The sequence below is a fragment of the Streptomyces sp. NPDC091649 genome (assembly GCF_044756785.1).
Taxonomy (GTDB): Bacteria; Actinomycetota; Actinomycetes; order Streptomycetales; family Streptomycetaceae; genus Streptomyces.
In genome coordinates, this window is the sequence record NZ_JBIVTR010000006.1 from 252,734 (window position 1) to 310,404 (window position 57,671).

44 protein-coding genes, 1 tRNA gene and 2 pseudogenes (1 of these 47 cut by a window edge) are annotated in these 57,671 nt (G+C 71.5%); 25 read left to right on the top strand and 22 right to left on the bottom strand.

Annotation, left to right across the window (positions count from 1 at the left end):
• Both ACIQMU_RS14205 and pyk read left to right on the top strand, forming a co-directional pair.
• Positions 1-250: the 3' portion of an SIMPL domain-containing protein gene (locus tag ACIQMU_RS14205; protein ID WP_402688930.1), read on the top strand. Its footprint begins 476 nt before the window's first position; only the last 250 of its 726 coding nucleotides appear in the window; its start codon lies beyond the left edge, outside the window; its stop codon occupies positions 248-250.
• A gap of 120 nt (positions 251-370) precedes the next feature.
• Positions 371-1,810 carry a pyruvate kinase gene (pyk, locus tag ACIQMU_RS14210; protein WP_402688931.1) on the top strand — a complete coding sequence of 480 codons (1,440 nt, stop codon included), beginning with the start codon at positions 371-373 and terminating at the stop codon, positions 1,808-1,810.
• Positions 1,811-1,816: 6 nt separating this feature from the next.
• Here the strand turns inward: pyk and ACIQMU_RS14215 are convergent, their stop codons facing one another.
• Together ACIQMU_RS14215 and ACIQMU_RS14220 are read right to left on the bottom strand one after the other, a co-directional pair.
• The gene (locus ACIQMU_RS14215) at positions 1,817-2,596 is read right to left on the bottom strand and encodes a helix-turn-helix domain-containing protein (RefSeq protein WP_352241144.1); all 780 of its coding nucleotides are present in this window, start codon (positions 2,594-2,596) and stop codon (positions 1,817-1,819) included.
• A gap of 110 nt (positions 2,597-2,706) precedes the next feature.
• Positions 2,707-2,779 (bottom strand) — tRNA-Leu (locus ACIQMU_RS14220).
• A gap of 99 nt (positions 2,780-2,878) precedes the next feature.
• Here ACIQMU_RS14220 and ACIQMU_RS14225 point away from each other — a divergent pair.
• Complete coding sequence (locus ACIQMU_RS14225) at positions 2,879-3,535, top strand: ANTAR domain-containing response regulator (RefSeq protein WP_003969810.1); 657 nt, start codon at positions 2,879-2,881, stop codon at positions 3,533-3,535.
• Between the two features lie 83 nt (positions 3,536-3,618).
• On the opposite strand, the gene ACIQMU_RS14230 is transcribed toward ACIQMU_RS14225, so the two are convergent.
• The 7 genes from ACIQMU_RS14230 to ACIQMU_RS14260 all read right to left on the bottom strand — a co-directional run bounded on the left by ACIQMU_RS14230 (position 3,619) and on the right by ACIQMU_RS14260 (position 12,866).
• Positions 3,619-4,335: an ABC transporter ATP-binding protein gene (locus tag ACIQMU_RS14230; protein ID WP_352241145.1), complete on the bottom strand. Its 717-nt coding sequence runs from the start codon at positions 4,333-4,335 to the stop codon at positions 3,619-3,621.
• Positions 4,332-5,288 (bottom strand): ABC transporter ATP-binding protein, encoded by a 957-nt coding sequence (locus ACIQMU_RS14235; RefSeq protein ID WP_352241146.1) that lies wholly within the window; start codon positions 5,286-5,288, stop codon positions 4,332-4,334. Before ACIQMU_RS14235 ends, ACIQMU_RS14230 begins: the two co-directional genes overlap by 4 nt.
• Before the next feature lie 4 nt (positions 5,289-5,292).
• Complete coding sequence (locus tag ACIQMU_RS14240; protein WP_352241211.1) at positions 5,293-7,134, bottom strand: branched-chain amino acid ABC transporter permease; 1,842 nt, start codon at positions 7,132-7,134, stop codon at positions 5,293-5,295.
• Positions 7,135-7,139: 5 nt separating this feature from the next.
• A complete protein-coding gene (locus ACIQMU_RS14245; protein WP_352241147.1) occupies positions 7,140-8,069 on the bottom strand; it encodes a branched-chain amino acid ABC transporter permease in 930 nt (309 codons plus the stop codon).
• Positions 8,070-8,169: 100 nt separating this feature from the next.
• Complete coding sequence (locus ACIQMU_RS14250; protein ID WP_402688932.1) at positions 8,170-9,393, bottom strand: branched-chain amino acid ABC transporter substrate-binding protein; 1,224 nt, start codon at positions 9,391-9,393, stop codon at positions 8,170-8,172.
• Positions 9,394-10,016: 623 nt separating this feature from the next.
• A complete protein-coding gene (locus ACIQMU_RS14255; protein WP_352241149.1) occupies positions 10,017-10,487 on the bottom strand; it encodes a hotdog fold thioesterase in 471 nt (156 codons plus the stop codon).
• Positions 10,488-10,592: 105 nt separating this feature from the next.
• Positions 10,593-12,866, bottom strand: coding sequence for an FdhF/YdeP family oxidoreductase (locus ACIQMU_RS14260; protein ID WP_402688933.1), 2,274 nt, complete (start codon positions 12,864-12,866; stop codon positions 10,593-10,595).
• Between the two features lie 131 nt (positions 12,867-12,997).
• On the opposite strand from ACIQMU_RS14260, the gene polA reads away from it, so the two are divergent.
• Positions 12,998-15,709 carry a DNA polymerase I gene (gene polA, locus ACIQMU_RS14265; RefSeq protein WP_402688934.1) on the top strand — a complete coding sequence of 904 codons (2,712 nt, stop codon included), beginning with the start codon at positions 12,998-13,000 and terminating at the stop codon, positions 15,707-15,709.
• Positions 15,710-15,769: 60 nt separating this feature from the next.
• Here polA and ACIQMU_RS14270 read toward each other — a convergent pair whose 3' ends face one another.
• Entirely contained in the window at positions 15,770-16,648 is an 879-nt protein-coding gene (locus tag ACIQMU_RS14270; protein ID WP_352241152.1) for a DUF4184 family protein, read from the bottom strand.
• Between the two features lie 188 nt (positions 16,649-16,836).
• On the opposite strand from ACIQMU_RS14270, the gene ACIQMU_RS14275 reads away from it, so the two are divergent.
• The 3 genes and pseudogenes from ACIQMU_RS14275 (at position 16,837) to ACIQMU_RS14285 (ending at position 20,062) form a co-directional block, all read left to right on the top strand.
• On the top strand, positions 16,837-18,708 hold the full coding sequence (locus tag ACIQMU_RS14275; protein ID WP_402688935.1) for a lytic transglycosylase domain-containing protein: 1,872 nt from the start codon (positions 16,837-16,839) through the stop codon (positions 18,706-18,708).
• Between the two features lie 140 nt (positions 18,709-18,848).
• Positions 18,849-18,986, top strand: a complete 138-nt coding sequence (locus ACIQMU_RS14280) for an SPW_0924 family protein (protein WP_352241154.1) — start codon at positions 18,849-18,851, stop codon at positions 18,984-18,986.
• A 96-nt stretch (positions 18,987-19,082) separates the two neighbouring features.
• A pseudogene (locus ACIQMU_RS14285) lies at positions 19,083-20,062 on the top strand (DUF3068 domain-containing protein).
• Here the strand turns inward: ACIQMU_RS14285 and hrpB are convergent.
• Both hrpB and ACIQMU_RS14295 read right to left on the bottom strand, forming a co-directional pair.
• On the bottom strand, positions 20,049-22,610 hold the full coding sequence (gene hrpB, locus ACIQMU_RS14290) for an ATP-dependent helicase HrpB (RefSeq protein WP_402688936.1): 2,562 nt from the start codon (positions 22,608-22,610) through the stop codon (positions 20,049-20,051). The pseudogene ACIQMU_RS14285 and the gene hrpB sit on opposite strands and share 14 nt — an antisense overlap.
• Before the next feature lie 38 nt (positions 22,611-22,648).
• Positions 22,649-23,488: a class I SAM-dependent methyltransferase gene (locus tag ACIQMU_RS14295; RefSeq protein ID WP_352241156.1), complete on the bottom strand. Its 840-nt coding sequence runs from the start codon at positions 23,486-23,488 to the stop codon at positions 22,649-22,651.
• Between the two features lie 411 nt (positions 23,489-23,899).
• Between ACIQMU_RS14295 and rpsA the strand changes: the two genes are divergently transcribed.
• Complete coding sequence (gene rpsA / locus ACIQMU_RS14300) at positions 23,900-25,423, top strand: 30S ribosomal protein S1 (protein ID WP_097963511.1); 1,524 nt, start codon at positions 23,900-23,902, stop codon at positions 25,421-25,423.
• A 133-nt stretch (positions 25,424-25,556) separates the two neighbouring features.
• Here rpsA and ACIQMU_RS14305 read toward each other — a convergent pair whose 3' ends face one another.
• Positions 25,557-26,516, bottom strand: coding sequence for a right-handed parallel beta-helix repeat-containing protein (locus ACIQMU_RS14305; RefSeq protein WP_402688937.1), 960 nt, complete (start codon positions 26,514-26,516; stop codon positions 25,557-25,559).
• Positions 26,517-26,793: 277 nt separating this feature from the next.
• Here ACIQMU_RS14305 and ACIQMU_RS14310 point away from each other — a divergent pair, with 277 nt between their 5' ends.
• The 4 genes from ACIQMU_RS14310 (at position 26,794) to ACIQMU_RS14325 (ending at position 29,611) form a co-directional block, all read left to right on the top strand.
• Positions 26,794-27,732 (top strand): PAC2 family protein, encoded by a 939-nt coding sequence (locus tag ACIQMU_RS14310; protein ID WP_356730593.1) that lies wholly within the window; start codon positions 26,794-26,796, stop codon positions 27,730-27,732.
• Between the two features lie 31 nt (positions 27,733-27,763).
• Positions 27,764-28,366 (top strand): dephospho-CoA kinase, encoded by a 603-nt coding sequence (coaE, locus tag ACIQMU_RS14315; RefSeq protein WP_402688938.1) that lies wholly within the window; start codon positions 27,764-27,766, stop codon positions 28,364-28,366.
• 83 nt (positions 28,367-28,449) lie between these two features.
• Positions 28,450-28,818 (top strand): tetratricopeptide repeat protein, encoded by a 369-nt coding sequence (locus ACIQMU_RS14320; RefSeq protein WP_388540510.1) that lies wholly within the window; start codon positions 28,450-28,452, stop codon positions 28,816-28,818.
• A 94-nt stretch (positions 28,819-28,912) separates the two neighbouring features.
• Positions 28,913-29,611 carry a class I SAM-dependent methyltransferase gene (locus tag ACIQMU_RS14325; protein ID WP_402688939.1) on the top strand — a complete coding sequence of 233 codons (699 nt, stop codon included), beginning with the start codon at positions 28,913-28,915 and terminating at the stop codon, positions 29,609-29,611.
• Between the two features lie 111 nt (positions 29,612-29,722).
• Here ACIQMU_RS14325 and ACIQMU_RS14330 read toward each other — a convergent pair whose 3' ends face one another.
• Positions 29,723-30,076, bottom strand: a complete 354-nt coding sequence (locus tag ACIQMU_RS14330) for a hypothetical protein (protein WP_352241162.1) — start codon at positions 30,074-30,076, stop codon at positions 29,723-29,725.
• Positions 30,077-30,565: 489 nt separating this feature from the next.
• On the opposite strand from ACIQMU_RS14330, the gene ACIQMU_RS14335 reads away from it, so the two are divergent.
• Genes ACIQMU_RS14335 through ACIQMU_RS14345 form a run of 3 tightly spaced genes read left to right on the top strand, consistent with a single transcriptional unit; the run spans position 30,566 to position 35,735 of the window.
• The gene (locus ACIQMU_RS14335) at positions 30,566-33,589 is read left to right on the top strand and encodes an SNF2-related protein (protein ID WP_402688940.1); all 3,024 of its coding nucleotides are present in this window, start codon (positions 30,566-30,568) and stop codon (positions 33,587-33,589) included.
• A complete protein-coding gene (locus tag ACIQMU_RS14340) occupies positions 33,586-34,959 on the top strand; it encodes an SWIM zinc finger family protein (protein WP_402688941.1) in 1,374 nt (457 codons plus the stop codon). Before ACIQMU_RS14335 ends, ACIQMU_RS14340 begins: the two co-directional genes overlap by 4 nt.
• 44 nt (positions 34,960-35,003) lie before the next feature.
• The gene (locus ACIQMU_RS14345; RefSeq protein ID WP_352241165.1) at positions 35,004-35,735 is read left to right on the top strand and encodes a hypothetical protein; all 732 of its coding nucleotides are present in this window, start codon (positions 35,004-35,006) and stop codon (positions 35,733-35,735) included.
• 537 nt (positions 35,736-36,272) lie between these two features.
• Here ACIQMU_RS14345 and ACIQMU_RS14350 read toward each other — a convergent pair.
• Complete coding sequence (locus ACIQMU_RS14350) at positions 36,273-37,484, bottom strand: pyridoxal phosphate-dependent aminotransferase (protein WP_352241166.1); 1,212 nt, start codon at positions 37,482-37,484, stop codon at positions 36,273-36,275.
• An 85-nt stretch (positions 37,485-37,569) separates the two neighbouring features.
• Between ACIQMU_RS14350 and ACIQMU_RS14355 the strand changes: the two genes are divergently transcribed.
• Together ACIQMU_RS14355 and ACIQMU_RS14360 are read left to right on the top strand one after the other, a co-directional pair.
• Positions 37,570-38,265, top strand: a complete 696-nt coding sequence (locus tag ACIQMU_RS14355) for a helix-turn-helix domain-containing protein (protein WP_352241167.1) — start codon at positions 37,570-37,572, stop codon at positions 38,263-38,265.
• 46 nt (positions 38,266-38,311) lie between these two features.
• Positions 38,312-38,959, top strand: coding sequence for a uridine kinase (locus tag ACIQMU_RS14360; RefSeq protein ID WP_352241168.1), 648 nt, complete (start codon positions 38,312-38,314; stop codon positions 38,957-38,959).
• 97 nt (positions 38,960-39,056) lie between these two features.
• Here ACIQMU_RS14360 and ACIQMU_RS14365 read toward each other — a convergent pair whose 3' ends face one another.
• Positions 39,057-39,971 carry a carbohydrate kinase family protein gene (locus tag ACIQMU_RS14365; RefSeq protein ID WP_402688942.1) on the bottom strand — a complete coding sequence of 305 codons (915 nt, stop codon included), beginning with the start codon at positions 39,969-39,971 and terminating at the stop codon, positions 39,057-39,059.
• On the bottom strand, positions 39,968-40,939 hold the full coding sequence (locus ACIQMU_RS14370) for a pseudouridine-5'-phosphate glycosidase (RefSeq protein WP_352241170.1): 972 nt from the start codon (positions 40,937-40,939) through the stop codon (positions 39,968-39,970). The genes ACIQMU_RS14365 and ACIQMU_RS14370 overlap by 4 nt, the downstream gene beginning before the upstream one ends.
• 187 nt (positions 40,940-41,126) lie before the next feature.
• Here ACIQMU_RS14370 and ACIQMU_RS14375 point away from each other — a divergent pair, with 187 nt between their 5' ends.
• Together ACIQMU_RS14375 and ACIQMU_RS14380 are read left to right on the top strand one after the other, a co-directional pair.
• Positions 41,127-41,504 (top strand): nuclear transport factor 2 family protein, encoded by a 378-nt coding sequence (locus ACIQMU_RS14375; protein WP_352241172.1) that lies wholly within the window; start codon positions 41,127-41,129, stop codon positions 41,502-41,504.
• 279 nt (positions 41,505-41,783) lie between these two features.
• Positions 41,784-42,147: pseudogene (locus tag ACIQMU_RS14380) on the top strand (cupin domain-containing protein).
• A gap of 51 nt (positions 42,148-42,198) precedes the next feature.
• Here the strand turns inward: ACIQMU_RS14380 and ACIQMU_RS14385 are convergent.
• From ACIQMU_RS14385 to ACIQMU_RS14395, 3 genes are all read right to left on the bottom strand, one after another.
• A complete protein-coding gene (locus ACIQMU_RS14385; RefSeq protein ID WP_402688943.1) occupies positions 42,199-43,473 on the bottom strand; it encodes an MFS transporter in 1,275 nt (424 codons plus the stop codon).
• A gap of 236 nt (positions 43,474-43,709) precedes the next feature.
• Positions 43,710-44,267: a methylated-DNA--[protein]-cysteine S-methyltransferase gene (locus ACIQMU_RS14390; RefSeq protein WP_352241175.1), complete on the bottom strand. Its 558-nt coding sequence runs from the start codon at positions 44,265-44,267 to the stop codon at positions 43,710-43,712.
• Positions 44,268-44,378: 111 nt separating this feature from the next.
• Complete coding sequence (locus ACIQMU_RS14395; protein ID WP_352241176.1) at positions 44,379-45,254, bottom strand: glycerophosphodiester phosphodiesterase family protein; 876 nt, start codon at positions 45,252-45,254, stop codon at positions 44,379-44,381.
• Between the two features lie 231 nt (positions 45,255-45,485).
• On the opposite strand from ACIQMU_RS14395, the gene ACIQMU_RS14400 reads away from it, so the two are divergent.
• The 5 genes from ACIQMU_RS14400 to ACIQMU_RS14420 all read left to right on the top strand — a co-directional run bounded on the left by ACIQMU_RS14400 (position 45,486) and on the right by ACIQMU_RS14420 (position 52,693).
• Entirely contained in the window at positions 45,486-46,316 is an 831-nt protein-coding gene (locus ACIQMU_RS14400; protein ID WP_402688944.1) for an MHYT domain-containing protein, read from the top strand.
• A 39-nt stretch (positions 46,317-46,355) separates the two neighbouring features.
• The gene (uvrB, locus tag ACIQMU_RS14405) at positions 46,356-48,476 is read left to right on the top strand and encodes an excinuclease ABC subunit UvrB (protein ID WP_352241178.1); all 2,121 of its coding nucleotides are present in this window, start codon (positions 46,356-46,358) and stop codon (positions 48,474-48,476) included.
• A gap of 203 nt (positions 48,477-48,679) precedes the next feature.
• Complete coding sequence (locus tag ACIQMU_RS14410; RefSeq protein WP_352241180.1) at positions 48,680-49,258, top strand: TerD family protein; 579 nt, start codon at positions 48,680-48,682, stop codon at positions 49,256-49,258.
• 175 nt (positions 49,259-49,433) lie between these two features.
• The gene (locus tag ACIQMU_RS14415; RefSeq protein WP_402688945.1) at positions 49,434-51,434 is read left to right on the top strand and encodes a TerD family protein; all 2,001 of its coding nucleotides are present in this window, start codon (positions 49,434-49,436) and stop codon (positions 51,432-51,434) included.
• 239 nt (positions 51,435-51,673) lie between these two features.
• Positions 51,674-52,693: a TerC family protein gene (locus ACIQMU_RS14420; protein ID WP_352241182.1), complete on the top strand. Its 1,020-nt coding sequence runs from the start codon at positions 51,674-51,676 to the stop codon at positions 52,691-52,693.
• A gap of 116 nt (positions 52,694-52,809) precedes the next feature.
• Here ACIQMU_RS14420 and ACIQMU_RS14425 read toward each other — a convergent pair whose 3' ends face one another.
• Both ACIQMU_RS14425 and ACIQMU_RS14430 read right to left on the bottom strand, forming a co-directional pair.
• Entirely contained in the window at positions 52,810-53,466 is a 657-nt protein-coding gene (locus tag ACIQMU_RS14425) for an MBL fold metallo-hydrolase (protein WP_352241183.1), read from the bottom strand.
• Between the two features lie 10 nt (positions 53,467-53,476).
• Complete coding sequence (locus tag ACIQMU_RS14430; RefSeq protein ID WP_402688946.1) at positions 53,477-54,166, bottom strand: maleylpyruvate isomerase family mycothiol-dependent enzyme; 690 nt, start codon at positions 54,164-54,166, stop codon at positions 53,477-53,479.
• A gap of 176 nt (positions 54,167-54,342) precedes the next feature.
• Between ACIQMU_RS14430 and uvrA the strand changes: the two genes are divergently transcribed.
• Positions 54,343-57,414, top strand: coding sequence for an excinuclease ABC subunit UvrA (uvrA, locus tag ACIQMU_RS14435; RefSeq protein WP_402688947.1), 3,072 nt, complete (start codon positions 54,343-54,345; stop codon positions 57,412-57,414).
• Positions 57,415-57,671 lie beyond the last annotated feature (257 nt).

Below are 57,671 nucleotides of genomic sequence, written 5' to 3' on the forward strand. Positions count from 1 at the left end.
CCAACGCGCCCGCGAATACGCCGAAGCCCTCAACACCCGCCTCGACGCCCTCCTCGAACTCAGCGACACCGGCACCCACATGGGCCCCCGCAGCGCCCGCGCCGCCTTCTCCACCCACGCCGTGCCCTTCGCCGCCGCCGGCACGGAAGCCGCCCCCGACGCCGCACCCGTCGACCTCGAACCCGTACGCCAGACCGTCGACGCCCAGGTCGAAGCCTCCTTCACACTCGTCCCGCCCGACCTCGGATAAACGCTCATCAGAGCGACCCGCCGCACAATTCAACACTTGTCAATAACCCTTCACCCAAAGGTTGTTGAGGTGTCACGCAGAGCCAAATACCTACCCGTAGGTAAGGATTAGTCTCGAACCATGCGCCGAGCAAAAATCGTTTGTACCCTGGGACCCGCAACCGACACATACGACCAGATCAAAGCCCTCATCGAAGCCGGAATGGACATCGCCCGCTTCAACCTCAGCCACGGCACCTACGCCGAACACGAACAGCGCTACCACCACATCCGCAAGGCATCCGAAGCAACCGGCCGCAACGTCGGCATCCTCGCCGACCTTCAAGGCCCGAAGATCCGCCTCGGACGCTTCCGCGAAGGCCCCGTACTCCTTGAACGCGGCGACACCTTCACCATCACCGTCGAACCCCTCGAAGGCCAAGGCACCGGCGACATCTGCGGCACCACCTACGACGGCCTCGCCGCCGACGTCACCCCCGGCGAACGCATCCTCGTCGACGACGGCCGCGTCACCCTCGAAGTCACCGCCGTCGACGGCCCCCGCGTCCACACCACCGTCATCGAAGGCGGCATGGTCTCCGACAACAAAGGACTCAACCTCCCCGGCGTCGCCGTCTCCGTCCCCGCCCTCTCCGAAAAGGACATCGACGACCTCCGCTGGGCCCTGCGCACCGGCGCCGACATCATCGCCCTGTCCTTCGTCCGCACCGGACGCGACATCGACGACGTCCACCGCATCATGGACGAGGAGAACCGCCGCCTCCCCGTCATCGCCAAGGTCGAAAAACCCCAGGCCGTCGACAACATCGACGACATCGTCGCCGCCTTCGACGGCATCATGGTCGCCCGCGGCGACCTCGGCGTCGAAATGCCCCTCGAACAAGTCCCCATCGTCCAGAAGCGCGCCATCAAACTCGCCCGCCGCAACGCCAAACCGGTCATCGTCGCCACCCAGATGCTCGACTCGATGATCGACAACTCCCGCCCCACCCGCGCCGAAGCCTCCGACGTCGCCAACGCCATCATCGACGGCACCGACGCCGTCATGCTCTCCGGCGAGACCAGCGTCGGCAAATACCCCGTCGAGACCGTGCGCACCATGTCCCGCATCGTCGAGGCCGCCGAGGAAGACCTCCTCGCCAAGGGCCTCCCGCCCCTCACCGAGCGCAACAAGCCCCGCACCCAGGGCGGCGCCGTCGCAAGGGCCGCCGCCGAGATGGGCGACTTCCTCGGCGCGAAGTTCCTCGTCGCCTTCACCCAGACCGGCGACACGGTCAAGCGCCTCTCCCGCTACCGCTCGCCCATCCCGCTCCTCGCCTTCACCCCCGACGAAGCCACCCGCGCCCAGCTCAACCTCACCTGGGGCGTCGAGACCTTCCTCGGCCCGCACGTCGACTCCACCGACGCGATGGTCGCCCAGGTCGACGAGGAGCTGCTGCGCATCGGCCGGTGCGAGAAGGGCGACATCGTGGTCATCACCGCCGGCTCCCCGCCCGGCGTCGCGGGCTCCACGAACCTGGTCCGCGTCCACCACATCGGCGAGGACGACAGCCCGAAGTAGGGCGGCTCAGTATTTCGGCCCGACGTGCGCATCCATGAGGGCGACGGATGCCCGTCGGGCTACGGAGATGTTGTAGGGCTTGCCCACGCGGGTGCAGTGGGTCCATACGATGCCGAGCGCGTCGAGGGTTTCGGTGTAAAGACGGCGGATGTCGTCGGAGGCATTGGTGAAGAAGTACCGCGGGTACTCGTAGCGCTTTTGTTCGCCCTTGACGAGTCGGGTCGTCCAGTTCATGTTCCGACATCCGTCGGAGTGGATGAGGCCCCGGATGAAGTGCCGGGGGTGGGCGCCGACGATCTCCTGTTGCCACGCGTGGAGAACGATCGGCCGCTCGTGCTTCTTCCCCGGCCCGTGCTGCGGAAAGGCGCAGGTCCAGTGTGTGCTGTACGACTTCACTTCGACGCAGTTGTTTCGCTGCCGCCGACCGGTGCGCGGCATGGGCATGACCGCGCCCATGGCCGATTCCACCTCGTCGATCACGCCCGGCCAGACGGCGTCGCAGAAGATCGACAGATGATGTTGCTTGGGCTTCGACGTGATGTGGCCGTCGCCCAGGTACAGCCCCAGTAAGTAGGCGTAGGCGGCGCGATCAACCTGTCGGCCTGTGCATACGGGGCAGTCGGTGGGCCGTTCGTACTGTACTCCGCGTCGCTTGCGGTCCTCATGCAGCCACCAGCCGACGGTTCCGCGCGGCACGTTGAGATGTTCTGCCACTGCTCGATTGGTGGTTCCGCTCCGCAACAGCGCGAGCGCTTCGTCACGTATCGAGGGGTTGTGCTGCTCCATGCAGCGTAGTTTCCGCGACTCTCGAAGAAGTGCGCCCGGATCGAAGGTGCGTTCACCGGCAAGGGTGAAGATCGTCGAATTGTCACTCGGCCTTGGAAACCAAGGAGAAGTGCCCCGAGTCGGATTCGAACCGACGCTGTATGGGTTTTGAATCCATCGCCTCTGCCGCTGGGCTACCGGGGCCCCTTCGAAACGAAGGATACCGAGGACCCTCCGTGCCTCAAACATACCGTAACTAGGTAGGCTCTTGGGAGCTGCACCCCTGTCCTAACAAGGAGCCCCGTGACCACCCCCGAGTCGCCCCAGCCCGTAGACGCCGTCGACGACGACAAGTCGCACGTCCCGCCGCTGACGACCCGCGTCGTCATCGCCGAGGACGAGGCCCTCATCCGCCTCGACCTCAAGGAGATGCTGGAGGAGGAGGGCTACTCCGTCGTCGGCGAGGCGGGCGACGGGCAACAGGCCGTCGAGCTGGCCCGGGAGCACAAGCCGGACCTGGTGATCCTGGATGTGAAGATGCCGGTTCTCGACGGCATCTCCGCCGCCGAGAAGATCGCCGAGGAGTCCATCGCCCCGGTTCTGATGCTCACCGCGTTCTCGCAGCGCGACCTCGTTGAGCGGGCCCGGGACGCCGGGGCGATGGCGTATCTGGTGAAGCCGTTCAGCAAGAGCGACGTGGTGCCGGCCATCGAGATGGCCGTCTCCCGGTTCGCGGAGCTGAAGGCGCTGGAGAGCGAGATCGCGGACCTCTCGCAGCGGCTGGAGACCCGGAAGCTGGTGGACCGGGCCAAGAGCATCCTCCAGACGGATTACGGGCTCTCCGAGCCGGCCGCGTTCCGGTGGATCCAGAAGACGTCGATGGACCGCCGGATGTCGATGCAGCAGCTGGCGGAGGCGCTGATCGAGGACGCCGAGGAGAAGAAGAAGTCGGCCGAGTAGTCGCGTACGCGCCACGGCGTACGCGAGAGGCCCGCACCCCGGAAGTCGTCCGGGGTGCGGGCCTCTCGCGTACGGCGGGAGCGTCAGTCCTCGCCGAGGTATGCCTTGCGGACCGACTCGTCGTGGAGCAGGTCCGAGCCCGCGCCGGAGAGGACGATCTTGCCGACCTCCATGACGTGGCCCTGGTCCGCGAGGGAGAGGGCGGCCTGGGCGTTCTGCTCGACGAGCAGGATCGTGGTGCCCGCCGCCTTGAGCTCGACGATGGTCTCCATGATCTTCTGCATCATGATCGGGGAGAGTCCCATCGAGGGCTCGTCGAGCATGAGCAGTTTGGGCTGGGACATCAGGGCGCGTCCCATGGCGAGCATCTGCTGTTCGCCGCCCGAGAGGGTGCCCGCGGCCTGTTTCCGGCGTTCCCCGAGGATGGGGAAGAGGTCGTAGGCGCGCTGGACGTCCTTCTCGATGCCTGCTTTGTCGGTGCGGAGGTAGGCGCCGAGGAGGAGGTTCTCGGTGATCGTCAGCCGGGGGAAGATGTGGCGTCCCTCGGGGGAGTGGGCGATGCCCAGGGCGACGATCTTGTGGGCGGGGATGTTGGCCAGGGGTTTGCCCTCGAAGAGGATGCGGCCGGCGAGCGGCTTGAGCAGTCCGGAGAGGGTGCGCAGGGTGGTGGTCTTGCCCGCGCCGTTGGTGCCGATGAGGGTGACGACCTGGCCGGCGTCGACGCTGAAGGAGATTCCCTTGACGGCTTCGATCTTGCCGTAGGCGACCCGGAGGTCTTCGACCTCTAGCAGTGCGGTCATCGGGTGCCCTCCTCGTCGGTGCCGGTGGTGTCGGGCGTGGTGTTCTCGGCCGTGCCGGTGGTCGTGCCGGTGGTGGCTGGTGTCCCGGTGGTGGCTGTCTCGGTGGGTGCGGCGGCTTCCGCTTCGGCTGCTGCGACCTCGGCGGCTTCTTCGGCGCCGGGGGCGCCTTCGAAGGGGGTGCCGAGGTAGGCGGCGACGACGCGTTCGTCGGCCTGTACGTCGCTGGGGGTGCCTTCGACGAGTTTCTCGCCCTGGACGAGGCAGGCGACGCGGTCGCAGAGGTTGAAGATGAACCGCATGTCGTGCTCGATGACGAGGACGGCGATGCCTTGGTCCCGGATGGCGAAGATGAGTTCTTCGGTGACGCGGGTTTCCTGGGGGTTCATGCCGGCGGTGGGCTCGTCGAGGAGGAGGAGTCCGGGGTCGCTGGCCAGGGCGCGGGCGATTTCGAGCTTGCGCTGGTCGCCGTAGGGGAGGTTGCGGGCGAGGTGGTCGGCCTTGTTCTGGAGGCCGATGAACTCCAGGAGTTCCATGGCGCGTTCGCGGCTGGCGTCTTCTGCCTTGTGGTAGCCGGGGAGGCGCAGGAGGGCTGACCAGAGGCCCTCCTTGGTCCGGGTGTGGCGTCCGACGAGGACGTTTTCCAGGACGGTCATGTTGGCGAAGAGGCGGATGTTCTGGAAGGTGCGGGCGATGCCGGCCTTGGTGACGAGGTGGGGTTTGGGCGGCAGGACGGTGCCTTGGTAGCTGACCTTGCCTTCGGTGGGGATGTAGAGGCCGGTGAGGCAGTTGAAGAAGGTGGTCTTGCCGGCGCCGTTGGGGCCGATGAGGCCGACGATCTCGCCGCTGTTGACGGTGAGGTCGACGCTTTTGACGGCGGTGAGTCCGCCGAAGCGCATGGTGACGCCGCTGGCTTCGAGGACGGTGGTGGCCGGGGTGGTGGTTTCGGTGGTCATGTGTTCACGCCCCCGCCTTCGTGGTGCCGGCGGCCTGGTCGGTGAGTGGGGTGTCCGGTGGGGTGTCGAGTTGGCCGGTCTCGTGGAATTCGAGCTGCTTCCTGCGGTCGGCGACGAGCCCTTCGGGGCGGAAGCGCATCAGGAGGATGAGTGCGATGCCGAAGAGGAAGAGCTGGTAGTCCTGCATGAACTGCAGTTTGGCCGGGATGAGGTAGAGCAGTGCGGCGCCGACGAGGGGTCCGCTGAGGGTTCCCATGCCGCCGAGGATGACGGCGGCGAGGAGGAAGGCGGAGTTGGGGGGTACGGAGCCGGCGAACTGGTACTGCTCGGGCGTCACGGTGTAGGAGACGTGGGCCTGGACGGTGCCGGCGAGTCCGGCGAGGGTTGCGCCGAGGGCGAAGGCGAGCAGTTTGAGCCGGAAGGCGTTGATGCCCATGGCGGTGGCTGCGGTTTCGTCTTCGCGGATGGCGACCCAGGCGCGGCCGATGCGGGATTCTCCGGAGCGTCGGAAGACGAGGACGACGGCGGCGGTGAAGACGAGCATGAGGAGGTAGTAGTTGGCCGACCTGCCGAGGGTGAATCCGGCGATGTCGTGGCTGACGCCGAAGTCGTAGCCGAGGATGTTGAGGTCGGGGATGCTGGGGATGCCCTGGGAGCCGTTGGTGAGGTCGGGTCCGCTGACGCCGTTGAGGGCGTTGACGGTGAGCCGGAAGATTTCTCCGAATCCGAGGGTGACGATGGCGAGGTAGTCGCCGCGCAGTCGCAGGGTGGGGGCGCCGATGACGACGCCGAAGACGAGTGATGCGGCGGCGCCGGTGAGGACGGCGGCCCAGAAGGGGAATTGGACGCCGACGGGGGAGAGGGGGGAGCCGGAGACCAGGGCGGCGGCGTAGGCGCCGACGCCGAGGAAGGCGACGTAGCCGAGGTCGAGGAGTCCGGCGAGGCCGACGACGACGTTGAGGCCGAGTGCGACGGTCGCGAAGATGAGGATGTTCGCGCCGATGAGTGCGTATTGCTCGTTCTGCTGGGTGAAGGGGAAGCAGAACGCTGCGATGAGTGCGGCGGTGAGGGTGACGTTGCGGTGCTTCGTGGTGAGCCGGGTGATGCGGGAGATGAGTCCGGCTCGGGTGAGGGCGGTGAAGCCGAACGCGACGCTGATGATGTAGCCGATGAAGAGTTGGGCGTATTCGGTGTCGATGCCGTACGTGAAGACGTGGAGGGCGATGCCGAAGGCTCCGGCGATGATGAGGATTTCGGCCCAGTTGGGGAGTTCTTTGGGGCGTCGGATCTCGCGTGGGCTGGAGCCGAGGCGGATGTAGCGCCAGAGGGGGTAGGTGAGGAGCCCGGTGACGATGGTGAGGCCGATGAAGGTGGGCCAGCTGAACGCGGGCAGTGATTCTTTGGTGTGGCGGTCGAGCGGCAGGCCGAGGGAGGCGAGCAGGGTGAGGAGGGAGGCCGCCATGGCGACGAAGCCGCCGGGTTCGAGGTTGGCCAGTCCGCCGAGTTCGACGGCGATGGCGCTGGTGGTGAACCAGGTGGTGGTGAATGCGCCGAGGGCGGCGAGGAAGGTGGCGTTGTCGGTCTGGGCGGGGTTGAGCCAGCCGAGTCCGCGGATGCCGTAGCCGGCGGTGGCGAGGAGCAGTGTGAGTGCTGCGCCGATGAGGGTGAGGACCTGGAGGCCGCCGGGGTATCCGTAGACGGTGAGGTCGCCGGGGAAGGCGTCGGTGTAGGTCCAGGCGAGGAAGGTGGAGGCGAGGGTGAGGGCCGCGCCGGTGGTGGTGGCCGCGCGGGCGGCTGCGGGGGGGATGGGGATGACGGGGGTGGTTTCGGTGGTGTTGATCGTCATGTTCATCACGCCCGATCCGCGACGCGTTCGCCGAGCAGGCCCTGGGGGCGTACGAGGAGGACGATGATGAGGAGGGCGAAGGCCCATACGTCCTTCCAGGCGCCGCCGCCGAAGAGTTCCATGCCGGGGACTTCGCTCATGTAGCCGGTGGCGAGTGCTTCGGCGACGCCGAGGACGATGCCGCCGAGCATGGCGCCGTAGATGTTGCCGATGCCGCCGAGGACGGCTGCGGTGAATGCTTTGAGGCCCATGATGAAGCCCATGCGGAAGCCGATCTGGCCGTTTTTGAGCCCGTAGGCGACGGCGGCGACGGCGGCGAACGCGGCGCCGATGGCGAAGGCCATGACGATGATGCGGTCGGTGTTGATGCCCATGAGCTTGGCGGTGTCGGGGTCCTGGGAGGTGGCCTGCATGCCGCGGCCGGCTCGGGTCTTGGAGACGAAGAAGCCGAGGGCGAGCATGCACAGGGGCGCGGAGATGAGGACGAAGATGTCGCCGCGCTGGATGGTGGCGCCGAGGATGTCGAAGGATTCGCCTTCGAACTGGGGGAAGGAGCGGTCCTTGGTGGCGTCGGGGTACCACATCCATACCGCTTGCTGGAGGGCGAGGGAGAGCCCGATGGCGGTGATGAGTGGTGCCAGGCGTGGGCCGCCGCGCAGGGGTCGGTAGGCGAAGCGTTCGGCGGCCATGCTGATGGCGACGGCGGAGATGACGCCGCCGACGATCATGAGGGGTATCGCGGCTATGAGGGAGAATCCGGACGGAAGCCAGATGTAGACCGTGAGGGCTCCGAAGCCCCCGATCATGAAGATCTCGCCGTGCGCGAAGTTGATGAGCTGGATGATTCCGTAGACCATCGTGTAGCCGATCGCGATGAGACCGTACATCGCGCCGAGGATGAGTCCGTTGGCCAGCTGTTGCGGCAGTTCGTTCACCGCAGGGCCTCCGTGGAGTGGTTCGGATATGGCACCGCGCGGGAGGGCTCGTAGCGCTCCCGCGCGGTCTGGTTGTTTGGTGTGGTGGGTCCGGTGGGTGTTACTTGACCGTGCCGCTGGTCTTGGAGACCCACTTGCCGCCGGTGACCTGGTAGGCGGTCATCAGGGTGTTGGTGGTGTCGCCGAATTCGTCGAAGGAGACGGGGCCGGTGACGCCGTCGAACTCGACCTTGTCCATGGCGGCGAGGACCTTGGGGCGGGCTTCGGAGGGGATCTTGCCGTCGTTCTCGGCGGCGACGATCTTCACGGCCTCGATGATGGACCAGGTGGCGTCGTAGGTGCCGCCGCCGTATGCCTCGTAGGCGTCCTTGTAGCCGGCGGTCTTGTAGTCCGCGATGAACTTCTTGGCGGATTCGAGTTCTTCGACGGGCTTGCCGACGGAGGTGGCGATGTCGCCTTCGGCCTTTTTGTTGAGCTTGATGAAGTCGGCGCTGTACATGCCGTCGCCGCCCATGAAGGGGATCTTGATGTTGTCCTTGATCTGCTGGCTCAGGGGGGCGCCGGCGGGGTATTCGCCGCCGTAGTAGACGGCCTTGGCGCCGGAGGACTTGACCTTGGTGGCGACGGAGTTGAAGTCGCGGTCTTCGGGGTTCACGTGGTCGGTGCCGACGATCTTGCCGCCGAGTTCGGTGAACTTCGCCTTGAAGGAGGCGGCGAGTCCGGCGCCGTAGGGCTTCTGGTCGTCGATGAGGTAGACGTCCTTGATCTTCGCGGTTTCGAAGAGGTATGTGGCCGCGAAGGCGCCCTGGATCTGGTCTGTGGTGGAGGTGCGGAAGTAGGAGGCGTAGGGGCGCTTCTTGTCGCCGGCCTTCCAGTTGTTGCCCTGGGTCAGTTCGGTGCCGGTGTTGGCGGGGGAGACCTGGGTCAGTTTGGCGTCGTTGAGGGGCTTCTGCATCGACTGGGCGACGCCGGAGTTCAGCGGGCCGACGACGCCGAGGACCTCTTTGGTGTCGATGAGCTTGACGGCGTTCTGCTGGCCGACGGAGGGCTGGGCCTGGTCGTCGAGGGCCTGGAGCTTGAAGGTGACGCCGGGGACGGTTTTTTCCTTGTTGGCTGTGTCGACGGCGAGTTCGGCGGAGTTCTTGATGCCGAGGCCGAGGGCGGACAGGTCGCCGGTGAGGGGGGCGTCGAGGCCGATGACGACCGTCTGGTTGCCGCCGCCGTCGCTGCTGCTCTTGCTGTCGTCGCGCGAACCGCAGGCGGTGAGGGTGAGTGCTCCGGTGGTGAGCACTGCGGTGAGTATGAGCGAGGAACGGTGTCGCACGAAAGGTCCTTTCCCTGGCGCGGCCTCCTCTGCTGAGGTGCCGTGTCGATCGCCGGGCCGTACTGGGTTGGTACAGGGCCGTGCAGCAGACGCGCCCGGCGGCGCGGTGACTGGCGGTGACTCTAAGCGCAGCTGGGGGCCACCGGGACTGGTCGGCGGTGGATGTGACTCTCTTGTTATGCCCTTGAGCAAGGCTTGAGGTTCCTGTGAGGACATGTGGGGGTTTCGCCTGGACTGCGAAAGGACCGCATGGTGAGAACGCGCAGCTCTGCTAAGGGGCTTGGGGTGATCTTGGTGCTGACGCGGGGGTGGGGGCGCGGTGGGCGCGGTGGGTGCGGCGCGGTGTTCCGGGGTGTTGTGGGCCGGGGTGCGCGGCTGGTTTCCGCAGAGCCTGAATGTTACGCAGCGTGACATCGGTGGTCGGGTCCGCGGGGCGGTCGGGGTTGATGTGGCTGCTGAGTGCCTCATGGAACGCGGGGTGGCGTCAAGGGTGTTGACCGAGTGTGGTGGTCAACGTCCGTTGTCCGGTGGGGGTATGGCGCTGCCCGGCCGGTTCGCGGGGGGTGCGATTCCGGCCGGGCAGGTGGGGTCGGCGTGTTGCGGGGGGCGGAGTTGGCGGGGTGTCAGTTGGCTTCGGGGCGGGGGGCGTCGCGGAGCAGGCAGGTGAGTCGTGCGGTGCAGACGCGCTTGTCGTGTTCGTCGGTGATGACGATGTCGTAGGTGGCGGTGGAGCGGCCTTGGTGTACGGGGGTGGCGACGCCGGTGACGAGGCCGTTGCGGACGCCTCGGTGGTGGGTGCAGTTGAGGTCGACGCCGACCGCGAGCTTGGAGGCTCCGCCGTGGAGCATGGAGCCGATGGAGCCGAGGGTTTCGGCGAGGACGGCGGAGGCGCCTCCGTGCAGGAGGCCGTAGGGCTGGGTGTTTCCCTCGACGGGCATGGTGCCGACGACGCGGTCGGCGGAGGCTTCGAGGATGGTCACGCCCATGCGTTCGCCGAGGTGGCCGGCGGAGAAGAGGGCGGGCAGGTCGACGCCGAGTGCGGCGTATTCGTCGATGACTTCCTGGGGGAAGTGGGGGGTGGTGTGCTCGCCCATGTGGTCCGGCTCCGATCGTCTGTGCTGGGTCCTTGCTGTCTGCACCGTTCTTATCAGACGGGTGAGCGGACGCTTAGGGGGTTGTGGGGGCTGGGCCGGGTGGTGTCAGCGGGTGTTCTGGAAGCGGATGACGACCGACTTGCTGGCGGGGGTGTTGCTGGTGTCCGCGGTGGAGTCCAGGGGGACCAGGACGTTGGTCTCCGGGTAGTAGGCGGCGGCGCAGCCCCGGGCGGTGGGGTAGTGGACGACGCGGAAGCCGTCCGCGCGGCGTTCGACTCCGTCCTTCCACTCGCTGACGAGGTCGGTGTACGCGCCGTCGGCGAGGCCGAGGGCTGCGGCGTCCTCGGGGTTGACCATGACGATGCGGCGGCCGCCCTTGATGCCCCGGTAGCGGTCGTCGAGGCCGTAGACGGTGGTGTTGTACTGGTCGTGGGAGCGCAGTGTCTGCAACAGGAGCCTGCCGTCGGGGAGTTCGGGGTACTCCACGGGGGCGGCGGTGAAGTTGGCGCGGCCGGTGGCGGTGGGGAAGCGGCGTTGGTCGCGGGGGGCGTGGGGGAGCGTGAAGCCGCCGGGGCGGGCGGCGCGGGTGTTGAAGTCCTCGAAGCCGGGGACGACGCGGGAGATGCGGTCGCGGATCGTGGCGTAGTCGCGCTCGAAGGCTTCCCAGTCGGTACGGGAGCCGGTGCCGAGGACGGCGCGGGCGAGGCGGGCGACGATGGCGGGTTCGGAGAGCAGGTGGGGGCTCGCGGGGGTGAGGTTGCCGCGTGAGGCGTGGACCATGCCCATGGAGTCCTCGACGGTGACGAACTGCTTGCCGCCGGCCTGGACGTCCTTGTCGGTGCGGCCGAGCGTGGGCAGGATCAGGGCGCGGGTCCCGGTGACGGCGTGGGAGCGGTTGAGCTTGGTCGAGACGTGGACGGTGAGGCGGGCGCGGCGCATCGCGGCCTCGGTGACGGCGGTGTCGGGGGTGGCGGCGACGAAGTTGCCGCCCATGGCGAAGAAGACCTTGGCCTCGCCGTCGCGCAGGGCCTGGATGGAGCGCACGACGTCGTATCCGTGGCGGCGGGGCGAGGTGATGCCGAATTCCTTGTCGAGGGCGTCGAGGAAGGCGGGTGCGGGGCGTTCGAAGATGCCCATGGTGCGGTCGCCCTGGACGTTGGAGTGGCCGCGGACCGGGCAGACTCCGGCGCCGGGGCGGCCGATGTTGCCGCGCAGGAGGAGGAAGTTGACGACTTCGCGGATGGTGGGCACGGAGTGCTTGTGCTGGGTGAGGCCCATCGCCCAGCAGACGATGGTGCGCTTCGACGCGAGGACGAGGGCGAGGGCCTGCTTGATCTCGGTGCGGGTGAGACCGGTCGCGGTGAGGGTCTCGTCCCAGTCGGCTGCTTCGGCGGCCCTGGCGAATTCTTCGAAGCCGTGGGTGTGCTCGGTGACGAACGCGGTGTCGACGGCGTCCTCGGTGGCGAGGATCAGTTTGTTGAGGAGGCGGAAGAGGGCCTGGTCGCCGCCGATGCGGATCTGCAGGAAGAGGTCGTTGAGCGGGGTGCCCTTGATCATGCCGTGCGGGGTCTGGGGGTTCTTGAACCGTTCCATGCCGGCCTCGGGCAGCGGGTTCACCGAGATGATCTTCGCGCCGGAGTTCTTGGCCTTCTCCAGGGCGGACAGCATCCGGGGGTGGTTCGTGCCGGGGTTCTGCCCGGCGACGATGATCAGGTCGGCCTGGTGGAGGTCCTCCAGGGAGACGCTGCCCTTGCCGACGCCGATGGTCTCGGTGAGTGCCGAGCCGGACGACTCGTGGCACATGTTGGAGCAGTCGGGCAGGTTGTTGGTGCCGAACTCGCGGGCGAAGAGCTGGAGCAGGAACGCGGCCTCGTTGCTGGTGCGGCCGGAGGTGTAGAAGAGGGCCTCGTCGGGGGAGCCGAGGGCGGTCAGTTCTTCGGCGATGATCGCGAACGCCCGCTCCCAGGTCACCGCCTCGTACCGGTCGGCGCCTTCGGGGAGGTAGACGGGGTGGGTGATCCTGCCCTGCTGGCCCAGCCAGTAGCCACTGCGTTCGGCGAGGTCGGGCAGCGGGTGGGCGGCGAAGAAGGCGGGGGTGACGCGGCGCAGGGTCGCCTCCTCGGCGACGGCCTTGGCGCCGTTCTCGCAGAACTCGGCGGTGTGCCGCTTGTCGTCCTCGGGCCACGCGCAGCCGGGGCAGTCGAAGCCGTCCTTCTGGTTGACCTTGAGGAGGGTCTGCGCGGTGCGGCGCACCCCCATCTGCTGCTGGGCGATGCGCAGGGAGTGGGCGACGGCGGGCAGGCCCGCGGCGGCGTGCGGGGCCGCTTCGACCTGCGGGGCGTCCTGGACCGGGTCACCGGTCGGCGGCTTGGTGGCCATGATGCTGCTCCCCTTCGAGCGCTTCTTCCACGTCCGTACGTCCTCCGTACGTCCCTCACGTCGATCCTGTCACGGCCTCCTGGACGTCGTGCCGGTCCGGATTGTCAGTGGGCCGTGGCAGGATCGGGGGCGTGGCTGAGACGGCATCGAAGAAGACGGCAGACAACCGACCGCGCCTGCTCCTCATGGACGGGCACTCCCTGGCGTACCGGGCGTTCTTCGCCCTGCCCGCGGAGAATTTCACGACGGCGGTGGGGCAGCCGACGAATGCCGTGTACGGCTTCATGTCGATGCTGGCGAACACCCTGCGTGATGAGGCGCCCACGCACTTCGCGGTGGCGTTCGACGTGTCCCGCAAGACCTGGCGGGCGCAGGAGTTCCCGGAGTACAAGGCGAACCGCTCCAAGACCCCCGACGAGTTCAAGGGGCAGGTCGAGCTGATCGGGGAGCTGCTGGACGCGATGCGCGCGGACCGCTTCGCGGTGGACGGGTTCGAGGCGGACGACGTCATCGCGACGCTGGCGACCCAGGCCGAGGCGGCCGGGTTCGAGGTGCTGATCGTCACCGGCGACCGGGACTCCTTCCAGCTGATCACGGAGAACGTGACCGTGCTGTACCCCACCAAGGGGGTCTCCGAGCTGACCCGGTTCACCCCGGAGAAGGTCGTCGAGAAGTACGGGCTCACCCCGCGGCAGTATCCGGACTTCGCCGCCCTGCGCGGTGACCCGTCGGACAACCTCCCGGGTATCCCCGGGGTGGGGGAGAAGACGGCCGCGAAGTGGATCAACCAGTTCGGTTCGTTCGCCGATCTGGTCGAGCGGGCCGACGAGGTCAAGGGCAAGGCCGGGCAGAATTTCCGCGACCACCTGGACGCGGTGAAGATGAACCGGGTGCTGACCGAGATGGTCCGGGACGTGGAGCTGCCGAAGACCCCGGCCGAGCTGGAGCGCGCCCCGTACGACCGCACGGCGGTCACCGGTGTCCTGGACATACTGGAGATCCGCAACCCGAGCCTGCGTGAGCGCCTCCTCGCCGTCGACCCGGGCGCGGCGGAGGCCGAGCCGCCCGCGCCCGCCGCCGGGATCGAGCTGGACGGGGTCGTGCTCGGCTCCGGCGAGGTCGCCCCGTGGCTGGAGGCGCACGGTGCGCGGCCGCTCGGCGTGATGACGGTGGACACCTGGTCTCTGGGCGCCGGCGCGGTCACCGAGGTCGCGCTCGCCGCGGCCGACGGGGCCGCCGCCTGGCTGGACCCGGCCCAGCTGGAGGAGGCCGACGAGCGGGCGTTCGCCGCCTGGGTGTCGGATCCTGAGCGGCCGAAGGTCCTGCACAACGCCAAGAACGTGATGCGGGTGTTCCCCGAGCACGGCTGGCGGCTCGAAGGCGTCACGATGGACACGGCGCTCGCCGCGTATCTGGTGAAGCCGGGCCGCCGCTCCTTCGCCCTGGACGCGCTCGCCGTGGAGTATCTGGGCCGTGAGCTGGCGCCGGCCGCCGCCTCGGACGGGCAGCTTGCTTTCGGCGCGGACGACCGGGCCGAGGCGGACGCCCTGATGGCGCAGGCCCGCGCCGTGCTCGACCTGGGCGACGCGTTCACCACCCGCCTGAAGGAGGTGGGCGCGGCGGAGCTGCTGCACGACATGGAGCTGCCGACCTCGATCCTGCTGGCCCGGCTGGAGCGGCACGGAATCGCCGCGGACCGGGCCCATCTGGAGGGCATGGAGCAGCAGTTCGCCGGGACCGTGCAGCAGGCGGTGAAGGAGGCGCACGCGGCGGTGGGCCGGGAGTTCAACCTCGGGTCGCCGAAGCAGCTCCAGGAGATCCTCTTCGGGGAGCTGGGCCTGCCGAAGACGAAGAAGACCAAGACGGGATACACGACGGACGCGGACGCGCTGGCCTGGCTGGCCGCGCAGACCGAACACGAGCTGCCGGTCCTGATGCTGCGCCACCGTGAGCAGGCCAAGCTGCGGGTCACCGTCGAGGGCCTGGTCAAGACGATCGCGGCCGACGGCCGGATCCACACCACGTTCAACCAGACGGTGGCGGCGACCGGCCGGCTCTCCTCCACCGACCCCAACCTGCAGAACATCCCCGTCCGCACGGACGAGGGGCGGGCGATCCGCCGGGGCTTCGTCGTCGGCGAGGGCTTCGAGACGCTGATGACGGCGGACTACAGCCAGATCGAGCTGCGGGTGATGGCGCACCTCTCCGAGGACGCCGGGCTCATCGAGGCGTTCACCTCCGGCGAGGACCTGCACACCACGGTCGCCTCGCAGGTCTTCGGCGTCGGGAAGGACGCGGTCGACGCGGAGATGCGCCGCAAGATCAAGGCCATGTCCTACGGCCTGGCCTACGGGCTGTCCGCGTTCGGCCTCTCCCAGCAGCTGAACATCGACCCCGCCGAGGCCCGGGTGCTGATGGACACCTACTTCGAGCGGTTCGGCGGGGTGCGGGACTATCTCCACCGGGTCGTCGAGGAGGCCAGGGCCACCGGGTACACCGAGACGATCCTGGGCCGTCGCCGCTATCTCCCCGACCTGAACAGCGACAACCGCCAGCGCCGCGAGGCCGCCGAGCGGATGGCGCTCAACGCACCGATCCAGGGCACGGCGGCGGACATCGTGAAGGTGGCGATGCTGCGGGTGGACAAGGCGCTCACCGAGGCGGAGCTGACCTCGCGGATGCTGCTCCAGGTCCACGACGAAATCGTCCTGGAGATCGCGAAGGGCGAGGGGAAGCGGGTGGAGGAGATCCTGCGGCACGAGATGGCCCACGCGGTCGAACTGCGCGCCCCGCTCGACGTCTCGGTCGGCGTCGGCAAGGACTGGGAGTCGGCCGCCCACTGAGCCGCGGCGAAGCCCGGCGCAGGGGGCCCGCGACCACGCGGTCGCGGGCCCCCTGCGCCGCTACTCCCCGCCGGCGGACACTCCCGTACGGGACGCCTCCGGCACGGACGCGTCCCGCCCCGGGCGCTCCGCCCGCCGCCTGCCGTGCCCCAGGCGCATCCACCCTCCGTACAGCAGCAGGCCGGCCGCCAGCCCGGCGCCCGCGCCGAAGCAGGCCGTGGGGATGATGTCGAGCGGGCTCTCCACCCGGCCGAAGTGGGCGTACCAGCGGGCGCACCGGTGGACGACACCGAGCAGCACGCACAGGATCAGCAGACCGAGGGCGCCCTGCCGCTCCCGGCGGCCGAGCACCGGGACCTCAGCGGGCGCGGGCCCCGGCGCGGTCCGCCGCAGCCCGGTGACGGCGAACCACCCGATGACCACGAGAGCCAGTGCCGAACTGCCGTACTGGACCAACTGGAACACCGGGAAGCCGCCGACGCTGCGGTCGAGCACCGGCACCAGCTCCGTCCCCCACCGGCTGTGGTGGGTGAAGGCGTCCCACACGACGTGGGTGGCCGCGCCCAGTGCGCCGGACACCGCGAACCACAGCGCGGCGGACGGCCCGAAGGAGGCCCGCGTCCACCGCTGCCCCCGGACGAGGGCGTGGACCCGGCCTTGTACGCCTACCGGCAGCAGCGCCGCCAGCGGCTCCCGCAGCAGTGCCCACACGGCCACCAGTAGCACGGCGATCAGCACGTTCACCGTGACCACCCCGAGGAAGGTGTGGGTGAACGTCCCGAACTCCATCGCGCCGGGAATCACCGTGTCCGCGTAGTAGGTGATGTCGGGGGCGAACGAACCCGCGACGAGCGCCGAGGGGAGCAGCGGCCACCGGGCTGTCCCGTTCCGGCGGATCGCCGGGAGCACGGCGGCGGCATGACTGAGCGTGAACGGCATGGCGGCAAGTATGCGGGACCGTCAGGGCACCCTTCCGGGGCCGGCCGGACAACGTGTGCCGGTGAACGTGAAAAAACAGTAAGAAGCGGTCAGGGCTCGGTGTCCGGGCGACAGGAGTTGCCGTAGGGTCGCTGGAGTCCTTGCGCTGGGGAGCGCGAGCAGCCTTCGAGGGGGAGGGACCGGAACGTATGGCAGTGCACATGCGCCGACGTCTGCGCAAGGGGGCCACGACCACGGCGGTGGCGGCAGCCGCGGTCGCCGCGCTCGCGGCCTCGCAGGCGCCCGCGGCGACGCTGGCCGGGGGGCCCGCCGGCGGCGGCGACCAGAAGGCGGCCGGTGAGGACACCGCGGCCGCCGACGACGGCGCCGCGACCGGTAACTCGCCCTACTACACCGACCTTCCGCCCCTGGTCACCCCCGACAAGCCCGGCTCGTCCAGCAAGCTGCCGATGACCGGCAGCGCGGAAGCCGGTATTCCGGCGTCGGTCCTGGCCGCGTACAAGCAGGCCGAGCAGACCGTCGCGACCACCGACCCCGCCTGCCGCCTGCCCTGGCAGCTTCTCGCGGCGATCGGCAAGGTCGAGTCCGGCCAGGCCCGCGGCGGGCGCGTCGACGCCAACGGCACCGCCAGCCCCCGCATTCTCGGCCCGGCCCTCAACGGCCAGGGCTTCGCCCTGATCAAGGACACCGACGGCGGGGCCTACGACGGCGACGCCGTCCACGACCGCGCGGTCGGCCCGATGCAGTTCATCCCGTCCACCTGGGCCTCCTGGGGACAGGACGCGAACGGTGACGGACGCAAGGACCCCAACAACATCTACGACGCGGCGCTCGCCGCCGGCCGCTACCTCTGCGCCAACGACCGGGATCTGGCCCTCAGCGCCGACCTCGACCGGGCCGTGCTGAGCTACAACCGCTCGACGGAGTATCTGCGTACGGTCCGCTCCTGGCTCTCGTACTACCAGCGCGGTACGCACGAGATCCCCGACGGCACCGGAGCGCTGCCCACCGCCCCGAGCACTCCCGTCGGCTCCTCCCCGGACACCCGGCCCAGCCCCGGCCCCAGGCCGGGCGGGTCCTCGAAGCCCACCCTGCCCGAACCGGGCGGCAAGCCGTCCCCCGACCCGTCGAAGCCCGGTGGCGACGGCTCCACCAACCCCACGCCCACGCCGAACCCGCCCACGCCGAAGCCGCCCGCGCCGAAGCCGCCCACGGCCGAACCGACGCCGGCCGAGACCTTCGGCTCCCTGGAGAACGCGGGCACCGGCCCGCTGCGCGCCACCGCGGGCCAGGCGTTCGGCGAGCGGGTCTCCGTCCGCGCCCGCAACGCGCTCGGCGCCCCGCTCGCCAAGGTGCCCGTCACCTTCACCGTCACCGGAACCACCGGCACGCTCTTCACCGGCGGCAAGAAGACCCTCACGGTGAGGACCGGCGCCGACGGCACCGCCACCGCGCCCGTGCTCCTGGCCGGCGAGCAGGCCGGGGAGTTCACGGTGACCGCCGTCGCGGGCACCGGCCGGCCGCGCACCCTGACCTACGCGGCCACCGTCACCGCCCGCCAGGCCGACACGATCGTCCGCACCGACGAGAAGGTCCTCACCGCCGCCCCCGGAGAGAAGTTCGCGGACGCCGTCACGGTCAAGGCCACGCACAAGGACGCCGCCGCGGCCGGGGTGGCCGTCACCGCGACCATGGTCAAGGACCCCGCGGGGCTCGTCGACAACGACAAGGGCCCCTACTTCAAGGACGCGGACGGCAAGCCGGTCCGTACCCTCACCACCCTGACGACGGACGCCGAGGGCATGCTCCGGCTCCCGGAGATCCACGCCGACGGCACCGAGGGCACGTATCTGCTGCGCCTCACCGCCGAGGGCGGCGCCTCGGTCGTCATCGAGCTCACCGTTCAGGCCCCGGAGGAGACGGCCCCGGACGAAACGAGCCCGGACGAAACGGCCCCGGAGGAGACGGCCCCGGACGGAGCGAGCCCGGAGGAGACGGCCCCGGAGGAGAAGGCCCCGGAGGAGAAGGCGCCGGAGGGCACGAAGACCCCCGGAGCCTGACCCCGCGGCCCCGCACAGCTGCCTGACAGCCCCTTCGCCACCCGGCTGAGGGGCTGTCCGCTGTGTTCTCATCCCGCGCCCCGGTTGCTACGGCGCCCCTGTCCTGACGCACCATCAGGCAGTGTTCCGGGAGGCCGAGCATGCGTGCCCTCGTCGCCGCCGCGATCGGACTGGCCGCCGCCCTCACGCTCGTGTTCACCATCGCCGCCGTCGGCTCCCCGGCCGGGGAGACCTCACCCGAACCCCTGCTGACCACCGTCCCGGGCCCCAAGAGATAGCCCCCGCGAAGCAGGGGCCGCGCGAAGCGGCCCGAGCCGCCGGCAGCCCCGGCGGCAGGCAGCCGAACCAGCACCGCAGAGGGAGAGGTCACCGCCATGCGCCGCCGAGCCGGTCTCGTACTCCTGGCATTCGCCGTGTTCTTCGCCGCCCTGTCACCGCTGCTGCGCTGGTACGCCTTCCCGCGCCTGGCCAAGGTCCCGCCGAACCAGTACCAGGAGGTCGTCCTGGAGGCGTCCCCCGCGACCCTCCTCGACTACACCGCCCTCAAGGCCAGGAAGGTCGAGAAGGTCACCATCGTCCAGACGCCCAAGGGCAACGTGGAGGAGTCCGAGAAGATCGAACGCAGCGCCGGACGGGACGTCGTCGTCTGGGACGCCCTCTCCTGCATCCAGGGCCCCGACGGCAAGACGGTCTCCGAGATCCCCGAGCGCTACATCTTCGACGCCCACACCCAGGCCCCCGTCAACGCCACCGGCGAGATGGTCGACGGCGACCCCGTCCGGCGCGAGGGCATCGAGTTCAAGTGGCCCTTCCTCACCGAGAAGCGCGATACGCGTACTTCGACGCCCAGAGCCGCACCACCGCCCCCATCCACTACCGGGGCACCCGCGCCTTCCGCGGCCTGGAGGTCTACTACTTCGAGCAGACCATCCCGTGGACCGAGGTCCCGATGCCGAAGAAGATGCCCATCGAGGGCGTCACCGCCGAACAGATCGCACAGACCGGCATGACCCGCTGGTACACCACCAAGCGCATGTTCTGGGTCGACCCCGTCACCGGAGCCCCCGTCAACGGCGAGGAGATCCACAGGGAAGAGCTGCGCGACGCCAAGAAGATGGGCATGTCCGAGGACACCGTCACCGCGTTCTCCGGCCATGTGAAGATGCGAGAGGACTACATCGCGGACACCGTCGACCTGGTGAAGTCCCAGCGCGTCCTGGTCCTCCTCCTCACCTCGTACCTGCCCTGGGGCTTCCTCGGCCTCGGCGTCGGACTGCTCGCCCTCGCCCTGTGGCTGGAGGCCCGCTCGCGGCAGCCGGAGCGGGCGGGGCCCGGGAGTCCTACGAGCGCTTGAGCCGGGCCGAGGTGAACCGCGTCGCCGGTACGGTCGCGGGGTCCTCCGGCCACGGATGCTTCGGGTAGCGGCCGCGCAGCTCCGCCCGCACCGCCTTGTACCCCTCCTGCCAGAACGACGCCAGGTCCGCCGTGACGGCCGCGGGCCGCCCGGCGGGGGAGAGCAGGTGGACCAGGACCGGCACCCCCGCCACCCGGGGCGTCTGACCCATCCCGAACAACTCCTGGAGCTTCACCGCCAGGACGGGCTGCTCCCCGCCGTACTCCACCCGGATCCGCGAACCGCTCGGCACCTCGATCCGCTCCGGCGCCAGCTCGTCCAGCCGGACGGCCTCCCCGGTCGCCCAGGGCAGCAGCCGGCGCAACGCCTGGCCCGCGTCGATCCGGCCGAGATCGGCCCGCCGCCGCGCCCGCGACAGCTCCGGCTCCAGCCACGCACCGGTCTCCGCGAGCAGCGCCTCGTCCGAGACGTCCGGCCACGGAGCCCCCAGCTCCCGGTGCAGGAACGCCAGGCGCAGCCGCAGCTGCTCGCTGTCCCGGGTCCACCGCAGCAACCCGAGCCCCTCGCGCCGCAGCCCCTCCACCAGGGCCCCCCGCACCAGCTCCGGAGCGGGCCGCCGCAACGGCCGTACCGCCAGTTCCACCGCGCCCAGCCGGTCCACGGCCCTGGCCACCACCTCACCGTCCACCCAGCGGACCTCCTCGCCCCGCTTCCGCAGCTGCCCGGCCGCCAGCAGCGCGGTGGCCTCGTCGATCACCGCCGCCAGGCGGACCCGCGCCGAAGCCGCGTGGGAGGGCCGGTCCGCGACCGCCACGGCCAGCCAGGGCGCGCTGCGCAGCCGCGAGGAGTCCCGCAGCTCCGCTCCCGTGCCCGACGCCATCAGAAAGGCCCCGTCGCCCCGGGCCCGCGCCACCCGCTCCGGAAACGCCAGCGCGGCGACGAGCCCCGCGGCCCCGTCGTCGGAACCGCTGTCCCACGCGCCCCCGGAAGCGGAAGCGGAGCCGCTGCCGGGGGCCGGCCGGTCGCCGGAGCCCGCCCGGGAACCGGAGTCCAGCGACGACGACAGCCGACGCACCTCCTGCTTCCAGCGCGCCGCGTACCCGTCCTGCCCCCGGCGGGCGGTCCGCAGTGCCGCCGCGAGATCGTCCCCGTACTCCCTCGGCGGCTCCTCGCTCAGCAGCGCCACCACCTCCGCGGCCCGCCGCGCCCCCACCTCCCGCGCGCCGTCCAGCAGGGCCCGCGCCAGCCGCGGATGCAGCCCGAGGCGGGACATCCGTACGCCCCGGTCGGTCACCCGGCCCTCGCCGTCCACCGCGCCGATCGCGTCCAGCACCTCCCGGGCCGCACCCATCGCCCCGGCGGGCGGCGGGTCCAGCAGCGCGAGCGAGGAGGCGCCCGGATCACCCCAGCACGCCGCCTGAAGTGCGAAGGCGGCGAGGTCGGCGACCTTGATCTCCGGGGCGGGGAAGCGCGCGAGCCGTCCGTCCTCGGCCTGGTCCCAGCACCGGTACACCGCGCCCGGCGCCTCCCGCCCCGCGCGCCCCGCCCGCTGCCGCCCGGCCGCCCGGGAGGCCCGCACGGTGGTCAGGGCGCTCAGGCCCCGGGCGTGGTCGGTACGGGGTTCGCGCGCGAGGCCCGAGTCGACGACGACCCGCACGCCCGGCACCGTCAGCGACGACTCCGCCACCGAGGTCGCCAGGACCACCCGCCGGCCGCCGGAGGAGCCGGCCAGCACCGCGTCCTGCACGGCGGCCGGAGCCCGCCCGTGCACCTGGAGCACCTCCGCGCCCACCCCCGAGAGCTGCCCCGCCACCCGCGCGATCTCCCCGACACCGGGCAGGAAGCAGAGCACGTCCCCCTCCCGCTCCGCGAGGGCCCGCCGCACGGTGGCGGCCACATGGGCCAGCAGCTCCGGATCGACCCTCAACCCGTGCGGAGGCTTCACCGGACGGGCGGGCGGCGCCCAGACCACCTCCACCGGATGCGACACGCCCTGCGCCTCGATCACCGGCGCGTCGCCGAGCAGCCGCGCCCAGCCCTCGGCGTCCGTCGTCGCGGAGGCCGCCACCAGCCGCAGGTCGGGCCGGAGCGTCTCGCGCACGTCCAGGAGGAAGGCGGCGACCGTGTCGGCGTCCAGATGCCGTTCGTGGCACTCGTCGATGATCACCGCGTCGACGCCCGCCAGCTCCTGGTCCCGCTGGAGCCGCTGGAGCAGCACCCCGGTGGTCACGACCTCCACCACCGTGTCCCGCCCCACCACGCGCTCGCCGCGCACCGTGAAGCCGATCCGGCCGCCGGGCCGCTCGCCCAGCAGCCAGGCCATCCGCCGCGCCGCGGCCCGCGCGGCGATCCGGCGCGGCTCGGCGACCACGACCCGGCGCACCGGGCCCCGGCCGGGGAGCCCGGCCAGCACCAGGGGGACGAGCGTGGTCTTGCCGGTGCCGGGCGGGGCGCACAGGACGGCGACGCCCCGGTCGTCGAGCGCGTCCCGGAGGGCGGGCACGGCGGTGCGGACGGGCAGGCGGTCGAGGGCTTCGGTGCGGATCACGCCCCCAGTGTCGTACGCGGTCCTCCCGCGGGAGGACGTCAGTCCCGTGCGCAGACGAAGATCGCCGTGCCCGGGATCAGGTTGCCGCGCAGCGGGGACCAGCCGCCCCACTCCTGGTGGTTCCACGCGGGCCATTCCGGTTCGACGAGGTCGACCAGCCGGAAGCCGCCCGCCACCACGTCCCGGACCCGGTCGCCCAGGGTGCGGTGGTGTTCCACATAGACGGCGTCGCCCCTCTCGTCCTGCTCCACATAGGGGACGCGGTCGAAGTAGGAGGCGGCGACGGACAGGCCCTCGGGCCCGGGCTCGTCCGGGAACGCCCAGCGGATCGGGTGCGTCACGGAGAACACCCAGCGCCCGCCGGGCCGCAGCACCCGGCGGACCTCGCGGAAGACCTGTACCGGGTCGGCGACGAACGGGACCGCCCCGTACGCCGAGCACGCCAGGTCGAAGGACCCGTCCCGGAACGGGAGCCGGCCCGCGTCCGCCTCGACCAGGGGGACGTCCTCGCCGATGCGCAGGGCGTGCTGGAGCTGCCGGTGGGAGAGGTCGAGGGCGACCGGGCGGGCGCCCTGCGCGGCCAGCCAGCGCGAGCACTGGGCGGCTCCGGCCCCGATCTCCAGGACGTCGAGGCCCTTGAGGGAGGAGGCGGGCCCCAGGAGGGCGGCCTCCGCCTCGTCCAGCCCTTCCGGACCCCAGACGAAGCGGTCGTCCCCCAGGAAGCTGCCGTGGTCCAGCTGGTAGGCGTCGGCGTTCCGGTCCCACCACCCGCGGCTGGCCCGGCTGCTCTCCGCGACGCCCGCCGCACGGCGCGTGGCCTCGGGCTCCGCGGTCTCTGTGGCTTCTGCGGCGTGGGTCCCGCGGATCTCTTGGCTCATCGTGCCCGTCGTTGTAGTTTGCCTTCACCCGCCGCGTGCGGTACGTACCAGGAGGCGTCGCCCCCGGGGGTACGGACGCGCGTCCGCGACGCCGTGCCGTAGTGTTCTCGGGCCGACACGGCCTGGGAGAACACGAGTTGTGCCGGAATCGGGGCGGTGCGCCCCGGGGGTGCGCCTTCGCGCATTGACCCTGTCCGGCTGCCCCCGTATGCTACAAGTTGCGCTGCGAGCCTGCGCGCCTCAGACCTAGCAGGCCGCGCTCGCGTCTGTTGCATGTCCCCTCGGTTGTCGAGGCGTCCATCCGGAAACGGATTGCTCGCTTTCCCGGCTGTCCGGCTTCTGCAGAGGCGATACGGGCTTTCGGCGTAGCAGTACCTACGACTCTCTGTCCGTACCGGAGCCCTTTCCCACATGACGAGCAGCACCGAGACCACCGCCACCACTCCGCAGGTTGCGGTCAACGACATCGGCGACGCGGACGCGTTCCTCGCGGCGATCGACGAGACGATCAAGTACTTCAACGACGGCGACATCGTTGACGGAGTCATCGTCAAGGTTGACCGGGACGAAGTTCTCCTCGACATCGGTTACAAGACCGAAGGTGTCATCCCGAGCCGCGAGCTCTCGATCAAGCACGACGTCGACCCGAACGAGGTCGTCAAGGTCGGCGACGAGATCGAGGCCCTGGTTCTCCAGAAGGAGGACAAGGAAGGCCGCCTGATTCTCTCGAAGAAGCGCGCTCAGTACGAGCGTGCTTGGGGCACCATCGAGAAGATCAAGGAAGAGGACGGCATCGTCACCGGTACCGTCATCGAGGTCGTCAAGGGTGGTCTCATCCTCGACATCGGCCTCCGTGGCTTCCTGCCGGCGTCGCTCGTCGAGATGCGTCGTGTCCGCGACCTCCAGCCCTACGTGGGCAAGGAGCTCGAGGCCAAGATCATCGAGCTGGACAAGAACCGCAACAACGTGGTCCTGTCCCGCCGCGCCTGGCTCGAGCAGACCCAGTCCGAGGTTCGCCAGACGTTCCTCACCACCCTGCAGAAGGGTCAGGTCCGCTCCGGCGTCGTCTCCTCGATCGTCAACTTCGGTGCCTTCGTGGACCTGGGTGGCGTCGACGGTCTCGTGCACGTCTCCGAGCTGTCCTGGAAGCACATCGACCACCCCTCCGAGGTCGTCGAGGTCGGCCAGGAGGTCACCGTCGAGGTCCTCGACGTCGACATGGACCGCGAGCGCGTCTCCCTGTCGCTCAAGGCGACGCAGGAAGACCCGTGGCAGCAGTTCGCCCGGACGCACCAGATCGGTCAGGTCGTCCCGGGTAAGGTCACCAAGCTCGTTCCCTTCGGTGCGTTCGTGCGCGTCGACGAGGGCATCGAGGGTCTGGTCCACATCTCCGAGCTGGCCGAGCGCCACGTGGAGATCCCGGAGCAGGTCGTCCAGGTCAACGACGAGATCTTCGTCAAGGTCATCGACATCGACCTCGAGCGCCGTCGCATCAGCCTCTCGCTGAAGCAGGCCAACGAGTCCTTCGGTGGCGACCCGGCCTCGGTCGAGTTCGACCCGACGCTGTACGGCATGGCCGCGTCGTACGACGACCAGGGGAACTACATCTACCCCGAGGGCTTCGACCCCGAGACCAACGACTGGCTCGAGGGCTTCGAGGCGCAGCGCGAGGTCTGGGAGACCCAGTACGCCGAGGCGCAGACGCGCTTCGAGCAGCACCAGGCCCAGGTCATCAAGTCCCGCGAGGCCGACGAGGCCGCTGCGGCCGAGGGCGCTGCTGCCCCGGCCGGCGCTGCTCCGGCCGCCTCCGGCGGCAGCGGTGGCGGTGGCGGCGGCGGCTCGTACTCCTCGGAGTCGGCGGACAACTCCGGCGCCCTGGCGTCGGACGAGGCCCTGGCGGCTCTGCGCGAGAAGCTCGCGGGCGGCCAGAGCTGACGCTCTGACCCCGGCGGCCCATCGGCTGCACCAGCTGTAGAGCGACGAGTGAGGCCCGTTCCCTTCGGGGGGCGGGCCTCACTCGCGTATGCGGGGCGTGTGCCGGACGGGCGCGGGCGGGGGGAGCCGCCCTCTACGGGGTGACGGTGATGTTGGTCAGCCCCTTGCCGCCGGTGACGGTGTTGCTGGCGTAGACCGTGGTGCGGCACTCGGAGCTGCTGTTGGTGACGTTGATGGCGAGCCGCTTGTCGCCCGAGGCCCCGGAGAGGTTCGAGGCGTTGTCACGGAAGACGGTGCCGCAGCCCCAGCCGCTCCGCTGGGTGTGGGTCTCATAGCCGTTGTTGGTGGTGCGGGAGCCCTTGTTGCCCTCGACCAGGACGTCGTTGCCCTTCACGTCGACCCAGGAGTCGTCGTAGTTGGCGCCGGTCAGCCCGTCGCCGTCGAAGGTGTTGCCGATGATCCTCGCGCCGGTCGTGCCTTCCTTGATGTCGATGCTCTCGCCGCCGACGCCGGGGCCGATGGTGTTGTCGACGATCAGGGCGTTGTCGCTGCGGTCGGAGAGGTCCCCGGCCGTACCGACGTACACGCCCTCGCCCATGCCCCGCCCGTTCTGCCCGGTGTCGTGGATACGGGAGTTCTTGAGGACGCCGTCCTTGCTGGACCTGCGGAAGTGGACGCCTTCCATGTCGAGGTCGTGCACGGTCACCGAGTCGATGACGACACGGTTCGCCGCGTCGGCCATGATGCCCTTCTGGCCGCCCCTGACCGTGATCCCCCGGACGGTCCAGTACGAGGCGCCGTTCAGGTGCAGCCCGTAGCCGCCGCCCGCGGTCAGCACCGCCCCGCTGGATCCGGTGAGGGTGATCCGCGCCCCGGCGGCGCCGGGCCGGGTGGCCTTGAAGTTCCCGGTGTACGTACCGTCGGCGAGACGGATCGTGTCGCCGGGGGAGACGGTGGTGAGCGCCGACTTGAGCTGGGCCGCGGTGCTCACGTCGATGACCGCGGCGTTCGCCGGACCGGCGCCGGCCAGGGTGAGACCGCCGGCGGCCAGGGCGGCGGCGAGCAGGACGGTGAGGGGGGAGCGGGTGCGCATGGGGGGGGTGCCTTCCCGTCGTAGGGATCCAGGAGGTTCCCGTACTTGAACGCGAGGTGTGTGCCTGAACTCGCTGCCCAGGACGGTAGGGACGGCGTCGGGGTGCGTCAAGGTCCGGACCAGGATCGGCGGGCGGCGCCGGACCCGGTGAAGCGCGCACGCGGCACAGGCGACTGACGCCCCGTGAGCCGCCCCCGCCCCGGAAAGGTCCGGGCGCGGGGAATGCTCGTGCCACCGGTCGCGTTCTTCCCTAGGAACACGAGGAGGAGCGGTAACCGTGCTTGATCCGCAGAGTTTGTACGAATGGGAGCCGAAGGGCCTGGCCGTCGTCGATATGGCGCTGGCGCAGGAGTCGGCCGGCTTGGTCCTGCTCTACCACTTCGACGGCTACATCGACGCGGGCGAGACCGGCGAGCAGATCGTCGACGGCCTGCTCGAAACGCTGCCCCACCAGGTCGTCGCGCGCTTCGACCACGACCGGCTCGTCGACTACCGCGCACGGCGCCCCCTGCTCACCTTCCGGCGCGACCGCTGGGCCTCCTTCGAGGCGCCGGCCCTGGAGGTCCGGGTGGTCCAGGACGCCACCGGGGCGCCGTTCCTGCTGCTGTCGGGTCCGGAGCCGGACGTGGAGTGGGAGCGGTTCGCCGCTGCCGTCGAACAGATCGTCGAGCGCCTCGGCGTCCGGCTCGCGGTGAACTTCCACGGCATCCCGATGGGCGTCCCGCACACCCGGCCCGTCGGCATCACCCCGCACGGCAACCGCACCGACCTGATGCCCGGCCACCGCAGCCCCTTCGACGAGGCCCAGGTGCCCGGCTCGGCCGAGGCCCTCGTGGAGTACCGGCTCATGGAGTCCGGTCACGACGTCCTCGGGGTCGCCACCCACGTCCCGCACTACGTCGCGAGGTCCTCCTACCCGGACGCGGCCCTCACCGCACTCGAAGCGATCACCGCGGCGACCGGTCTGGTGCTGCCCGCCCTCGCGCACTCCCTGCGCACCGAGGCGCACCGCACCCAGACCGAGATCGACCGGCAGATCGGCCAGGGCGACGAGGAGCTGGTCTCCCTCGTCGAGGGCCTGGAGCACCAGTACGACGCCGTCGCCGGCTCCGAGACGCGCGGCAACCTCGTCGCCGAGCCGGTCGACCTGCCGTCCGCCGACGAGATCGGCCGCGAGTTCGAGCGCTTCCTCGCCGAGCGGGAGGGCGAGGGCTGAGCGCCCCCGCCCGGCCCGTAGGCTGCGGCCCATGCTGAAAGTGGGCCTGACCGGCGGCATCGGCGCCGGCAAGAGCGAAGTGTCGCGGCTGCTCGTCGAGTACGGCGCCGTCCTGATCGACTCCGACCGGATCGCCCGTGAAGTCGTCGAGCCCGGGACACCCGGGCTCGCGGCCGTCGTCGAGGAGTTCGGGCCGGGCGTCCTGACCGCCGAGGGCGCCCTGGACCGCCCGGCACTCGGCGCGCTCGTCTTCGCCGACGCGGAGCGGCTGGCGGCCCTCAACGCGATCGTCCACCCCCTGGTCGGCGCCCGTGCGGCCGAACTGGAGCGGGCGGCTCCCGAGGACGCCGTGGTCGTCCACGACGTCCCCCTCCTCACCGAGAACGGGCTCGCCCCCCTCTACGACCTGGTCGTCGTCGTCGACGCCTCGGCCGAGACCCAGCTCGACCGGCTCGTCAGGCTGCGCGGAATGACGGAGTCCGACGCCCGTGCCAGGATGGCCGCCCAGGCGACCCGCGACCGGCGGCGGGCCGTCGCCGACCTGGTCGTGGACAACGACGGGCCGTTGGAGGCGCTGGAACCGCAGGTCCGCGCGGTCTGGGACGAGTTGGTCCGCAGGGCCGCCGCCCGCTGAGTCCACGCGTGGGTGTGCCCCGGCCGGAATGCCGGAACCGGGGCGGACGTTGCACAGACGCGAGGGAAGGGAAGGACGCGACCGTGCCCCAGAAGAACCCGGAGACCCACGTCATCGACTTCCGTGCGGCCGAGCAACTGCTCGACGCCCGGGACCCCCGCGGTGCCGTCAAGCTCCTCGACTCGGTGATCGACGCCCACCCGGAGAACACCGCCGCCCGGCTGCTGCGAGCCCGCGCGTTCTTCGCCGCCGCCCAACTGCGCCCCGCCGAGCTGGAATTCGAGCTGGTGCTGGAGCGCGAGCCGGACAACGCGTTTGCTCACTTCGCGCTGGCCCGCACCTTCGAGCGGGCCGGCCGTCAGGAGCGGGCGACCCGGCACTTCCGTCTGGCGGCGGCGCTCGACCCGAAGCCGGAGTACCTCCGGGCGGCGAAGTTCGACGAGCGCGGCTGACGGAGACGGACCGCGAGCGCTACGCCGCGGCTGTCGGTGCTGACCCCGCGTGACGGTCCGGGAACCGGGCCGGATGCCGGCTCGTTCGTCCTTCATGAGCGAATCGTCGGCACGTGAGGGGTACGCGGGGACCGGTCCCGGAGCCATCACGCCGGACGGCTGCGCGGTGGAGCTGTACCGACGGCTGGCCGTCGGCGAGGAGCCGGACGTGATCGCGGGCGCGGCCCCCGCCGGGGCGAGCATCCTCGAACTGGGCTGCGGGGCGGGCAGGGTGACGCACCCGCTCGTGCGGCGCGGGTTCAGCGTGACGGCGGTGGACGAGTCGCCCGAGATGCTGGAGCAGATCGTCGGGGCGCGTACGGTGCGGAGCCCCATCGAATCCCTGGACCTCGGCGACGAGCGGTTCGACGTGGTGCTGCTCGGCTCGTTCCTGGTCCACGCGGGCGAGCACCGGGTGCGCGACGGGATGCTGCGCGTCTGCCGGTCCCATGTGCGGGACGACGGGATCGTCCTCGTCCAGCGCGAGGGCGCGGCGCACCGCTCGGAGCTGCCGTGGGAGCGGACGGACCCGTCCGGCGGCCTGATCCGGATCGTCTCCGTGGAGCCGGTGGGCGACGGAGTGCGCTCGGTGCGCGCGGAGTATCACTTCGACGACGCGCGGTGGACGCAGACCTTCCTGTCGCGGGAGCTGTCCGACGAGTCGCTCGCGGGGCATCTCGCGGCGGCCGGACTCGCGGTGGACCGCGCGCTCACCGACGACGGCGCCTGGCTGCTGGCCCGACCGGTGCTCTGACCGGCCCTTCGGCCCGCACGGGCCCCGCCCCGCGCCGGTCAGGGGCCCGCCCGGTGCGGCGAGGCTTCCGCCCCGCAGCTGGGCGCCGTACCTTGCCTCCCGCCGCAGGGATCAGTGCACGAAGCTGTAGCTGCGCCACGGCCCGCTGCCGGGCGGCGTCACGTCGGCGGTGTTGGTCGGTACGTACGTCGTCCCCCCGCCCGTGCAGTCACGGGTGCGGTACAGGATGACGTCGACCAGCGTCTCGTTCTCCACCTCGTGGGCTCCGGCCGAGACGGTCCGATGGCAGCCGCGCACCAACGGGCTGTCCACCTGCACGACCGCCTCGTGCTCCGTCGTGTACATCACGGGACCCACCGCCGTGCGGCCGAGCCCGGAGCAGCCCGAGACGGCGAGCGCGAGAAGCGAGACTCCGGCGGCGATCCGGAGGCGGTTTCCGCGGTGAACGGTAGCGGTCACGGGCATGGGAGGGTCCTCGTCTGCTCGTCCGGCGCTCGTCCGGCGAATCGGTACGTCGGTGCGACGTGCTGGCGCTGGCCACCCTGCCCGCCCGGGGCCGTTCCGGCATCCGGTGCGCAGCCGACCGGGCGAGCCAGGGGGTGATGGGGGCGCCTGGCACGTACGCAGGGGACGGAGACGGAGCGGGGCCCACCGCCCCGTCCGCCCCGTCCGTTCCCACCGCCGTGGCCGGCGCGGCTCCGGCGGGCCGGGTCCCGCTCCCGCCCTCGGACCAGCGGATCGCCCATCACCGAGCGTGGCGGCCATGCCGTGCCGAGGGGGACCGCGGCCGGCTGGTCCCGCCACCGCTGAGCTGCGGCGATGCGGTGGGAATCCGCAGTGTCAGACCTCCCGCCTAGACTCGCGGAGTCAGTACGTCGCGTGCCGACGCAGACCGTGGACCGGGCCATCGTGTGCCGGCGCAGACAGTGGGCGGGGTGAAAGGGGGTGGTGGACATGACGCCATGGACGGGCCGGAGCGAGGCCGGGGACGCCGTGGGCGCGCCCCGGACTGCCGTCGTCGGGCGCCTGCTGCGCTGCGCGGCGGTCTTCCTGCCCGGCCCGGTGCCCAGGGACGGCCGCGTCGCCTTCTGGGACCCGCGGGCGGACGGGGAGCCGTGGCTCGACGACGCCGCCCCCGGGCGGAGCGGAGCCCTCGGCGGATACGCGGACTCCACCGGGCGCCCCGACTCCGTCCCGTGCACCGCCGCCCGGCTCACGGTCGTCCGCCCGGATCCGACGGCCGGCCCCCGTGGCGTCCGCACCACCGAGGTGCCCGCGGCACTGCTGTCCGTGGCCGACGCGCTGCCCCTGCTCGTCCGGGCACGTGACCACGCGTCCGCCCACCCCGCCACCCGATGCTGGGGCGCGGCCGCACAGCACGCCCTTCAGCTCGTCGCACGCGGCAGACTTCTCCCCGGCCTCACGGCGGACGGCCACGACGCCTGGCGGGCGGGCCCGAGGGACGCCCAGGACGTCGCGCACCTGCGGGCGGTCGCCGCCGCCCTGCCGCCCGAGGGGCACGCGGTGCCCGTCCCCGGGTCCGAGCCGCCCCGGCTCCCCGAACCCGAGGCGTTGACCGGGTCTTTCCTGGACGCCGTCGCCGACACCCTGCCGCGCACGCCCGCCGCCGCGTTCGCGATGGGCGCGCCGTTCGCCGCACGGGAGGCCCAGCACCTGCCCCACGCCGCCGCCTGGGCCGTCGAGGTGGCTTCCGGCCTGGACGCGGGCGTGCGGGTCTCGCTGCGCCTGGACCTCTCCGCGTACGAGCTGTTCGACACCGCCGACACCTACGCGGTCACGGCCGCGCGCGACGAGGCGGATGCCACCGGCGGATCCGCCGGGCCGGAACACCCGGACGACCCGGCGGCCCGCCCCGCCGCCGCGGCCGTCGTGCAGGTCCACAGCCTCGCCGACCCGACCTACGTGGTGGACGCGGCAGCCCTGTGGCACGGCGGGGCGGGCGAGCCCTTCGGCCCGCGCGCCCGCGTCGACGCGGTGCTCGCGCTGCGCCGCGCCGCCCGCCTCTGGGCCCCGCTGGAACGACTCCTGGGGCAGCCCGTCCCCGATGTGCTCGCGATCACCGAGGACGAGCTGTACGAGCTGCTGAGCGACGCCGGCTCCCGGCTGGCCGCCGCCGGGGTCGAGGTGCACTGGCCGCGCGAGCTGGCCCGTTCGCTCACCGCGGCCGCCGTCGTGCGGCCCGCGCCCGGATCGGCCACCGACGGCACGTCCTTCTTCGACACCGAGCACCTCTTCGCCTTCGACTGGCAGGTCTCCCTGGGGGGCGAGCGGCTGACCGAGGCGGAGATGGACACCCTGGCCGAGGCCCACCGCCCGGTGGTGCGACTGCGCGACCAGTGGGTGGTCGTCGACCCCGCCCTCGTACGCAAGGCACGCAAGCGGGAGCTGGGGCTCCTGGAACCGGTGGACGCGCTGGCCGTCGCCCTCACGGGCAGCGCGGAGGTGGACGGCGAGCGGGTGGACGCCGTCCCCACCGGGGCGCTGGCCGCCCTCCGTACGCGGATCCTCTCCGACGACACGGCGATCGAGCCGCCACCCGGCCTGGACGCGACCCTGCGCGACTACCAACTGCGCGGTCTGGCCTGGCTGGACCGGATGACCTCGCTGGGGCTCGGCGGCTGCCTCGCCGACGACATGGGCCTCGGCAAGACGATCACCCTCATCGCCCTCCACCTGCACCGTGCGCACCCCTCGCCCACCCTGGTGGTCTGCCCCGCCTCCCTCCTCGGCAACTGGCACCGCGAGATCAACCGCTTCGCCCCCGGCGTCCCGGTGCGCCGCTTCCACGGCACGGACCGCACCCTCAGTGATCCGGACGGCGGCTTCGTCCTCACCACCTACGGCACGATGCGGGTGCGTGCCGGGCAGCTCGCCGAGCAGAGCTGGGGCCTGGTCGTCGCCGACGAGGCGCAGCACGTCAAGAATCCGCACTCCTCCACGGCCAAGGCGCTGCGCACCATCCCCGCCCCGGCCCGGGTCGCCCTCACCGGCACCCCCGTCGAGAACAACCTCTCCGAACTCTGGGCGCTGCTCGACTGGACGACCCCCGGACTGCTCGGCCCGCTCAAGGCGTTCCGGGCCCGGCACGCCCGGATCGTGGAGAACACCGGCACCGCCGCGGGGCTGGGCAACGAGGAGGCCGTGGAGCGGCTGTCCCGGCTGGTCCGGCCCTTCCTCCTGCGGCGCAAGAAGTCCGACCCAGGCATCGCCCCCGAGCTGCCGCCCAAGACGGAGACCGACCATCCCGTCTTCCTCACCCGCGAGCAGGCCACGCTCTACGAGGCCGCCGTCCGCGAGACGATGGCGCAGATCGAGGCGGCGGAGGGCATCGCCCGCCGAGGTCTCGTCATGAAGCTGCTGACCTCCCTCAAGCAGATCTGCAACCACCCCGCGCAGTATCTGAAGGAAGAGCCCGCCCGGCTCGCGGGCCGCTCCGGCAAGCTCGCGCTGCTCGACGAACTGCTCGACACGATCCTGTCCGAGGGCGGCTCCGTCCTGATCTTCACCCAGTACGTGACGATGGCGAAGCTCCTCTCCGCGCACCTCGCCTCCCGCGCGATCCCCTCCCAGCTCCTGCACGGCGGCACCCCCGTGCCGGAGCGGGAGCGGATGGTGGACCGCTTCCAGTCCGCGGAGGTCCCCGTCTTCCTGCTCTCCCTCAAGGCCGCCGGCACCGGACTGAACCTCACCCGTGCCGCCCATGTCGTCCACTTCGACCGCTGGTGGAACCCGGCCGTGGAGGAACAGGCCACCGACCGCGCGTACCGGATCGGCCAGACCCAGCCCGTCCAGGTCCACCGGATCATCGCGGAGGGCACGGTGGAGGACCGGATCGGTGAGCTGCTGGAGTCCAAGCGGGCCCTGGCGGACGCGGTGCTCGGCACCGGGGCGAGCGCCCTGACCGAGCTCAGCGACCGGGACCTCGCCGACCTCGTATCGCTGCGGAGGCCCGCGTGAGCCCGCGCGGGATCCCGGGCCCGGCTGCCCGGCCCGGCCCGCGCCCGGCCGCCCGCTCCGCCCCCCGGGCCCGGCCGGGCCCGGACGACCTGCGCCGTACGTTCGAGGCGGTGCCCGCCCGCACCTCCGCCGAGGGCGAGCCCTTCGCGGGCAGCTGGTGGGGCCGGGCCTGGGTGGACGCGCTGGAGTCGCTGTCGATGGACGAGGCCCGCCTCGCCCGCGGCCGTGCGTACGCCGACGACGGCCAGGTCGCCGCGATCACCGTCACCCCCGGCCGCGTCGTCGCCTACGTGCACGGCAGCCGGGCCCGCCCCTACCGTGCCGAGCTGCGGCTGCGCACCTTCACCGACCCCGGCTGGGACACCCTGCTCGACGCCGTCGCCGCCCGCCCCGGGCACCTGTCCGCGCTGCTGGCCAAGGAGATGCCGCACTCGCTGGCCGAAACCGCCGAGGGCGCCGGTGTCCGGCTGCTGCCCGCCGCCGACGACCTCGACCCCAGCTGCACCTGCCCCGACCACGGGCGGCCGTGCAAACACGTCGCCGCCCTCTGCTTCCAGACGGCCCTGGTGCTCGACAGCGACCCGTTCGTCCTGCTGCTGATGCGCGGTCGCGGTGAGCGCGAGCTGCTGGACGAGCTGGGCCGGCGCAACGCCGAACACTCCGCCCGCGAGCGCCCCGCCGCCCCGGCCGTCCCCTCGGTCCCGGCGGGCGAGGCCCTCGCCGGCCGCTTCCTGCCCCCGCTGCCGGCGCCTCTGCCCGTCCCGCCGCACCCCGGTCAGCCACCGTCCTACCCGGATCTGCCCGGGGCCCGCGATCCGCTGGGCCTGGACCAGCTCGCCACCGACGCCGCCGCCCGCGCCCACGGCCTGCTGACCACGGGCCGCGATCCGCTGGCCGGCCTCACTCCGTGGCAGGACGCCGTCCGCCTCGCCGCCTCGCGGCCGACCGCCGGGCTCACCGCCACCACCCGCGCGCTCTACCGGGAGCTGGCGTACGCCACCGGCCGCACCACCACCGACCTCGCCCGTGCCGTCGCCGCCTGGCGTCAGGGCGAGGCCGAGGGGCTCGCGGTCCTGGAGATGCCCTGGGACCCGCCGGCGGGCCCCTTCGACCGGGCCCGGCCCGCGCTCGCCGCCGCCGGCCACCCGCGCTTCACGCCGTGGCGCAACCACCTCACCCACCCGGCCGGTTCGCTCCAGCTTCGCTTCGGCCGCGACCACCGCTGGTACGGCTACGAGTCCGACCCCGGCGCCGACGACTGGTGGCCGCGCGCCGCCCCGCACCCGGACCCGGTGTCCGTCCTCGAAGCCCTGCTGGCCGGTGACTTCGCCCCGGACACCTCCGGGGACGACCCCCAGTACGTGCGCTGAAACCCGTTGGCGCACGGAGTGTTGTCGCTGTTAGCGTCCTCGACGTGGCGAAACTCAATCAGATCATCGCAGTGGAGAAGGGCGTCAAGTCCAAGGCCCACCAGGACCTGACGGCGGCGCATCACGGCCTCCAGAAGACCGGGCTGCTGGCCGGAATCTCCCGGACCTACCAGCCCAAGGACGAGGAGGGCGAACAGCTTCCGCCCGAGTCGACGCTGGTCCAGGTCAAGGCCGAGCACGTGCTGCGGGACACCGCCGCCACGCTGACCCGGCTCTTCGATGTGACCGCCACGAAGGACTGGGCGAACTGCTCGGCCAGGGCCGATGTGAAGGTCGACGGCCGGGTGCTGGTGAGCGAGGTGCCGGTGTCGTATCTGCTGTTCCTGGAGAAGCAGCTGACCGACCTCAACACCTTCGTCCGCAAGCTGCCCGTGCTGGACGCGGCCGAGGCGTGGTCGCAGGACCCGTCGACCGACTCCTGGAAGACCGAGCCGGTCCGCACCCTCCGCACGAAGAAGGTGCCCCGCAACCATGTGAAGGCGGAGGCCACCGACAAGCACCCGGCGCAGGTCGAGGTGTACTACGAGGACGTCCCGATCGGGTACTGGACGACCGTCAAGTTCTCCGGGGCGCTGCCCGCGCGGCGCGTCAACGAACTCCTGGACCGGATCGAGAAGCTCCAGCAGGCCGTGAAGTTCGCCCGCGAGGAGGCCAACGGCGTGGACGTCACCGACCAGCGGGTGGGTGACGCGGTATTCGGTTACCTCTTCGGGTGACCGATCATGGATTCCCCGGCCGCCGTTTCCGGAAGCCGGGGTGCGCGAGGAGCGCAGGCTGAAACTGAAGCTTGTCGTGAAGGCGCGGTTCCCGTGGAGGTTCGACTCCTCCCTCCGGCACGGGCCGGAGTAGCCCAAGCAGGCAGAGGCAGACCGCCGTCAATCTCAGACTCTTGCTCCAGACTCAGCATTCGCCGCCGATCGCCGGATCGAACGGGCCCGGGCCCGCGCGCGTCGAGATGCCGGTTCAAGTCCGGCCCGCAGAGCTTCGGTCTGCGGTGGTCCAAAGGCAGGACGCGACGACATCATGACTGACCCGGACCCTTAAACGTGCCGGCGTGCCCGATGGGCGGCACACACAGGGCCCGGAGGCCGGCTACGCCTCCGGGCCCGCTCCCGTTTCCGCGGGAGGGGCACAGGGCGCGGTGCAGGCGCGCAGGGGACGGACACACGGGGAAACAGAGGATGCGCGGGCCACCGCCGAGAGGCGGCGGCTGTCTGCGGTCTCGTCCGACCCGGCCGCACCCGGCGGTCACATCACTGCCGGTACCCGCTCAGGAAGCGGCCGATGCGGCTGATCGCCGCGTCGAGGTCGTCGGCGTACGGGAGGGTCAGGATGCGGAAGTGGTCCGGGCGCGGCCAGCTGAAGCCGGTGCCCTGCACCACCTGGATCTTCTCCCGCAGCAGCAGGTCCAGCACGAACTTCTCGTCGTCGACGATCGGGTGCACCTTCGGATCGATGCGGGGGAAGGCGTACAGCGCGCCCTTCGGCTTCACGCACGAGACACCGGGGATCTCGTTGAGCCGTTCCCAGGCCCGGTCACGCTGCTCGTGCAGCCTGCCGCCCGGCGCGACCAGCTCCCGGATGGACTGCCGCCCGCCGAGCGCGGCCTGAATGGCGTACTGCGCCGGGGCGTTGGGGCACAGCCGCATGGAGGCCAGCATGGTGAGGCCCTCCAGATAGTTCCGGGCGTGCTGCCGCGGCCCGGACACCACCATCCACCCGGAACGGAAGCCGGCCACCCGGTACGTCTTGGACAGACCGCTGAAGGTGAGGCAGACCAGGTCGGGGGCGAGGACCGCCGCGCTGTGGTGCTCGGCCCCGTCGTACAGGATCTGGTCGTAGATCTCGTCGGCGAACACCATCAGCCCGTGCCGCCGGGCCAGGTCGAGGATGCCCTCGAGGATTTCGCGCGGATAGACCGCGCCGGTGGGGTTGTTCGGGTTGATGATCACCACGGCCCTGGTCCGGTCGGTGATCTTCGCGGCCATGTCGGCGAGATCCGGGTTCCAGTCGGACTCCTCGTCGCAGACGTAGTGCACCGCCTTGCCGCCCGCGAGCGTGGTCACCGCCGTCCAGAGCGGGAAGTCCGGGGCCGGGATCAGGACCTCGTCGCCGTCCTCCAGCAGCGCCTGCACGGCCATGGAGATCAGCTCGGAGACCCCGTTGCCGAGGAACACGTCGTCCACGCCGACCTCGGTGAGCCCCATGGCCTGGTAGCGCTGGACCACCGCCCGCCGGGCCGAGAGGACGCCGCGTGAATCGGTGTAGCCGTGCGCCCGCGGCAGCATCCGGATCATGTCCTGGACGATCTCCTCGGGGGCCTCGAAGCCGAAGAGCGCGGGGTTGCCCGTGTTGAGCCGGAGCACGCTGTGGCCCGCCTCCTCCAGGGCGTTGGCGTGCTCGATGACCGGGCCCCGGATCTCGTAGCAGACCTCGTTGAGCTTGCTGGACTGCCGGAACTCCATGCGCTGCCTCCCGAGCCGAATTGCGATACTTGGTTTTACCAAGCTTCGGCTTGGAAAGTCCAACAACATGTCTAGACTGCGTCGCATGCCACGTCAGCAGCAGCCGTCAGCAGCACGCCCCGCCCGTCGCCGGAGCTACGACCAGTTCTGCGCCACCGCCCGCGCCCTCGACTCCGTCGGCGACCGGTGGACGCTGCTGATCGTCCGTGAACTGCTGGGCGGGCCGCGCCGGTACACGGACCTGCACGCCGACCTGCCCGGTGTCAGCACGGACGTGCTGGCCTCCCGGCTCAAGGACATGGAGCAGACCGGACTGGCCCTGCGCCGCAAGCTGCCGCCGCCGTCGGGCGCGTCCGTCTACGAGCTGACCGCGCGCGGGCACGCCCTGCGGCCCGTCCTCGCCGCCCTCGCCGAGTGGGGAGCGCCCGCCCTCGCCGAGCGCCGCCCCACCGACGCTGTGCGGGCCCACTGGTTCGCGCTGCCGCTGTTGCGCGCCCTGGAAGGCGTCGGCCACACGGGCGTCCTCGAAGTCCGGCTCGACGAGGGCGTGTTCCACATCCACGTCGGCGGGGGAGCGGGGGCCGTGCTCCCGGGAGCCGAGACGTACGGACCGGTGTACGGCTACGGCCCGGCCGACCGCCCCGACGCCCGGATCGTCCTCGACGCCGAGGCGTGCCTGGAGCTCGCGCGAGGGGGAGCGACCTTCGCGGAGACGGTGAAGGACGGCCGCGTGGAGGTGGCCGGCGAGGGTCCGCTCGCCGCCGGACTGCGGGGCTCCTGAACCCCCTCGTACGGCATCGTCCCACCGGTCCGGCGATGATGGGGCCGTGCGACTCGAAGCGATCACCTGGGAACGGCTGGCCGTCGAACTGGCCGGGTACGCCGACGGGCTGTCCGCCGCCGACGGCTCGTCCCGGCTCGCGCTCGGCATCGACGGCGCCCCGGCCGCCCGTACCGGCGAGAGCGCCGAGCGCCTCGCCCAAGAGCTGAGGCTGCTCGGCCGTGCGGTGCTCGTGATCCCCACCGAGGGCTTCCTGCGCCCGGCGAGTCTGCGCTTCGAGTACGGGAAGCGGGACCCGGACGCCTACGCCGACAGCTGGTTCGACACCGGAGCGCTGTGGCGCGAGGTGTTCGCGCCGCTGGAGGCGGGCGGCTCCGGCCGGGTGCTGCCCGACCTGTGGGACCCCGTGACCGACCGGGCCACCCGCACCCCCTACCACTCCCTGCCCGACGGCGGAGTCGTCATCGTGCACGGTCCGTTCCTGCTGGGGCACTGGTTCCCGTTCGCGCTGAGCGTCCATCTGCGGCTGTCCCCGGGGGCGCTGCGGCGGCGTACGGCGGAGTCGGAACGCTGGACCCTGCCCGCCTTCGTCCGGTACGAGGAGGAGGCCGCGCCCTCGAAGCGCGCGGATGTGGTGGTCCGGGCGGACGACCCGTCGCACCCCGCCTGGGCGGGGCTGCCCGGCAGCGGCTGAGCCGCGCCCCGCGGGGCATGGGTCGCCCCCGGGGGCGGACACCGGCCGTCCACCGGGCCGGGCGCGACACCGGCCGTCACCGAACCGACTTCGGGCGTCAGCGGCCCGGTGGCGGCCGGCCGCCCACCACGGCCACGGCCGCCGCACCGGCCCGGCAGCCCTCGGACGCCGCGCCCAAGGCGTCCGACCCGGCCAGCAGGGCCGCGAGAAACCCGCCGGTGAACGCGTCGCCCGCCCCCGTCGAGTCGACCGGCTCGCACACCGAAGGGGCGGGGGCGAGCCCGACGACCTCGCCGCCCGCGGCCACCACGGCTCCCCGCGCGCCCAGGGTGACGACGACCCGCGGGAACCACCGGCTCAACTCCGCCGCCGCGGACTTCGGCCCGGGCAGCCCTGTCAGCAGCCGGGCCTCGTCCGCGTTCGGCAGCAGCAGCTCCGCCCCCTCGGCGAACGCCAGGAACCGCTTCGGCCCCAGCTCGCGCAGGAACCCGGCCGACGCCGGGTCCACGCTCACCGGAACACCCCGCTCCACGGCGGTGCGCAGGGCGAGGAGGGCGGCGGCGCGGCTCGTCGCGGCGAACAGGAGATAGCCGGAGAGGTGCAGCCACCCCACACCGTCGAGCATCGGGGGCGCGAAGTCCTCGGGGGCGAGCCGCAGCACCGCCCCGCCGTCGGTCAGGAACGTGCGCTCGGCCGCCGCGTCGACCAGGGCGACGACGGTCGCCGTCGGCGCCTCCGCGTCCGCCACCAGGAGTGCCCGCACCCCCGCCCGCTCCAGCGCCTCCCGGTGCCAGCCGACGGAATCCGCCCCCGCCCTGGCCAGCAGCCGGACGTCCCGGCAGCCCGAACGCGCGGCCCAGCAGGCGACGTTGGCCCCCGCGCCGCCCGGCAGGGTGCAGATCCGGGCCGCCGTGTCCGTCCCGTGCGCGAGCGCCGAACCGTACCGCGCCACCACGTCGGTGACCACGTCCCCCACCACCAGGAGCCCACTGCCCGGCGCCGGACGGCTCACCGGGAGCCCGCCACCGCGACGGCGATCCGCGCCGCGAGCGCCACGTTGCCCCGCACGGCCGCGAGGTTCGCCTCCAGCGACGCGCCCCCGGTCCGCCGTGTCAGCCGGTCCAGCAGGAACGGTGTGACGCCCTGCCCCGTGATTCCCCGCTCCCGGCACGCCTCCAGCGCCTCCGCCAGCACCCGGTCGTGCAGTACGGGGTCCAACTGGTCCCGCTCCGCCACGGGATTGGCCACGATCAGCGCGGCCTGAGGGCCGCCCAGCGCCTCCCTCGCCCGGATCACCTCCACCACCTCCTCGGGGCTGCGCACCGTCCAGTCGACGGGCTCGCCGGAGCTGCTCAGATAGAAGCCGGGGAAGTGCTCCGTGCCGTAGCCCACGATGCCGACGCCGAGGGTCTCCAGCCGCTGGAGGGTCGCCGGGACGTCGAGGACGGACTTCACGCCCGCGCATACCACGGTGATCCCGGTGCGGGCGAGCAGCCGCAGATCGGCCGACTCGTCCTGGTTCTCGGACCATTGCCGGTGCACGCCGCCCAGCCCGCCCGTGGCGAAGACGCCGAGGCCCGCCCGCGCGGCCAGGAACGCCGTCGCGGACACCGTCGTCGCCCCGCTCGCCCCGGCGGCGAGCGCCGGGGCGAGATCGCGGTGCCCCAGCTTGCGTACCGCCGGGTCCTCGGCGACCCGTGCCAACTGCGCCTCGCTCAGACCGACACGGGCCCGCCCGTCCAGGACGGCGACGGTCGCCGGGACAGCGCCGGCCGACCGGACGAGACCCTCCAGCTCCCGGGCCACGGACAGGTTGCGGGGGCGCGGCAGACCGTGCGCGATGATCGTCGACTCCAGCGCCACGACGGGCAGGCCGGTGCTCAGGGCGGCGCGCACGTCCCGCGACAGCACCGGCTCGTAGGACTGCGGCCCAGGCTTCCTCGCGTCCGCGGGACGCCGGTCCGGTGGGTTCAGAGGCATGCCCCATCCCTGTCGCGGGCGGAAGCGGCGCAAACCACGGACGGACGTTCTCCGGCGGGTCCTGGTCACGGAGTGGCCGGAAGCGGCCGCCAGGGCGTGTCCGGCGGATCTTGACCGGGATGGTCCACCGTGATCGGAAGGCGGCTCGCGGGACGAGCGCACGCGCGACGGCTGGTATTACTGGGGCATGCAGGAAGAGACGGCACGCTCAGCGATCGACACGTTCATCTCCGCGTTCAACGCCTCGGACGACAGCTATGTGACGGCCCTGCTCGCCCAGGCCCTGACCTCGGACGTGGTCTTCTGGGGGCCGCTGGGTCGCAGCGAAGGAATCGCGGCGGTCGAGCGGTTCGTGCTGGACATCCGGCGCCACCCGGCGGGGACCGGCACGATGGTGCGCTGCTCAGCGGTGGACATGCCTGACGAGTGGGCCCGGTACCAGTGGGTCTTCACCACACCGGATGGAGGCCCCCGCCTGGCGGGAACGGACGTCGTCCATCTGCGGCGGAGCCTCATCGACCAGGTCATCGTCTTCGCGGGGGAGATCGAGCCGTCCCCCTCCTGAGTCGTCCTTCTGCCGCTGACCTTCCCGCGAACATGTCCCTTTCGGCACTGCGGGGCCGCTGTTCGCGGTCGGCCGGGGTGAACTGCCGCAGCGGGCCGAAGAGGGCGGGTGAATCCACGACCTGCTTCAGCCTCTGCCCCTCCTTGTCGGTCGAGCTGCGTACCCGGACCGGCTCAGCCGCCGCGCCTCCGGCGGTCGAATGGACGTCACCGCACATCCGACCGTCACGCCCACCAGCCCGGCGAACCTGCGCGGTCACAACCCTTAGGGTGACCGGTCATGACGACACATGATCAGGTCCCCGCCTCCTTCGCCGTGCACATCCCGGACGCCGAGCTCGTTCCGGAACCCCTCGATCCGGCGCAGATCGTCTCGGGCGATCCCGTGGTGACGGGCAGGGTGCTGTGGGAATCGGCCGACGGCAAGCAGCTCCGGGGAATCTGGCAGATCACGCCCGGCGTGGTCACCGACACCGAGGCCGACGAGTTGTTCGTGGTCGTCAGCGGCCGGGCGACGGTCGCGGTCGAGGGCGGGCCGACCCTGGAGGTCGGCCCGGGGGGACGCCTGCGTCCTGCGTGAGGGCGACCGGACGACCTGGACCGTGCACGAGACGCTCCGCAAGGCGTACCACATCAGCCTCTGACGGCTACGGCCAACGGCTGCGGCCGTGGCGGAGGAGCGCTCCGGGGGCGCGTCAGCCGGCGGCCGCTCCCGGGCGCCCGAGGCTCCGGCGCAGGGCGAGGGCGGCGACCGGCAACAGCAGTGCGGCGCCGATCGCGTTGAGGGGGCCGTAGCCCCACTGGGCGACGATCACCCCGGCCGCCGCCCCGCCGGCGCCCGCCGCCGCGTTCATGATCAGGTCCGACAGCCCCTGCACGGCCGCGTGCGCGGAACGCGGCACCGCGTCGGTGAGCAGCGCCGAGCCGGCGATCATCCCCGCCGACCAGCCGAGGCCCAGCACGAACAGGCCCGCCGCGGTCTGCCCGTGCCGGGGCCCGGCGGTGCCCGCGAGCAGTGCGGCGAGGCTCAGCAGCCCGACGGCCAGCCCGATCACGGTCAGTCGGCCGAACCGGTCGGCCAGCCACCCCATCACCGGCGAGAACGCGTACATGCCGGCGATGTGCCCGCTGATGACGAGCCCGATCAGCTGGAGACCGGCGCCGTGCCGGCTCAGATCGACCGGGGTCATGACCATGATCGACACCATGGCGGTGTGCGACACGGTGACGGTCACCAGGGCCAGCCGCGCCATCGGCGACCGCCGAACGGCCTCGATCCCGGCGCGCAGCGAGCGCTTCGGCGGCCCGGCCGGCCCCTCCGGGGACAGGGCGCGGGCGGTGAGGAGCGGATCCGGGCGCAGGGCCAGCGCCACGACGAGCCCGGCGATCAGGAACACGACGGCCGAGCACAGGAACGGCCCGGCCGCCTCGGGCACCGGAGTGCCGCGGAACAGCCGGCTCGCCGGAGCGGAGATGTTGGGGCCCAGCACCGAACCGATCGTGGTGGCCCAGACGACGGTGGAGATCGCCCGCCCCCGCCGTTCCGGCCCCACCAGGTCGGCCGCCGCGAACCGGGCCTGGAGACCGGCCAGCGATCCCGCGCCGAACGCCGCCATGCCGAGCAGCAGCAGCGGGAAACTAGGCAGCATCGTGGCGATGACGACCAGGCCACCGCCCAGGGCGCCGATCAGATAGGCGAGCACCAGGCCGGGCCGGCGGCCCCGGTCGGCCATCAGGGCGGCCAGGGGCAGCGACAGCAGCGCCGTGCCGACGACCGACGCGGTCGGCGCCAGCCCGGACAGCGCCTCCGACCCGCTCACCTCGGCGGCCAGCATCGGGGCCAGGGCGATGCCGATGGCCACACCGAGGCCGCCGAGTATCTGACTGACGATGAGCACGGCCGACGTCCGGCGCTGCAGCGCCGGCAGCCCGGCGGCCGTGTCCTGGGGGAGCGAGAGGGGTGGCGTCACCGGCGCAGTGTGCCACCGCTCGGCCACCGCTGTGCACCCGGGCGGGTGAACGGGCCTGATGACGGCCGGCCCCGGCTCTTCCCACGATCGCTGGACTCCCCGCCCGCGACCGTCCGGGACGCGCCGGCGGCGTCCGGCCCCTTCCTGGAACAGCGGCCGCGGAGGGCTCCCGGGGGACCAGCGGTCGCGGGGGCCCTCGGGGGCGGCGGTGGGAACACCCCTCCCGGTCGGTGCACCTAGAACAGCGGCTCCGGCAGGACGCCCTCCAGCGCCAGCAGCTGCCGCTTGGTCTCCAGACCGCCGCCGAACCCGCCCAGGCCGCCGTCGCTCTCCACCACCCGGTGGCACGGCACCACCACCGGCAGCGGGTTGGCCCCCATGGCCGCCCCGACCGCCTGCGCCCCTTCCGGCCGGCCGACCCGCGCGGCCAGCTCCCCGTATCCGACGACCGTGCCGTAGGGCACCCCGGACGCCAGCTCGCGGAGCACCGCACGGTGGAACCCCGAGGTCAGCGACCAGTCCAGAGCGAGGTCGAAATTCCGCCGCACACCCGCGAAGTACGCCGCGAGCTCGCGTACGGGCTCGGCGAGCCGAGCGGAACCGGGCGCCTCCACCGGCTCCGTGGCGAACCGCGTACGCAGCCGGTCGAGGACCGCGTCCCGGACGGCGGGGCGGGCGTGGAAGGACACGTTCACCAGACCGGCCCCGGTCGCGGCGAGCAGCAGCGGGCCGATACCGCTGTCCACCACGGACCACTCGACGGTCGGCTCGCCACGGAGCCCGTAACTGTTCATGCCGACCACCGTACGGCCCGCCACCGACAGCGGCGGGCCCTTCGGCACGGCCCGACACCGACAGCCGCGGGGCCGGCGGCGGAGGACCCGGCGGCCCCGCCTCCCGCCGCGTCAGCTCGTCGCGTCGCGCACCACGTCGGGGAAGTTGGTGATGATGCCGTCGACCCCCATGTCACGGGCCTTCGCCGCGTCCGCCGCCTTGTTGACCGTCCACGTGTTCACCCGCAGACGCTTGCCGTGCGGGCCCTTGAGCCGCTGGACGGCCGCCACGTAGTCGGCGCCGATCGTCGCGTACGAGGGGTTGATCTGATCGGTGAACGCCGCGTACGAGGGCAGATCGGCCACCGCCGGGGTGCCCAGGAATCCGGTCGTGACGTCCGGGCGCAGAGTGTGCACCTTCTTCACACTGTCGGCCCCGAAGCTCTGGATGACCAGCCGGCTCCGCACGTGGGAGCGGTCCAGCCATCCCGACCGGCCCAGGACCCGGATGATGTCCCGCTCGATGCCCGGGTAGGCCGCCGGGCTCTTGATCTCCAGGAGCAGCTTCTGCCGGTTGCGCTCCAGGCGGTCCAGGAACTGGGTGAGCGTCGGCACCCGGGCCCCGGCGAACTGCGCACTGAACCAGCTGCCCGCGTCGAGCTTCGCGATCTCCGCCGCGGTGAAGTCCTTGACCGCCCACGGCGCCCGGCCGGGGAAGACCTGCTCGACGTCCGTCGTGCGCTTCAGGCTCGTGTCGTGCAGCACGACGAGCTCGCCGTCACGGGTGCGGTGCACGTCGTTCTCGACCCAGTCGATGCCGAGGGCGTCCGCGGCGTCGGCGGCGGCGAGGGTGTTCTCCGGCGCGTAGCCCGATGCCCCCCGGTGGGCCACGACGACCGGGGCGTCCTGCCGCTCCGGGGTCTCGGGACGGTCGGCGGGCAGCAGCAGGGCGCCGGCGCCGAGCAGGGCGGCGGCCGTGGTGGAGGCGGTTGCGGTGCGGACGAACACGGGGACTCCTCACGTCGGGAGTGTGCGGACACGCAGAGAGTGACAGCGGCCCGCCAACGCCCGGCGGGGCGGCGATGGCCGCGAAATGAACGGGACCTTCGGTCCCGGGGACCACCGCCGGAGCACGGGGTGAGGCCGTGCCGATAAAATGTGGTTTCTTTGTCTGCCTGCCGGGACCCGCTCCTTGGGGACCCTCCAAAGCCCCGGGGCTTTTTCGAAGGGCGTGCGCGTATGCAAGGAACAGTCGACGGATTCACCTACGGCCTGGTGACTCCGGTCGCGGCATTCCTGATGGCCGCCCTGGGAGCCGCCCTCGGACTCCGCTGCACCACCCGGTCCCTCCACACCGCACGCTCCTACCGGGCCGGCTGGCTGGCCCTGGGCTCGCTGTCCATCGGTTCCGGCGTGTGGACCATGCACTTCGTCGCGATGACGGGCTTCACCGTCCAGGAGACTCCGATCTCCTACGACAAACCCCTCACCTTCGCCGGCCTTGCCGTGGCCGTCGTGATGGTCGGCATCGGCATCTTCATTGTCGGGTACCGGGGGGCGACGCGCATGGCGTTGATCACGGGCGGCGTCATCACCGGCCTCGGCATCGCCTCGATGCACTACCTCGGCATGGCGGGCATGCGCATGGCCGCCAGTTTCGCTTACGACACGCCTCTCGTGATCCTCTCGGTGCTGATTGCCGGGGGCGCCGCCACCGGCGCGCTGTGGGCGGCCGTCACCCTCCGGGGGGCTCTCGCCGGTCTCGGCGCGAGCATCCTGATGGCCGTCGCGGTGACCGGTATGCACTACACCGGCATGGCCGCGCTCGACGTGCACCTGCACCTGCCGCCCACCGTGCCGTCCGACCTGGCCGACGTCCTGCCCGGCGACCGGCCCGCCGAGATGATCGGGCCGATGCTGGCCGGCCCGGCCTGCTTCCTGCTCCTGGCCGCCGTGGTTCTCCTGTTCGACCCGCGGGCCGTGACGGGTGGGCCGGACCCGGGTACGCGGGCCGGCCGGCGCCCGTGGAGCCCCGCCCGCGAACATGCGGGCGGGGTCCGGTCCCGCTGATCCGAGGCCGTTGTCAGTGGCGAGCCGTACGGTGGTTGCATGCGGCCCGTTTCCAAGATCGAACGTACGGTGGCGCCTTTCGAGGTCGTCAGTCCCTACCAGCCCAGCGGCGACCAGCCGGCGGCCATCGCCGAGCTGGAGCGGCGTATCCGCGCCGATGAGAAGGACGTCGTCCTGCTCGGCGCGACGGGCACCGGAAAGTCGGCGACCACCGCCTGGATGATCGAGAAGCTGCAGCGCCCCACCCTGGTGATGGCGCCGAACAAGACCCTCGCCGCCCAGCTGGCCAACGAGTTCCGTGAGCTCCTCCCGAACAACGCGGTGGAGTATTTCGTCTCGTACTACGACTACTACCAGCCCGAGGCGTACGTCCCGCAGTCGGACACCTACATCGAGAAGGACTCCTCCATCAACGAGGAGGTCGAGCGGCTGCGCCACTCGGCGACCAATTCGCTGCTCACCCGGCGCGACGTCGTCGTGGTCGCCTCCGTCTCCTGCATCTACGGCCTCGGCACGCCGCAGGAGTACGTGGACCGGATGGTCCGGCTCGAGGTCGGCGAGGAGATCGACCGCGACCAGCTGCTGCGCCGCTTCGTCGAGATGCAGTACGCCCGCAACGACCTGGCCTTCACCCGCGGCACCTTCCGGGTCCGGGGTGACACCATCGAGATCTTCCCGGTCTACGAGGAGCTCGCCGTCCGCATCGAGATGTTCGGCGACGAGATCGAGGCCCTGTCCACGCTCCACCCGCTGACCGGCGAGATCATCAGCGAGGACCCCATGGTCCACGTCTTCCCCGCCAGCCACTACGTCGCCGGGCCCGAACGCCTGGAGAAGGCCGTCGGCGGCATCGAGCAGGAGCTGGAGCAGCGCCTGGCAGAGCTGGAGAAGCAGGGCAAGATGCTGGAGGCCCAGCGACTGCGCATGCGCACCACGTACGACATCGAGATGCTCCGCCAGATCGGCACCTGCTCCGGCGTCGAGAACTACTCGATGCACTTCGACGACCGCGAGCCCGGCACCGCCCCGAACACCCTCCTGGACTACTTCCCCGACGACTTCCTGCTCGTCCTGGACGAGTCCCACGTCACGGTCCCGCAGATCGGTGCGATGTACGAGGGGGACGCCTCCCGCAAGCGGACCCTCGTCGACCACGGCTTCCGGCTGCCGTCCGCGATGGACAACCGGCCGCTGAAGTGGGAGGAGTTCCTGAAGCGGATCGACCAGACGGTCTACCTCTCCGCCACACCCGGGAAGTACGAGCTCTCGCGCGGCGACGGGTTCGTCGAGCAGATCATCCGCCCCACCGGCCTGATCGACCCCGAGGTCGTGGTCAAGCCCACCGAGGGCCAGATCGACGACCTGGTCCACGAGATCCGCAAGCGGACCGAGCGCGACGAGCGGGTCCTGGTCACCACGCTCACCAAGAAGATGGCGGAGGACCTGACCGACTACTTCCTGGAGCTCGGCATCCAGGTCCGCTACCTGCACAGCGACGTCGACACCCTGCGCCGCATCGAGCTGCTGCGCGAGCTGCGCTCCGGCGAGTACGACGTACTCGTCGGCATCAACCTCCTGCGCGAGGGCCTCGACCTCCCCGAGGTGTCCCTCGTGGCCATCCTCGACGCCGACAAGCAGGGCTTCCTGCGCTCCGGCACCTCCCTCATCCAGACCATCGGCCGAGCCGCCCGCAACGTCTCGGGACAGGTCCACATGTACGCCGACCGGATCACCCCGGCCATGGCGCAGGCGATCGACGAGACGAACCGCCGCCGCGAGAAGCAGGTCGCGTACAACACCGAGCGGGGCCTCGACCCGCAGCCGCTGCGCAAGAAGATCAACGACATCGTCGCGACCATCGCCCGGGAGGAGGTCGACACCGAGCAGCTCCTCGGCACCGGCTACCGGCAGGGCAAGGAGGCCAAGGCCCCTGTGCCCGCGCTCGGCGGCAAGGGCGGGGCGAAGGGTCGGGCGGCCTCGCCCGGCGCGGTGCTCAGCGACCGGCCCGCGACCGAGCTGGCCGGGATCATCGAGGAGATGACTGAGCGGATGCGGGCCGCCGCCGCGGATCTGCAGTTCGAGGTGGCCGCCCGGCTGCGCGACGAGGTCGGCGAACTGAAGAAGGAACTGCGTCAGATGAAGGAGGCGGGCCTCGCCTGATCCCGGCGCCGGCCGGCACCGGTTCTGCCGCCCGTTCCGCGCGGGTCGCGACGGGGAACCGGTAGCACCGGCCATGCCCCACCGGTGTGTTGCAAGACCGACACAAAAGCGGACCGAGCCTGCTGCCGCCAGGGGTGGAATGCGTAGGGTGCGGGGAAACCGCACACGGATGGCTGCGGGGCAATGCCGAGAGGGGACAGCGCGTGACGGTCAATATGACCAAGGGTCAGGCCATCAGCCTGCAGAAGAGCGACGGGGGTGCCCTGACGGCGGTACGGATGGGGCTCGGCTGGCAGGCGGCTCCGCGCCGCGGCCTGTTCGGCTCCCGCACGCGCGAGGTCGACCTGGACGCCTCGGCGGTGCTCTTCGCCGACAAGCAGCCGGTCGACGTCGTGTTCTTCCGGCATCTCGTCAGCGATGACGGCTCGGTCAAGCACACCGGTGACAACCTGGTCGGCGGCGCCGGCTCCGGCGGCGACGACGAGGCGATCCTCGTCGACCTCCAGCGCGTGCCGGTCCACATCGACCAGATCGTCTTCACGGTGAACTCCTTCACCGGCCAGACGTTCCAGGAAGTGCAGAACGCCTTCTGCCGCATCGTCGACGAGACCAACGGGCAGGAGCTCGCCCGGTACACGCTCGACGGCGGCGGCCAGTACACCGCCCAGATCATGGCGAAGGTGCACCGCTCGGGCGGCGGATGGCAGATGACGGCCCTCGGGAACCCGGCCAACGGCCGCACCTTCCAGGACCTGATGCCGTCGATCCTCCCGCACCTGTAGGCGCGGGGCCGGTCCGGCACGGCCGGCACCGAAGCGGCCGGGAGCAGCTCCCGGGGGCCACCGGCCGCCGGGAGCTGCCCCGCGCACGGCACACGGCCACGGCACAGCATGAACGCGGCACCGCACGGCAGCGCGCCCACCGGCGCGCGCCATCGTCGAGGGGGACAGGGCAATCATGACGGCCGAACTGGTCCGGGGGCAGAACCACACCTTGCCCCAGACCCGTCTGGAGATCCGGGTATCGGCGGGCACGCCCGTCGTGGCGGGGGCCACCCTCGGCGACGACCGGGGCACGGTGCGAGGCGTCGACTGGATCGCCCACCCCGGCTCGCCCCAGCTTCCCGGGCTGGAGGTCTCCCAGCAGGCGGCGGCCGACCACCGGCTCGCCGTCGACCTGGAAGCCCTGCCGGCCGGAGCCCACCGGGTCACCGTGCTGCTCGCCCTTCCCGCGGGAGCCGACGGCCCGGTGCGGTTCAGCGCCGTCCCCGCCCCCTTCGTCGCCGTCACCGGGCTCGACGGCACCGAGATCGCGACTTTCACGCTCACCGGCCTGGACGCCGAGTCGGCGGTCAGCGCCCTGGAGCTCTACCGCCGCCAGGACGTCTGGAAGGTCCGCGCCGTGGGCCAGGGGTACGCCGGCGGACTCGCCGAGATGCTCGCCGACCAGGGCGTGGCCGAGGCCACCGGACTGGCCGGATCCATCCAGGAGGCCGTCACCCGGGGTCTGGCCCGCTCGGTGGCCCCGCCGCCCCGGACCCCGGAAGGCGACCGCGTCCGGCACCCGACGGGCTCCGCGGCGGACCACGGTTCCCCGACGCCGCCCCGGGCCCCGATGCCCTCCGAACCGCTGACCGGCCCGGCACACCCCGTCCAGGATCCGGCCCCCGTCCCGCCGCGCCCCGCCCCGGGCGCGGCCGCGACAGGACCGGTCGGCGCGGGGGCCACCGGCGACGGCCCCATCGACTACGCGCACCCGCGGCGGCAGCACGCCGCGCCCCCGCCCCCTCCGCCCGCCGCGCCACCCGCCCCGCCCGGGCAGCCCGCTCAGCCGGTGGCCGGCGACGCCACCGGCTGGTCGATGGACGAGCGTCTCTACAACCAGATCTGGGGCATGTTCGAGGATCTGGCCCGCACGGTCGCCGCCTACCGCAGCGCCGTGGACTTCGCCGAGTCCCGGATGGACCAGGAGCTCGACCGGACCCTGTCCGACCCGCGCAACCGGATCGGCGGCGCGGGCGACCGCGCCCGCGAGGAGGCCCGCGCCAAGCGCGACGAACTCACCTCCCGGGCCCGGGAGGCCCTCGACCGCGACCTGGCCCAGCTGGCGGCCGAGGCGGCCGTCGTCGAGCCCGCGCTTCCGGCCGCGTACGCAGGCTGGGGCAACCCCGTCTGGCACGCCCACCGCGTCCCCATGGAGATGCCGATGGCCCTGCGTATCGGAGACCTCCACCTTCCCGAGCGCCCCGACCTGCGCATCCCGCTGCTCGTCCGGCTGCCGCTGGAGCGCGGGGTCTGGGTGGACAGCGGGCGGTCGGCGTCCGAGGCGGCCGCCCTGACGGACACGGACCAGCTGCGCCGACGGGCCGTGGAGACCGCGGTCGCCCACGCGGCGCGGCTGCTGGCGGTGTATCCGCCCGGTGAGTTCTCGGTGCACGTCATCGACCCGGCGGGCGCCGCGGCCGGTCCGCTCGCACCGCTGGTCGACGCGGGCGTCCTCGCCGGCCCGCCCGCCGCCGGATCCGCCGGAGTGGCCTCGGTCCTCGCGCACCTCACCCGGCGGGTGGACCTGGTGCAGATGGCGGTGCGGGCCGGGGCGGCCGATTCGCTCCCGCCGGATCTGGACACCGGCGAGCAGCTCCTGGTGGTCAACGACTTCCCGCACGGCTTCGACGACCGGGCCGTCACCCAGCTGCGCTATCTCGCCGACGAGGGCCCCTCGGTCGGCGTGCACCTCCTGATGGTCGCGGACCGGGAGGAGGCCAGTGCGTACGGGCCGGTGCTCGACCCGCTGTGGCGCTCACTGCTGCGGATCACGCCGGTCGCCGACAGTCGTCTCGCCGATCCGTGGGTCGGACACGCCTGGACGTACGAGCCGCCCGCGATCCCGCCGGGCAGCCGGGTCCTGGAACAGGCGCTCGCGGCGGTGGCGGCCGCTCGACGAGCCGCCGGCCGCTGATGCACACCCCTCGTGGCCTGCGCTTTTGGCGAGCTCTTTACTGATTCCTTTACCTTTCCTTGGTGTTGCCTGTACTGTTCGTGGAACGGAGGGGAGTACTCCTTACGCGACGTCCCGTCAATACGGACCTTCACGGGTCCCGGGGCGCCGGCCCAGGCGCGCACCGCGTGTGCAGGGTGGAAGAGACCTCCGGCAGCGACGACGCTGATCAGTAGCCGTAGCGAACTGCCGGAGGCGCAGTGGACGTTTCATGGACCCTATGGGCCCTGACCATCTTTGGTCTGTCGGCCTTGATCGCCGTCGACTTCTTCATCGGGCGCAAGCCCCATGACGTGTCGACCAAGGAAGCCGGAATCTGGACGATCGTCTGGATCGTGCTGGCCATCCTCTTCGGAGCCGGTCTCGCGGTCTTCGGTGAGACCCAGGCGTCCGGCGAGTTCTTCGCGGGATTCATCACCGAGAAGTCGCTGAGTGTCGACAACCTCTTCGTCTTCGTCCTGATCATGGCGAAGTTCTCGGTGCCCTCACACCTCCAGCAGCGCGTGCTGCTCATCGGTGTGCTGATAGCCCTGGTGCTCCGGGCGATCTTCATCGCCGCCGGCGCCGCCGTGATCGCGAACTTCTCGTGGGTGTTCTACATCTTCGGCGCGTTCCTGATCTACACCGCCTGGAAGCTCATCCAGGAGGCACGCGCCGACGAGGAGGACGAGGAGTTCGAGGAGAACCGTCTCCTGAAGTCGATCGAGCACCGCTTCGGCGTCGCCGACAAGTACCACGGCACCAAGCTCTTCATCCGGAACAACGGCAAGCGCATCATGACCCCGCTGATGGTGGTCATGCTCGCCATCGGCATGACGGACGTGCTGTTCGCGCTGGACTCCATCCCGGCGATCTTCGGCCTGACCCAGGACCCGTACATCGTCTTCACGGCCAACGCGTTCGCGCTGATGGGTCTGCGTCAGCTGTACTTCCTCATCGGCGGTCTGCTGAAGAAGCTGGTCCACCTCAGCTACGGCCTGTCGGTGATCCTCGGCTTCATCGGCGTCAAGCTGGTGCTGCACGCCCTGCACGAGTCCGGGGTGCACGTGCCCGAGATCTCCATCCCGTTCTCGCTCTCCGTCATCTGCGGCGTCCTGGTGATCACCACGATCACCAGCCTGATCGCCAACAAGAAGCGGGCGGCGGCCGAGGCGGAGGAGGCCGCGACGGCGGAGACCGCCGGTCCGGCCGACGAGGAGAGCAAGAGCATCAGCAGCTGACCCGGGGCCGCGCGGAGCGGCACAGGGACGCACCGGCGGCGGCCGGGGTGGCAGCGGCGAAAGCCGTCCACCCCGGCCGCTTTCGCGTGCGTACGGCCACGGGCGGTGTGCGCGGGCTACCAGCCGCGGGCGCGCCACTCGGGCAGCCGGGGCCGCTCGTCGCCGAGCGTCGTGTCGTGCCCGTGGCCCGGGTAGACCCACGTCTCGTCGGGCAGCCGGTCGAACAGCTTCGTCTCGACATCGTGCAGGAGGCTCGCGAACGCCTCCGGATCCTGGTTCGTGTTCCCGACCCCGCCGGGGAAGAGGCAGTCCCCGGTGAACAGGTGCGGGGCGCCGTGCGGGTCGTCGTAGACCAGGGCGATGGAGCCCGGGGTGTGACCGGCCAGATGGCGGGCGGTCAGCTCGACCCGGCCGACGGTGACGGTGTCGCCGTCCTCGACCAGGACGTCGGTCGGGACCGGGACGCCCTCGGCGTCGTAGCGGCCCGCGTACGTCCGGGCGCCGGTCGCGCCGACCACCTCGGCCAGCGCCTGCCAGTGGTCCCCGTGCCGGTGGGTGGTGACGACGGACGCGATTCCGTCGTCACCGATCAGCGCGAGCAGGGTCTCCGGCTCGGCGGCGGCGTCGATCAGCAGCTGCTCGCCGGTCGCCCGGCAGCGCAGCAGATAGGCGTTGTTGTTCATCGCGCCGACGGCGACCTTGGAGATCATCAGATCCGTCAGTTCGTGCACGCTCGCCGGTCCGCCGACCTTCACCGCTCCGCTGTACGTCATGGGGCTCAGCCTATAGCGGGGGCAGTGCGGGCAGTGGGCCCCCGGCCACGGTCAGGGAGGAGCCGTCACGGCGGCCGCAGAGCCAGCCCAGCAGCTCCACGGCGGACCCCTGCACGGTCACCAGAGCGCCCGGCGGACCGCCGCCCGTGCTCCAGGTGCGGCCGTCCCGGTCGGTCAGCGCGGTGGCGGGGACCTCCTGATCGCCCAGGAAGCGCTCCGTGAGGAAGGCGATCTCCCGCGTCACGAACTCCGCGGGCAGGTCCTCCAGCTCGTAGCCGACGTCGAGATCGACGTGGTGCAGCTCCAGCTCGACCCAGCGCCGGAAGGGGACCCGCGCAGCGGAATCCGTCACGCCGTTGCGCAGGGTGACCGTACGGGACCAGTCGGCCGGTTCCGCGGCGACCGCCAGGAAGCGGCCGGCGCTCTCCCGCAGGTCGGTCAGCTGCTCGGCCGCCGACCGGGAGGCGCCGTCGGCGATGTCGGCGTCCCGGGTTTCGCTGCTCGCGTACATCGGGAGGCCCCGGAGAACATTTCCGAGCGCGTCGGCGTTACGTGACAGGTGGGCCAGTACATGGCCCCGAGTCCATCCGGGCAACCGTGACGCCTTGGCGACCGAGGCGTTGTCCAGTTCACCGGCTGCGTCGAGCAGCCGTTCGGTAGCACCGCGTACAGCTCCCAGGTCGTGCGCATGATCCATCATGCGGTCGAGCCTAGCTCCGCCACCCATTCGGGTGAAGGAGTCGAGGGGTGGCCGTAAATCGAATGTGCGTGCTATACGCTCGGAATCGGAACCTTCATCCATCGCTGTGGCACCCCCCATATCCTTGGGACGGGGGCTCAGTTCCCCCGCTTCTCTCCAGAAAGGTGCGGACCGGCGTGGCCGACCGTCTCATCGTCCGTGGCGCGCGCGAGCACAACCTGAAGAACGTCTCGCTCGACCTGCCCCGCGACTCCCTCATCGTCTTCACCGGGCTCTCCGGGTCGGGCAAGTCGTCCCTCGCGTTCGACACGATCTTCGCCGAGGGCCAGCGCCGTTACGTGGAGTCCCTCTCCTCGTACGCCCGACAGTTCCTCGGCCAGATGGACAAGCCGGACGTCGACTTCATCGAAGGTCTGTCCCCGGCGGTCTCCATCGACCAGAAGTCGACCTCGCGCAACCCGCGCTCGACGGTCGGCACCATCACCGAGGTCTACGACTACCTCCGGCTGCTCTTCGCCCGGATCGGCAAGCCGCACTGCCCCGAGTGCGGCCGTCCCATCTCGCGCCAGTCGCCGCAGGCCATCGTCGACAAGGTCCTCGGCCTGCCGGAAGGCAGCCGCTTCCAGGTCCTCTCCCCGCTGGTGCGCGAGCGCAAGGGCGAGTTCGTCGACCTCTTCGCCGATCTCCAGACCAAGGGCTACAGCCGGGCCAGGGTCGACGGCGCCACCATCCAGCTCGCCGAGCCGCCCACGCTCAAGAAGCAGGAGAAGCACACCATCGAGGTGGTCGTCGACCGCCTCACCGTCAAGGACAGCGCGAAGCGCCGGCTGACCGACTCGGTCGAGACCGCGCTCGGGCTCTCCGGCGGCATGGTCGTGCTCGACTTCGTCGACCTGCCCGAGGACGACCCCGAGCGCGAGCGGATGTTCTCCGAGCACCTCTACTGCCCGTACGACGACCTCTCCTTCGAGGAGCTGGAGCCGCGCTCCTTCTCCTTCAACTCGCCCTTCGGCGCCTGCCCGGACTGCACCGGCATCGGCACGCGCATGGAGGTCGACCCGGAGCTGATCGTCCCGGACGAGGAGAAGTCCCTCGACGAGGGCGCGATCCACCCCTGGTCCCACGGCCACACCAAGGAGTACTTCGGCCGCCTGATCGGCGCGCTCTCCGAGGCGCTCGGCTTCCGTACGGACATCCCCTGGGCCGGGCTGCCGCAGCGGGCCAAGAAGGCCCTCCTCTTCGGCCACAAGATCCAGACCGAGGTCCGCTACCGCAACCGCTACGGGCGCGAGCGCGCCTACACCACGCCCGCCTTCGAAGGCGCGGTGCAGTTCGTCAAGCGGCGCCACACCGAGGCCGAGAGCGACTCCAGCCGGGAGCGCTTCGAGGGCTACATGCGCGAGGTGCCCTGCCCGACCTGTGAGGGCACCCGGCTGAAGCCGATCGTGCTCGCGGTGACGGTGATGGAGAAGTCCATCGCCGAGGTCGCCGCGATGTCGATCAGCGAGTGCGCCGAGTTCCTCGGCCGCCTCAAGCTGAACGCCCGCGACAAGAAGATCGCGGAGCGGGTGCTCAAGGAGGTCAACGAGCGGCTCAAGTTCCTCGTCGACGTCGGCCTCGACTACCTCTCGCTGAACCGTGCGGCCGGCACCCTGTCCGGCGGCGAGGCCCAGCGCATCCGGCTGGCCACCCAGATCGGCTCCGGCCTGGTCGGCGTGCTGTACGTCCTGGACGAGCCGTCCATCGGCCTGCACCAGCGCGACAACCACCGGCTCATCGAGACCCTGGTCCGGCTCCGCGACATGGGCAACACGCTCATCGTCGTCGAGCACGACGAGGACACCATCAAGGTCGCCGACTGGGTGGTCGACATCGGCCCCGGCGCGGGTGAGCACGGCGGCAAGGTCGTCCACTCCGGCTCGCTCAAGGAGCTGCTGGCCAACAAGGAGTCGATCACCGGTCAGTACCTCTCCGGCAAGCGGTCGATCCCGACCCCCGAGGTCCGCCGCCCGGTCGACCCGGCCCGCAGCCTGACCGTGCACGGCGCCCGGGAGAACAACCTCCAGGACATCGACGTCTCCTTCCCCCTCGGCGTCCTCACCGCCGTCACGGGCGTCTCCGGGTCCGGGAAGTCGACCCTGGTCAACGACATCCTCTACACCCATCTGGCCCGCGAGCTGAACGGCGCGAAGTCGGTGCCCGGGCGGCACACCCGGGTCGACGGCGACGACCTCGTCGACAAGGTGGTGCACGTCGACCAGTCGCCGATCGGCCGGACCCCCCGGTCCAACCCGGCCACGTACACCGGAGTCTTCGACCACGTCCGCCGGCTGTTCGCCGAGACGATGGAGGCGAAGGTGCGCGGCTATCTGCCGGGCCGCTTCTCCTTCAATGTCAAGGGGGGCCGCTGCGAGAACTGCTCCGGCGACGGCACGATCAAGATCGAGATGAACTTCCTGCCGGACGTGTACGTCCCGTGCGAGGTCTGCCACGGAGCGCGCTACAACCGGGAGACCCTGGAGGTCCACTACAAGGGCAAGTCCATCGCCGAGGTGCTGGACATGCCGATCGAGGAGGGCCTGGAGTTCTTCGAGGCCGTCCCGACGATCGCCCGCCACCTCCGTACGCTCAACGAGGTCGGCCTCGGGTACGTACGGCTGGGCCAGTCCGCGCCGACCCTGTCCGGTGGTGAGGCGCAGCGCGTCAAGCTGGCGAGCGAGCTCCAGAAGCGCTCCACCGGCCGCACGGTCTACGTCCTGGACGAGCCGACCACCGGTCTGCACTTCGAGGACATCAGCAAGCTGATCACCGTGCTCTCCGGCCTGGTGGACAAGGGCAACTCGGTGATCGTCATCGAGCACAACCTGGATGTCATCAAGACCGCCGACTGGGTCGTCGACATGGGCCCCGAGGGCGGCAACGGCGGCGGTCTGGTGGTCGCCGAGGGAACACCGGAGCAGGTCGCCTCGGTCCCCGCCAGCCACACCGGCAAGTTCCTCCAGTCCATCCTGGACGCGGATCGGATCAGCGAGGCGTCGGTGCCCTCCGGGCGGGGGACGGCCCGCAAGCGGGCCGCCCGCAGGGGCGCCCCGACGAAGAAGACGGCCGCCGCGGCCGAGAAGGCCACGACGGCCAAGGCGAACGCGGCGGGTGCCAAGGCGGGCACGGCCAAGGCGGGCACGGCCAAGGCGGGCACGGCCACGGCCAAGGCGGCCGTGAAGAAGGCAGCCCGCGCCCGGAAGTCCTGAGCGAGGGCCGGGCGGCTGCCGGACCGGCAGCCGCCCGGCCCTCATCGACGACGGCGGTCCCCGCGGTACGAGGGGGCCGCCGTCGCGGTACGAGGAGAGGGCCGTGCCGTCGCCTGCCGTTCCGCGCCGGGCGTTCCGCGCCGGGCGTTCCGCGCCAGGGGCCCCGGGCCCGGTCGCGGGGCTTCCGATCCCCGCCGGTATCGTCGGTTCTGTCACCGGCACGCAGGGCCGTCGTCGTCGCACCACCCGGTCCGGCA

Coding starts and splice junctions, on each gene's coding strand:
- pyk (WP_402688931.1), top strand. CDS start 371: ATGCGCCGAGCAAAAATCGTTTGTACCCTGGGACCCGCAACCGACACA.
- ACIQMU_RS14215 (WP_352241144.1), bottom strand. CDS start 2,596: ATGGAGCAGCACAACCCCTCGATACGTGACGAAGCGCTCGCGCTGTTG.
- ACIQMU_RS14230 (WP_352241145.1), bottom strand. CDS start 4,335: ATGACCGCACTGCTAGAGGTCGAAGACCTCCGGGTCGCCTACGGCAAG.
- ACIQMU_RS14235 (WP_352241146.1), bottom strand. CDS start 5,288: ATGACCACCGAAACCACCACCCCGGCCACCACCGTCCTCGAAGCCAGC.
- ACIQMU_RS14240 (WP_352241211.1), bottom strand. CDS start 7,134: ATGACGATCAACACCACCGAAACCACCCCCGTCATCCCCATCCCCCCC.
- ACIQMU_RS14255 (WP_352241149.1), bottom strand. CDS start 10,487: ATGGGCGAGCACACCACCCCCCACTTCCCCCAGGAAGTCATCGACGAA.
- ACIQMU_RS14260 (WP_402688933.1), bottom strand. CDS start 12,866: ATGGCCACCAAGCCGCCGACCGGTGACCCGGTCCAGGACGCCCCGCAG.
- ACIQMU_RS14270 (WP_352241152.1), bottom strand. CDS start 16,648: ATGCCGTTCACGCTCAGTCATGCCGCCGCCGTGCTCCCGGCGATCCGC.
- ACIQMU_RS14275 (WP_402688935.1), top strand. CDS start 16,837: ATGGCAGTGCACATGCGCCGACGTCTGCGCAAGGGGGCCACGACCACG.
- ACIQMU_RS14280 (WP_352241154.1), top strand. CDS start 18,849: ATGCGTGCCCTCGTCGCCGCCGCGATCGGACTGGCCGCCGCCCTCACG.
- ACIQMU_RS14295 (WP_352241156.1), bottom strand. CDS start 23,488: ATGAGCCAAGAGATCCGCGGGACCCACGCCGCAGAAGCCACAGAGACC.
- rpsA (WP_097963511.1), top strand. CDS start 23,900: ATGACGAGCAGCACCGAGACCACCGCCACCACTCCGCAGGTTGCGGTC.
- ACIQMU_RS14305 (WP_402688937.1), bottom strand. CDS start 26,516: ATGCGCACCCGCTCCCCCCTCACCGTCCTGCTCGCCGCCGCCCTGGCC.
- coaE (WP_402688938.1), top strand. CDS start 27,764: ATGCTGAAAGTGGGCCTGACCGGCGGCATCGGCGCCGGCAAGAGCGAA.
- ACIQMU_RS14325 (WP_402688939.1), top strand. CDS start 28,913: ATGAGCGAATCGTCGGCACGTGAGGGGTACGCGGGGACCGGTCCCGGA.
- ACIQMU_RS14330 (WP_352241162.1), bottom strand. CDS start 30,076: ATGCCCGTGACCGCTACCGTTCACCGCGGAAACCGCCTCCGGATCGCC.
- ACIQMU_RS14335 (WP_402688940.1), top strand. CDS start 30,566: ATGACGCCATGGACGGGCCGGAGCGAGGCCGGGGACGCCGTGGGCGCG.
- ACIQMU_RS14350 (WP_352241166.1), bottom strand. CDS start 37,484: ATGGAGTTCCGGCAGTCCAGCAAGCTCAACGAGGTCTGCTACGAGATC.
- ACIQMU_RS14355 (WP_352241167.1), top strand. CDS start 37,570: ATGCCACGTCAGCAGCAGCCGTCAGCAGCACGCCCCGCCCGTCGCCGG.
- ACIQMU_RS14370 (WP_352241170.1), bottom strand. CDS start 40,939: ATGCCTCTGAACCCACCGGACCGGCGTCCCGCGGACGCGAGGAAGCCT.
- ACIQMU_RS14375 (WP_352241172.1), top strand. CDS start 41,127: ATGCAGGAAGAGACGGCACGCTCAGCGATCGACACGTTCATCTCCGCG.
- ACIQMU_RS14390 (WP_352241175.1), bottom strand. CDS start 44,267: ATGAACAGTTACGGGCTCCGTGGCGAGCCGACCGTCGAGTGGTCCGTG.
- ACIQMU_RS14400 (WP_402688944.1), top strand. CDS start 45,486: ATGCAAGGAACAGTCGACGGATTCACCTACGGCCTGGTGACTCCGGTC.
- uvrB (WP_352241178.1), top strand. CDS start 46,356: ATGCGGCCCGTTTCCAAGATCGAACGTACGGTGGCGCCTTTCGAGGTC.
- ACIQMU_RS14415 (WP_402688945.1), top strand. CDS start 49,434: ATGACGGCCGAACTGGTCCGGGGGCAGAACCACACCTTGCCCCAGACC.
- ACIQMU_RS14425 (WP_352241183.1), bottom strand. CDS start 53,466: ATGACGTACAGCGGAGCGGTGAAGGTCGGCGGACCGGCGAGCGTGCAC.
- ACIQMU_RS14430 (WP_402688946.1), bottom strand. CDS start 54,166: ATGATGGATCATGCGCACGACCTGGGAGCTGTACGCGGTGCTACCGAA.